General features: G+C 59.1%; 51 protein-coding genes, 2 tRNA genes and 1 other RNA gene (1 of these 54 running past the window's edge). 21 read left to right on the top strand and 33 right to left on the bottom strand.

Going from position 1 to position 57,671, the window contains the following annotated elements:
* From pcnB to MHM85_RS16755, 6 genes are all read left to right on the top strand, one after another.
* Positions 1-890: the 3' portion of a polynucleotide adenylyltransferase PcnB gene (pcnB, locus tag MHM85_RS16780; RefSeq protein ID WP_239286466.1), read on the top strand. Its footprint begins 499 nt before the window's first position; the window shows 890 of its 1,389 coding nt (coding positions 500-1,389); its start codon lies off the left edge, out of view; it ends in the stop codon at positions 888-890.
* Positions 883-1,410 (top strand): 2-amino-4-hydroxy-6-hydroxymethyldihydropteridine diphosphokinase, encoded by a 528-nt coding sequence (folK, locus tag MHM85_RS16775; RefSeq protein WP_239286467.1) that lies wholly within the window; start codon positions 883-885, stop codon positions 1,408-1,410. The genes pcnB and folK overlap by 8 nt, the downstream gene beginning before the upstream one ends.
* Positions 1,411-1,566: 156 nt before the next feature.
* Complete coding sequence (panB, locus tag MHM85_RS16770; RefSeq protein WP_139527981.1) at positions 1,567-2,358, top strand: 3-methyl-2-oxobutanoate hydroxymethyltransferase; 792 nt, start codon at positions 1,567-1,569, stop codon at positions 2,356-2,358.
* A gap of 35 nt (positions 2,359-2,393) precedes the next feature.
* Positions 2,394-3,254 carry a pantoate--beta-alanine ligase gene (gene panC, locus MHM85_RS16765; protein WP_139527980.1) on the top strand — a complete coding sequence of 287 codons (861 nt, stop codon included), beginning with the start codon at positions 2,394-2,396 and terminating at the stop codon, positions 3,252-3,254.
* Positions 3,255-3,287: 33 nt separating this feature from the next.
* Complete coding sequence (gene panD / locus MHM85_RS16760; RefSeq protein ID WP_027337660.1) at positions 3,288-3,668, top strand: aspartate 1-decarboxylase; 381 nt, start codon at positions 3,288-3,290, stop codon at positions 3,666-3,668.
* A gap of 201 nt (positions 3,669-3,869) precedes the next feature.
* The gene (locus MHM85_RS16755) at positions 3,870-5,048 is read left to right on the top strand and encodes an acetyl-CoA C-acetyltransferase (protein WP_239286468.1); all 1,179 of its coding nucleotides are present in this window, start codon (positions 3,870-3,872) and stop codon (positions 5,046-5,048) included.
* 61 nt (positions 5,049-5,109) lie between these two features.
* Here MHM85_RS16755 and MHM85_RS16750 read toward each other — a convergent pair whose 3' ends face one another.
* The 16 genes from MHM85_RS16750 to rlmE form a co-directional block, all read right to left on the bottom strand.
* Entirely contained in the window at positions 5,110-6,279 is a 1,170-nt protein-coding gene (locus tag MHM85_RS16750; protein WP_139527978.1) for an MFS transporter, read from the bottom strand.
* An 89-nt stretch (positions 6,280-6,368) separates the two neighbouring features.
* Positions 6,369-8,534 carry a polyribonucleotide nucleotidyltransferase gene (pnp, locus tag MHM85_RS16745; RefSeq protein WP_139527977.1) on the bottom strand — a complete coding sequence of 722 codons (2,166 nt, stop codon included), beginning with the start codon at positions 8,532-8,534 and terminating at the stop codon, positions 6,369-6,371.
* Between the two features lie 137 nt (positions 8,535-8,671).
* Positions 8,672-8,941 carry a 30S ribosomal protein S15 gene (gene rpsO, locus MHM85_RS16740; RefSeq protein WP_009723734.1) on the bottom strand — a complete coding sequence of 90 codons (270 nt, stop codon included), beginning with the start codon at positions 8,939-8,941 and terminating at the stop codon, positions 8,672-8,674.
* A gap of 117 nt (positions 8,942-9,058) precedes the next feature.
* A complete protein-coding gene (gene truB, locus MHM85_RS16735; protein ID WP_239286469.1) occupies positions 9,059-9,979 on the bottom strand; it encodes a tRNA pseudouridine(55) synthase TruB in 921 nt (306 codons plus the stop codon).
* Entirely contained in the window at positions 9,979-10,386 is a 408-nt protein-coding gene (rbfA, locus tag MHM85_RS16730; protein ID WP_219862522.1) for a 30S ribosome-binding factor RbfA, read from the bottom strand. Before rbfA ends, truB begins: the two co-directional genes overlap by 1 nt.
* 19 nt (positions 10,387-10,405) lie before the next feature.
* A complete protein-coding gene (gene infB, locus MHM85_RS16725; protein ID WP_153843153.1) occupies positions 10,406-12,946 on the bottom strand; it encodes a translation initiation factor IF-2 in 2,541 nt (846 codons plus the stop codon).
* A 27-nt stretch (positions 12,947-12,973) separates the two neighbouring features.
* Complete coding sequence (gene nusA, locus MHM85_RS16720) at positions 12,974-14,488, bottom strand: transcription termination factor NusA (protein ID WP_153843154.1); 1,515 nt, start codon at positions 14,486-14,488, stop codon at positions 12,974-12,976.
* A 70-nt stretch (positions 14,489-14,558) separates the two neighbouring features.
* A complete protein-coding gene (gene rimP / locus MHM85_RS16715) occupies positions 14,559-15,020 on the bottom strand; it encodes a ribosome maturation factor RimP (protein WP_139527972.1) in 462 nt (153 codons plus the stop codon).
* A gap of 325 nt (positions 15,021-15,345) precedes the next feature.
* Positions 15,346-15,422 (bottom strand) — tRNA-Met (locus MHM85_RS16710).
* A gap of 134 nt (positions 15,423-15,556) precedes the next feature.
* Positions 15,557-15,643 (bottom strand) — tRNA-Leu (locus MHM85_RS16705).
* Between the two features lie 34 nt (positions 15,644-15,677).
* A complete protein-coding gene (gene secG / locus MHM85_RS16700) occupies positions 15,678-16,037 on the bottom strand; it encodes a preprotein translocase subunit SecG (RefSeq protein ID WP_153843155.1) in 360 nt (119 codons plus the stop codon).
* 4 nt (positions 16,038-16,041) lie between these two features.
* Positions 16,042-16,791, bottom strand: coding sequence for a triose-phosphate isomerase (gene tpiA / locus MHM85_RS16695; protein WP_153843156.1), 750 nt, complete (start codon positions 16,789-16,791; stop codon positions 16,042-16,044).
* Positions 16,792-16,919: 128 nt separating this feature from the next.
* On the bottom strand, positions 16,920-18,269 hold the full coding sequence (gene glmM, locus MHM85_RS16690; RefSeq protein ID WP_139527969.1) for a phosphoglucosamine mutase: 1,350 nt from the start codon (positions 18,267-18,269) through the stop codon (positions 16,920-16,922).
* A gap of 2 nt (positions 18,270-18,271) precedes the next feature.
* Complete coding sequence (gene folP, locus MHM85_RS16685) at positions 18,272-19,183, bottom strand: dihydropteroate synthase (protein WP_239286470.1); 912 nt, start codon at positions 19,181-19,183, stop codon at positions 18,272-18,274.
* 103 nt (positions 19,184-19,286) lie between these two features.
* The gene (ftsH, locus tag MHM85_RS16680; RefSeq protein ID WP_139527968.1) at positions 19,287-21,284 is read right to left on the bottom strand and encodes an ATP-dependent zinc metalloprotease FtsH; all 1,998 of its coding nucleotides are present in this window, start codon (positions 21,282-21,284) and stop codon (positions 19,287-19,289) included.
* 214 nt (positions 21,285-21,498) lie between these two features.
* Positions 21,499-22,146 (bottom strand): 23S rRNA (uridine(2552)-2'-O)-methyltransferase RlmE, encoded by a 648-nt coding sequence (gene rlmE / locus MHM85_RS16675; RefSeq protein WP_153843157.1) that lies wholly within the window; start codon positions 22,144-22,146, stop codon positions 21,499-21,501.
* Between the two features lie 114 nt (positions 22,147-22,260).
* Between rlmE and yhbY the strand changes: the two genes are divergently transcribed.
* Positions 22,261-22,587, top strand: a complete 327-nt coding sequence (yhbY, locus tag MHM85_RS16670; RefSeq protein ID WP_153843158.1) for a ribosome assembly RNA-binding protein YhbY — start codon at positions 22,261-22,263, stop codon at positions 22,585-22,587.
* Between the two features lie 99 nt (positions 22,588-22,686).
* Here the strand turns inward: yhbY and greA are convergent, their stop codons facing one another.
* From greA to MHM85_RS16645, 5 genes are all read right to left on the bottom strand, one after another.
* Positions 22,687-23,163, bottom strand: a complete 477-nt coding sequence (gene greA, locus MHM85_RS16665; RefSeq protein WP_139527965.1) for a transcription elongation factor GreA — start codon at positions 23,161-23,163, stop codon at positions 22,687-22,689.
* On the bottom strand, positions 23,160-26,390 hold the full coding sequence (carB, locus tag MHM85_RS16660) for a carbamoyl-phosphate synthase large subunit (protein WP_219862520.1): 3,231 nt from the start codon (positions 26,388-26,390) through the stop codon (positions 23,160-23,162). Before carB ends, greA begins: the two co-directional genes overlap by 4 nt.
* A 75-nt stretch (positions 26,391-26,465) precedes the next feature.
* Positions 26,466-27,611: a glutamine-hydrolyzing carbamoyl-phosphate synthase small subunit gene (carA, locus tag MHM85_RS16655; RefSeq protein ID WP_219863795.1), complete on the bottom strand. Its 1,146-nt coding sequence runs from the start codon at positions 27,609-27,611 to the stop codon at positions 26,466-26,468.
* A 409-nt stretch (positions 27,612-28,020) separates the two neighbouring features.
* The gene (gene dapB / locus MHM85_RS16650; protein ID WP_219862518.1) at positions 28,021-28,827 is read right to left on the bottom strand and encodes a 4-hydroxy-tetrahydrodipicolinate reductase; all 807 of its coding nucleotides are present in this window, start codon (positions 28,825-28,827) and stop codon (positions 28,021-28,023) included.
* 112 nt (positions 28,828-28,939) lie between these two features.
* Positions 28,940-29,221 (bottom strand): DUF2218 domain-containing protein, encoded by a 282-nt coding sequence (locus MHM85_RS16645; protein ID WP_219862516.1) that lies wholly within the window; start codon positions 29,219-29,221, stop codon positions 28,940-28,942.
* Between the two features lie 252 nt (positions 29,222-29,473).
* Between MHM85_RS16645 and MHM85_RS16640 the strand changes: the two genes are divergently transcribed.
* From MHM85_RS16640 to MHM85_RS16630, 3 genes are read left to right on the top strand one after another with little or no spacing between them, the layout of a single operon-like run.
* Positions 29,474-30,601: an ABC transporter substrate-binding protein gene (locus MHM85_RS16640; RefSeq protein WP_219862514.1), complete on the top strand. Its 1,128-nt coding sequence runs from the start codon at positions 29,474-29,476 to the stop codon at positions 30,599-30,601.
* Entirely contained in the window at positions 30,591-31,658 is a 1,068-nt protein-coding gene (locus MHM85_RS16635; protein ID WP_139527959.1) for an iron ABC transporter permease, read from the top strand. Before MHM85_RS16640 ends, MHM85_RS16635 begins: the two co-directional genes overlap by 11 nt.
* Entirely contained in the window at positions 31,652-32,401 is a 750-nt protein-coding gene (locus MHM85_RS16630; protein WP_219862512.1) for an ABC transporter ATP-binding protein, read from the top strand. Before MHM85_RS16635 ends, MHM85_RS16630 begins: the two co-directional genes overlap by 7 nt.
* Here the strand turns inward: MHM85_RS16630 and MHM85_RS16625 are convergent.
* The 4 genes from MHM85_RS16625 to grpE form a co-directional block, all read right to left on the bottom strand.
* Positions 32,379-33,281, bottom strand: a complete 903-nt coding sequence (locus MHM85_RS16625; protein ID WP_139527957.1) for a DMT family transporter — start codon at positions 33,279-33,281, stop codon at positions 32,379-32,381. The genes MHM85_RS16630 and MHM85_RS16625 overlap by 23 nt on opposite strands.
* A 217-nt stretch (positions 33,282-33,498) precedes the next feature.
* Positions 33,499-34,653, bottom strand: a complete 1,155-nt coding sequence (dnaJ, locus tag MHM85_RS16620) for a molecular chaperone DnaJ (protein WP_139527956.1) — start codon at positions 34,651-34,653, stop codon at positions 33,499-33,501.
* A gap of 109 nt (positions 34,654-34,762) precedes the next feature.
* On the bottom strand, positions 34,763-36,694 hold the full coding sequence (gene dnaK / locus MHM85_RS16615; RefSeq protein ID WP_239286471.1) for a molecular chaperone DnaK: 1,932 nt from the start codon (positions 36,692-36,694) through the stop codon (positions 34,763-34,765).
* 152 nt (positions 36,695-36,846) lie between these two features.
* Positions 36,847-37,476 carry a nucleotide exchange factor GrpE gene (gene grpE / locus MHM85_RS16610; protein ID WP_219862508.1) on the bottom strand — a complete coding sequence of 210 codons (630 nt, stop codon included), beginning with the start codon at positions 37,474-37,476 and terminating at the stop codon, positions 36,847-36,849.
* A 199-nt stretch (positions 37,477-37,675) separates the two neighbouring features.
* On the opposite strand from grpE, the gene recN reads away from it, so the two are divergent.
* Entirely contained in the window at positions 37,676-39,349 is a 1,674-nt protein-coding gene (gene recN, locus MHM85_RS16605; RefSeq protein ID WP_153843166.1) for a DNA repair protein RecN, read from the top strand.
* Between the two features lie 130 nt (positions 39,350-39,479).
* Here recN and fur read toward each other — a convergent pair whose 3' ends face one another.
* Positions 39,480-39,932 carry a ferric iron uptake transcriptional regulator gene (gene fur / locus MHM85_RS16600; protein WP_016915905.1) on the bottom strand — a complete coding sequence of 151 codons (453 nt, stop codon included), beginning with the start codon at positions 39,930-39,932 and terminating at the stop codon, positions 39,480-39,482.
* A gap of 72 nt (positions 39,933-40,004) precedes the next feature.
* On the opposite strand from fur, the gene bamE reads away from it, so the two are divergent.
* Positions 40,005-40,469 (top strand): outer membrane protein assembly factor BamE, encoded by a 465-nt coding sequence (gene bamE, locus MHM85_RS16595; protein ID WP_219862506.1) that lies wholly within the window; start codon positions 40,005-40,007, stop codon positions 40,467-40,469.
* A 7-nt stretch (positions 40,470-40,476) separates the two neighbouring features.
* Here bamE and MHM85_RS16590 read toward each other — a convergent pair whose 3' ends face one another.
* Both MHM85_RS16590 and MHM85_RS16585 read right to left on the bottom strand, forming a co-directional pair.
* Positions 40,477-40,788, bottom strand: a complete 312-nt coding sequence (locus MHM85_RS16590; protein WP_139527951.1) for an RnfH family protein — start codon at positions 40,786-40,788, stop codon at positions 40,477-40,479.
* Positions 40,778-41,212 (bottom strand): type II toxin-antitoxin system RatA family toxin, encoded by a 435-nt coding sequence (locus MHM85_RS16585; RefSeq protein ID WP_139527950.1) that lies wholly within the window; start codon positions 41,210-41,212, stop codon positions 40,778-40,780. The genes MHM85_RS16590 and MHM85_RS16585 overlap by 11 nt, the downstream gene beginning before the upstream one ends.
* A gap of 125 nt (positions 41,213-41,337) precedes the next feature.
* Here MHM85_RS16585 and smpB point away from each other — a divergent pair, with 125 nt between their 5' ends.
* Both smpB and ssrA read left to right on the top strand, forming a co-directional pair.
* The gene (gene smpB / locus MHM85_RS16580; protein WP_062360527.1) at positions 41,338-41,829 is read left to right on the top strand and encodes an SsrA-binding protein SmpB; all 492 of its coding nucleotides are present in this window, start codon (positions 41,338-41,340) and stop codon (positions 41,827-41,829) included.
* 44 nt (positions 41,830-41,873) lie between these two features.
* Positions 41,874-42,253, top strand: a transfer-messenger RNA (tmRNA) gene (gene ssrA, locus MHM85_RS16575).
* Positions 42,254-42,335: 82 nt separating this feature from the next.
* Here the strand turns inward: ssrA and MHM85_RS16570 are convergent.
* Positions 42,336-43,277 (bottom strand): sodium-dependent bicarbonate transport family permease, encoded by a 942-nt coding sequence (locus MHM85_RS16570; protein ID WP_153843168.1) that lies wholly within the window; start codon positions 43,275-43,277, stop codon positions 42,336-42,338.
* A gap of 316 nt (positions 43,278-43,593) precedes the next feature.
* Between MHM85_RS16570 and MHM85_RS16565 the strand changes: the two genes are divergently transcribed.
* A complete protein-coding gene (locus tag MHM85_RS16565; RefSeq protein WP_219862504.1) occupies positions 43,594-44,550 on the top strand; it encodes a calcium/sodium antiporter in 957 nt (318 codons plus the stop codon).
* Here the strand turns inward: MHM85_RS16565 and MHM85_RS16560 are convergent.
* A complete protein-coding gene (locus MHM85_RS16560; RefSeq protein WP_219862501.1) occupies positions 44,547-45,524 on the bottom strand; it encodes a TAXI family TRAP transporter solute-binding subunit in 978 nt (325 codons plus the stop codon). The genes MHM85_RS16565 and MHM85_RS16560 overlap by 4 nt on opposite strands.
* A 500-nt stretch (positions 45,525-46,024) precedes the next feature.
* On the opposite strand from MHM85_RS16560, the gene MHM85_RS16555 reads away from it, so the two are divergent.
* From MHM85_RS16555 to nhaD, 6 genes are all read left to right on the top strand, one after another.
* Positions 46,025-46,612, top strand: a complete 588-nt coding sequence (locus tag MHM85_RS16555) for an HAD-IA family hydrolase (RefSeq protein ID WP_239286472.1) — start codon at positions 46,025-46,027, stop codon at positions 46,610-46,612.
* Between the two features lie 21 nt (positions 46,613-46,633).
* Positions 46,634-48,262 carry an ABC transporter substrate-binding protein gene (locus tag MHM85_RS16550; RefSeq protein ID WP_231125598.1) on the top strand — a complete coding sequence of 543 codons (1,629 nt, stop codon included), beginning with the start codon at positions 46,634-46,636 and terminating at the stop codon, positions 48,260-48,262.
* A 13-nt stretch (positions 48,263-48,275) separates the two neighbouring features.
* Positions 48,276-49,235, top strand: coding sequence for an ABC transporter permease (locus tag MHM85_RS16545; RefSeq protein WP_139527944.1), 960 nt, complete (start codon positions 48,276-48,278; stop codon positions 49,233-49,235).
* A 37-nt stretch (positions 49,236-49,272) separates the two neighbouring features.
* Positions 49,273-50,112, top strand: coding sequence for an ABC transporter permease (locus tag MHM85_RS16540; protein WP_153843172.1), 840 nt, complete (start codon positions 49,273-49,275; stop codon positions 50,110-50,112).
* Complete coding sequence (locus tag MHM85_RS16535; RefSeq protein ID WP_239286473.1) at positions 50,105-51,724, top strand: ABC transporter ATP-binding protein; 1,620 nt, start codon at positions 50,105-50,107, stop codon at positions 51,722-51,724. Before MHM85_RS16540 ends, MHM85_RS16535 begins: the two co-directional genes overlap by 8 nt.
* Positions 51,725-52,008: 284 nt before the next feature.
* Positions 52,009-53,487, top strand: a complete 1,479-nt coding sequence (nhaD, locus tag MHM85_RS16530) for a sodium:proton antiporter NhaD (RefSeq protein ID WP_139527941.1) — start codon at positions 52,009-52,011, stop codon at positions 53,485-53,487.
* Between the two features lie 90 nt (positions 53,488-53,577).
* Here nhaD and MHM85_RS16525 read toward each other — a convergent pair whose 3' ends face one another.
* The 3 genes from MHM85_RS16525 to MHM85_RS16515 all read right to left on the bottom strand — a co-directional run bounded on the left by MHM85_RS16525 (position 53,578) and on the right by MHM85_RS16515 (position 57,575).
* Complete coding sequence (locus MHM85_RS16525; protein WP_239286476.1) at positions 53,578-56,097, bottom strand: EAL domain-containing protein; 2,520 nt, start codon at positions 56,095-56,097, stop codon at positions 53,578-53,580.
* A gap of 92 nt (positions 56,098-56,189) precedes the next feature.
* Positions 56,190-56,861, bottom strand: coding sequence for a glutathione S-transferase (locus MHM85_RS16520; protein WP_239286474.1), 672 nt, complete (start codon positions 56,859-56,861; stop codon positions 56,190-56,192).
* A gap of 240 nt (positions 56,862-57,101) precedes the next feature.
* Positions 57,102-57,575 (bottom strand): antibiotic biosynthesis monooxygenase, encoded by a 474-nt coding sequence (locus MHM85_RS16515; RefSeq protein ID WP_239286475.1) that lies wholly within the window; start codon positions 57,573-57,575, stop codon positions 57,102-57,104.
* Positions 57,576-57,671: the final 96 nt, after the last annotated feature.

The following is a 57,671-nucleotide window of genomic DNA, read 5'->3' as shown; positions in this document are numbered from 1 at the left end:
TCAATGCGCTCTACTACAATATTGCCGACTTCACGATCCACGACTTTGCCAACGGAGCGCGAGATATCGAATCGCGCACGCTGCGCCTGATCGGCGACCCCGCCACCCGCTACCGTGAAGATCCGGTACGGATGCTGCGCGCGGTGCGCTTTGCGGCCAAGCTCGACTTCACTATCGAGCCCGCCACCGAAGCGCCCATGTACGATCTTGCGCCTCTGCTGCTGCAAATTCCGCCGGCTCGCCTGTTCGATGAGGTGCTCAAACTCTTCATGTCGGGCCACGGGCTGATCACTTTCCGCCTGTTGAGCCACTACAACCTGTTTGGCATGCTCTTCCCGGAAGCCGAAGAGGCCATGGCCGACGCCGCTTGGGCAGAGGAGCTCATTGAGCAGGCACTCGCCAATACCGACAAGCGTATCGCCGAAGACCGCCCCGTCACGCCCGCGTTTTTGCTGGCAGCGTTTCTATGGGCGCCGGTCGTTCACCGCCAGGCCGAGCTCGAGCGTGAGGGCATGCCTGCCGTGCCCGCCCTGCAAACCGCGGCTCAGCAGGTCGTATCGCGCCAGCTCCAGCACACCTCCATTCCCAAGCGTTTTGGGATTCCCATGCGCGAAATTTGGGAGCTTCAGGCACGGCTGCCAATGCGACGGGGCAAGCGCGCGTTCCAAACCCGAGAGCATCCGCGCTTTCGCGCTGCCTTCGATCTACTGATGCTACGCGAGCAGGCGGGCGAAATTCCCCGCGGCTTGGGTGACTGGTGGGAGTCGTTCCAGAAAGGCGACGATCACGAGCAGCGCCGACTCCTGCAGAAGGTCGGCAGCGATCCGGCCAGCCAAGGCGACCGCCGTCGTAAAAAACGCCGCAAATCGCGGAGGGCCAACAGTGAATAGCGCCGTGCGTTGCTATATCGGCCTCGGCAGCAATTTAGAGACCCCCATCGAGCAGGTGGAGCGGGCGCTCCAGGAATTGGACACCTTGCCACTATCGCGACGAGTGGCCAAGTCATCGCTCTACGCCACGGCGCCCATCGGCCCACAAGATCAGCCGGACTTCATCAATGCCGTCGCCTGCCTAGAGACCCACCTGTCGCCGCTGGCGCTCCTCGACCAGCTACAGGCGCTGGAGCAGCGCCATCGGCGTCGGCGGCTACGCCACTGGGGGCCACGCACGCTAGACCTAGATGTGCTGCTTTACGGAAAACATACCCTGCAGCACCCCCGCTTGACCGTACCTCATGAGCAGATGCACGCCCGCGCTTTCGTACTCGTACCGCTGGCAGAGGTCTCCACGGCGCTTCAGCAGCCCATCACGCTGCACCAGCAACCGCTCGAAACGTGGCTATCGCGCCTCAATACGAGCGATATTCGGCACTTAAGTGCTACCGATGTCACCGCCACTGCTACCATCTGACACAAATCTCGACACCACGCCCCCAATCAGGTAACAATTGCCGGTTACGCCACATCGCGCAGGCAGGGACGCTGCGATAATAATGGCCGAGCAGAGCGCAGGCGCCTCGAGCGCACTCGCCGCATCGGCCCCATCACGTTTGAATGAGAGCACGCCATGAAAACCGTCACCCTGAGCACCCTGCAGGCGTATAAACGCGCCGGTGAAACGTTCAGCTGCCTGACTGCTTACGATGCCTCCTTTGCCCATGCTGCTAGCGCGGCGGGTATCGATGTCCTGCTGGTAGGCGACTCCCTTGGGATGGTGTTACAGGGGCACAGCAGCACCTTGCCCGTGACCATCGATGACATTTGTTACCACACCCGCTGTGCTGCACGCGGCAAAGGCCACAGCCTGCTGATGGTCGACCTACCGTTCATGAGCAATGCCACCACGGAGCGCCTCTTGGAAGATGGCGCAGCGCTGATGCGAGCAGGTGCGGAATTGGTCAAGGTAGAGGGCGAAGCATGGATGGCCGATGGCATTCGCGAACTGACTCGCCGCGGCGTGCCGGTGTGTGCCCACCTGGGTCTGACGCCGCAAACCGTCTATCAACTGGGCGGCTATAAGGTACAAGGCCGCGAAGCGGCGCAAGCCGAGCAAATCATTCACGATGCCAAAGTGCTAGTGGACGCCGGCGCCTCGGTGATTTTGCTGGAGTGCGTGCCCGCTAGTTTGGGCAAAGCGGTGACCGAAGCGCTAGACGTACCGGTCATTGGGATCGGCGCAGGCCCAGACACCGACGGACAGATTCTCGTCATGCACGACGTGCTGGGGGTCACGCACGGCCGTACGCCGCGCTTCGTGAAAAACTTCATGGCGGAGGCCAGCTCCATCCAGGGCGCCTTCGAGCAGTACCATGACGCCGTCAAGCGCCGCGCCTTCCCCGCCCCAGAGCACTGTTTTTAAGTAACCGTTTTTCAGTGAGCGACAGCGACTTCTCTATGCGCACTTTGCGAGATATATCCGAGCTTCGCGCCACGCTGCGTGACGCTCGCCAAAAGGGCCAGCGTATTGCGCTGGTGCCGACCATGGGCAATCTTCACGCGGGCCATCTAGCGCTGGTCGCCACCGCCCGCCAGCACGCCGACGTGGTCGTCGCTAGCCTGTTCGTCAACCCGATGCAGTTCGGCCCCGGCGAAGATCTGGACGCTTATCCACGGACGTTCGACGCCGACCAGCACCACCTCACCGAAGCAGGGTGTGACCTGCTGTTTGCGCCTACGGTGAGCGCCCTTTATCCCAACGGCTTGGAGGCCCAGACCCGCGTTCACGTGCCCGTGGTCGGCGAAGGGCTCTGCGGCGGCTCACGCCCCGGCCACTTTGACGGCGTCTCCACCGTGGTCAGCATGTTGTTCAACCTAGTGCAGCCGGACATTGCCTGCTTTGGTGAAAAGGATTATCAGCAGCTTGCGGTAATTCGTAAGCTGGTGGCTGATCTGCACATGCCCATCGAGATCATCGGCGTGCCGATCGTACGCGCCGATGATGGATTGGCGCTCTCGTCGCGCAACGGCTATCTCAGCGCCCAGGAGCGCGCCACGGCGCCAACGCTCTACAAAACGCTGTGCGAACTGCGCAACGCACTGGCGCAAGGTGAATCCATCGAAAAGGTACTACAACGGGGCAAAGCGGCGCTGTATGATGCCGGCTTTACGCCAGATTACCTCGAACTACGGGATGCCGCCCTCGGCCCTGTCACCGATACCACGCGCCACGCCGTGCTACTGGCCGCTGCCAAGCTTGGCCCTGCGCGTCTCATCGACAATCTCAGCGTGCAGCTACCCAGCGCTGCTCGTCGCTAGCCTGCAAGGCTTGCTCGTTACTCAGGAGTTCCCATGCACACCATCATGCTCAAAGCCAAGCTGCACATGGCCCGCGTTACCCACGCCGTTCTCAATTACGAAGGCTCGTGCGCCATCGACGGCGACCTGCTGGACATGGCCGGTATCCGCGAAAACGAACAGATCCAGATTTACAATGTCGAGAACGGCGAGCGCTTCACTACCTACGCCATTCGTGGCGAAGAGGGCTCGCGCTTGATTTCGATCAACGGCGCCGCGGCCCACCTGGCCGCGCCGGGACATCGCATCATCATCTGCAGCTACGCCCATTACTCAGAGGCCGAGCTCGACAACCACCAGCCCGCGCTGGTGTATCTACAGGAAGGTAACCACGTCAGCCATACCAGTAACGCCATTCCGGTACAGCTGGCGTAAGCCAACTGACGCGCTAAGAACGGGCCGTTGATCGGCCCGTTTTTTTATTGGCGCTAAAAGCGTATTGCCGCAATGCACAACCTTCCCCTATGCTGATAGCCAAGCCTGACACGACACAAAGTCACACCACTAACAACTATGGATAGGCGGCACGCCTATCTGCCATAGGCACAATGCGACACTCACTCAAGGAGTCATTGTATGCAAGACGTGGTCATTGTGGCGGCTCGCCGCACCGCTGTAGGTAGTTTCGGGGGATCACTCGCAGGGATTCCCGCCAGCGATTTGGGTGCGCTGGTCATCAAAGACATTATCGCTTCCACCGGCGTCGCGCCCGAGCAGATCGACGAAGTGCTGCTGGGTCAGGTGCTGACCGCAGGCGTTGGCCAAAACCCGGCGCGCCAAGCAGCCATCAAGGCAGGCCTGCCAGACACCGTACCGGCCATGACGATCAACAAAGTATGTGGCTCTGGCCTCAAAGCGCTGCACTTGGCGACTCAAGCCATCCGCTGCGGCGATGCCGAGATCGTGCTGGCCGGTGGTCAGGAGAACATGTCCACCTCTCCCCATATTCTGCCGAACTCGCGCAACGGCCAGCGCATGGGCGACTGGAAGGCTATCGACTCCATGGTGCATGATGGCTTGTGGGATGCGTTCAATAACTACCACATGGGCATTACGGCCGAGAACCTGGCAGAGAAATATGGCATCACGCGAGAAGCCATGGACGAATTTGCCGCCGCTTCCCAGCAAAAAGCTGCCGCCGCCATCAAAGAGGGCAAATTCAAAAGCCAGATTGTCCCGGTCGAGGTGCCGCAGCGTAAAGGCGACCCGGTGGTCTTCGATACCGACGAAAACCCTCGTGAAGTCACGGCAGACAAGCTGGCCGGGATGCGTCCTGCCTTCAAGAAAGAGGGCACCGTGACGGCGGGTAACGCCTCGTCGCTGAACGACGGCGCGGCCGTGGTTATGCTCTGCTCGGCGGAAAAAGCCAAAGAGCTTGGCCTGGAGCCCCTAGCCCGCATTGCCGCCTACTCCAACGCAGGCGTCGACCCGGCCATCATGGGGATCGGACCGGCCCCCGCCACCCGTCGCTGCCTGGAAAAAGCGGGCTGGAGCCTGGATGACCTGGACCTCGTCGAAGCCAACGAAGCCTTCGCTGCTCAAGCGCTGTCGGTCAATAAAGAGCTGGGCTGGGACACGTCGAAGGTGAACGTCAACGGCGGCGCCATCGCGCTAGGTCACCCCATTGGTGCGTCGGGCTGCCGCGTGCTGGTGACACTGCTCCACGAAATGATCGCCCGCGATGCCAAAAAAGGCTTGGCGACGCTATGTATTGGCGGTGGCCAAGGGGTTGCACTGGCCATCGAGCGTCCATAACGCCCGCTGTGCCCCGCTAAAGCGTGCCCCCGCCGTGGCGGGGGCTTTTACCCATCGTGTATTAGCGGCGCTTTTCACCAACGATGCGCGACGGCGTGCGCCATACCAACAGTACGCCCATGAGGAACAGCCCCGAGGCGACCCACATCGCCACCGGCAGGCTGGTGCCATCGACCACTTGCCCCCCGACCATGGCCCCCAGGCCAATCGACATGTTGAAGACGAACGCCATTAACGCCGTGGCGGCTTCCGTATTGGGCGCCGTGCGTAGAATCCATGTCTGAATACTCACTGATACGCTGCCAAATACAGCACCCCACAGCATTAACAGCAGCACGCCACTGGTCGGCTCTACGCCTACCACCGGGAAGATCGCCACGACCACCAGCAGTACGCTAGGAATCGCGAGCACCGCACGGTACGGGTGACGGCCAGCAAACATCCCTGCAACGATATTGCCCAAAATCCCCGACGCACCGTACAGCAGCAGCAGGCTTCCGACATGGCGCTGCGCGACCCCGCTGATCTCTTGCAAAATGGGACTAATGAAGGTGTAGGCCGCAAAGTGACCCACCACAACAAACCCCGTGGTCAACACGGCTACCCGCACGCCACGGTTCTTTAGCTGTTGCGCCAGCACCCGAAGCCGCACCGGCTCTCGGGGCGGCAGTGGCGGTAGCCAGCGCCAAAGCGCCAACGCCGTGAGCAAACTCAAGCCCCCCAAGGCACCAAAGGCCACGCGCCAGTTACTGATATCACCCAGCAGCGTGCCCAACGGTACGCCAAGCACCGAGGCCGCCGCCACGCCGCCAAAAATGATGGTCATGGCCCGCGATACCTGATCGCTAGGCACCAGACGTGGCGCAATACTGCCCGCAATGGCCCAAAAACCGCCGATACTGATACCCACCAACACTCGCGCCGCCAACAGTAGGGCAAAGTTGCTGGCCATGGCGGAGAGCACGCTGCCCAGCACCATCACTGCCATCATCAGCGTCAGCATGATACGGCGATCGAGACGCCCTACCGCCACCGGCAGCAGCGGCGCTGAAAACGCCGCCACGACGCCGGGCACCGTCACCATCAACCCTGCCATACCTGGGGTCACGCCCATCGATTCTGCCACCTGAGAGAGCAAACCGATAGGTAGTTGCTCTGCGGTCACCAACAAAAAAATGCCGATCATCACGGCCACCACCGCCCACCAACGCGGCGATTCCTGCTGCTCCATGATATGTCCTCACATTCCTGACCTATCAAAACGACACCGCCCCCACAGCCAAGGGCTGCGGGGGCGGTAAATCCTACGCTGAGCGCTCGTTAGCTAGCGACGTCCGCCTCGGCAGCTTCAAACGCTGCTTTCTCTTCTTCGGTGATCTCTTTGATCGAGAGCTTCACGCGGTTGCGGTTGTCGATATCCAACACCTTCACGATGACATCGTCGCCTTCGTTCAGGAAGTCGCGCACGTTATTGACGCGCTCCTGGACGATTTGCGAGATGTGCACCAGGCCATCGGTTCCCGGCATGATGTTCACGAACGCACCAAAGTCGGCGATACGTACGACCTTGCCTTTGTACAGCTTGCCGATTTCCGCTTCGGCGGTGATCGCCAGTACGGTATCGATCGCTTTCTTGGCAGCGGCTTTGTCTTCGGCGTAGATGCGAACGGTGCCATCGTCATCAAGATCGATCGATGCACCGGTGTCTTCGCAAATCTTGCGAATGGTGGCGCCGCCCTTGCCGATGACGTCGCGAATCTTGTCCGGATCGATTTTGATCGTCGCCATGGAGGGGGCGTTTTCCGACACCTCGTTACGGCTTTGGCTGATCACGGCGTTCATCTGCGCCAGGATACCGATGCGCGCATCGTGGGCCTGTTGCAGCGCAGTCTCCATGATCTCTTCGTTGATGCCCTCGATCTTGATGTCCATCTGCAGGGCAGTGACGCCCTCTTCAGAACCGGCCACTTTGAAGTCCATGTCACCCAGGTGGTCTTCGTCACCCAGGATATCGGTCAGCACCGCGTAGCCGTCTTCGTCTTTGACGAGGCCCATGGCAATACCCGCCACCGGGGCTTTCAGCGGAACGCCCGCATCCATCAACGCCAGCGAGGAGCCGCACACGGACGCCATGGAGCTAGAGCCATTGGATTCGGTGATTTCCGACACCACACGGATGGTGTAGGGGAACTCTTCTTCAGACGGCAGCATCGCTTGGACACCGCGACGCGCCAAACGGCCGTGGCCGATTTCACGGCGCTTTGGGCCACCCATGAAGCCAGCTTCACCCACCGAGTAGGGAGGGAAGTTGTAGTGCAGCATGAAGCGGTCTTTACGCTCGCCTTCCAGCGACTCGATGAGCTGCGAATCACGCAGCGTGCCGAGTGTTGCGACCGCAATGGCCTGGGTCTCACCACGGGTGAAGATGGCCGAGCCGTGAGTTTTCGGCAGCACGCCGACGTCGATGTTCAGCGGACGCACGGTAACGTTGTCGCGGCCATCGATGCGCGGCTCGCCCTTGACCACGCGGGAGCGCACCACACGCTTCTCAAGCGCTGCGAACGCGCCTTTCACGTCATCCTTGCTGAACTTGCCTTCCGCTTCCTCTTCGCCTTCCGCGGCCGCTAACTGTTCGACGGCCGCGTCTTTCAGCGCTGCGAGTGCATCTTGGCGCTGCATTTTATCGGTGATGCGGTACGCCTCACCCACTTTGGCTTCAAAGGCGTCGGCCATGGCCGTTTTCAAGGCAACGTTTTCTGCCGGCGCCTGCCACTCCCAGCGCGGCTTACCGGCTTCAGCGGTCAGCTCTTTGATGGCGTCGATCGCGACCTGCATCTCCTGGTGGCCAAACAGTACGGCACCCAGCATTTCGTCTTCGAGCAGTTCTTGCGCTTCGGACTCCACCATCAGCACGGCGTTTTCGGTACCGGCCACCACCATGTCCAGCTCGGAGGTGGTCAGCTCTTCGACGGTGGGATTCAGGAAGTAGCCTTGCTCTTCGTTGAAGCCAACACGGGCGGCACCAATCGGGCCATTGAACGGAACGCCTGAGATGCTCAGCGCCGCCGAGGTGCCGAGCATGGCCGCGATGTCCGGATCGTGATTACGGTCGGTGGATAGAACGGTACAGATCACCTGCACTTCGTTCATGAAGCCTTTCGGAAACAGCGGGCGAATCGGGCGGTCGATCAAACGCGACGTGAGGGTCTCTTTCTCCGTCGGGCGGCCTTCACGCTTGAAGAAGCCACCGGGGATTTTACCCACGGCGTAGGTTTTCTCTTGGTAGTGTACCGAGAGCGGAAAGAAGGGCTGGCCTGGGTTGACGTCTTTCTTCGCCACCACCGTACATAGGACGACGGTGTCGTCCATGGTGACCATCACGGCACCAGTGGCTTGGCGAGCGATACGCCCAGTTTCGAGGGTGACGGTGCTGCGACCGTATTGGAACGTTTTTTTGACCGGATTCACGGCTACTTCCTTTAACATTAATAGCTACTTGTCTTTTCGCTTGGGTCGTTTGACTCGCCACCATTCTAGGCGTTGAGGCGCCGTACGGCTACCAGAAACAAAAAAACGGGCAGCTCACAAGGAGCTGCCCGTTTCGAATCATGGCCGTTAAAAACTTAGCGGCGCAGACCCAGACGCTGAATCAGAGACTGATAGCGTTCGAAATCTTTACGCTTCAGGTAGTCCAGCAGCTTACGACGCTGGTTTACCATGCGGATCAGACCACGACGAGAGTGGTGATCCTGCTTGTTGGTCTTGAAGTGATCCTGCAGGCCGTTGATGTTGGCGCTCAGCAGTGCAACCTGAACTTCAGGGGAACCGGTATCGTTATCGCCGCGGCCGTATTCGTTGACGATCTCGGCCTTTTTCTCAGCGGTTAATGCCATCTGTCTCTCCAGTAAGCAATATGCCTAAAAATGAATGGGTGAGACCACGCATATTTGCAGTCTCAGGCGACCATTTTCGCGCAAATCGCCACATCCTTGCAACGTTTTACCGCGATATTACGAACGAGCGACCGTGCTTAACAGCCGCCTGGGGGCCACTTCCTGCGGCCCTTTTACAACGCCAAGGCCGATAAACGTCTCGGCGTGATAAAGTCGTGCCAACGCATCGGGTGCCAATTCATCGACGGTGAGCTCGGCTGACTGTCCGTGGGCCAGTCGGCCAAACGAGGTGTCATCGACGTTCAGCGATGGCAGATGATCGACCAGCACATCCACGGGCATGAGTTCGGCTTCGCGGTCGGCTTGGCTAGCCAGTGCTTCCAACGCCTCGAGTGTCCACATCGCGTCGCCATCGAACGGTCCGGTTTTGAGCCGCCGTAGCTGACTGATGTGGGCACCACAGCCCAGGGCGTGACCGATGTCTTCGGCCAAGGTACGGATATACGTGCCTTTGCTACAGCTGACTTCCAGCTCGAACGCCGTGCCCTCGAACGCCAGCAGGCGCGCATCATACACGCTAACCCGCCGCGCTGCACGTTCAACCTGCTTGCCCTCACGCGCCAGCTCGTAGAGCTTTTTGCCCTGGTGCTTCAACGCCGAATACATGGGCGGTACCTGTTCGATCTCGCCACGAAAGCGGACCAGCACGGCCTCCACCTCCTCGCCGGTGAGGCTTGGCACCTCACGCCGCTCGATGACGTTACCCTCGGCATCGCCGGTGTCGGTGATCACCCCCAACTCTACCCGGGTGCGATACATCTTGTCGGCTTCCAGTAGGTGCGCGGAAAACTTGGTGGCCTCCCCCAGGCAGATAGGCAGAAGCCCTGTTGCCATGGGGTCCAGCGTGCCGGTATGTCCGGCTTTTTGCGCCTCGAACAGACGACGCACGCGCTGCAACGCGTGGTTGCTGGAGAGGCCTTTCGGCTTATCCAGCAGCACCACGCCATTGACCGGTAATCCGCGACGGCGACGGGCCATTAGCGCGTCTCCTCGCCCGCATCCGGAGTGTCGTCATCGGCTTGACGTGCGCGGTCAGAAGAGACCGCTTCGTCGATTAGCGACGAGAGGTGCTGGCCGCGCACCACGCTTTCATCGAAGTGAAAACGCAGCTCCGGCACGTGCCGGAGTTGAATACGCTTGGCGATTTGGCTTCTCAGAAACCCCGAGGCGCGCTTGAGCACCTGCAGGTTCTCCTTGATACGCTCGGGATCTTGCTCCCCCAGCAGCGTCACGTAGATATCGGCGTAGCCAAGGTCACGACTAACGGTGGCCCCGCTCACCGTGACCATGCCCAAGCGCGGATCTTTCACTTCGCGTTGGATCAGTACCGCCAGCTCCTTTTGGAGCTGGTCGGCTACTCGGTCGGTACGCTTGAATTCGCGCATGATTGCTCCTCGCGCGGCCTTACAGGCTGCGCTCGACCTTCACTTGGTCAAAGACTTCGATCTTGTCGCCGACCTGGACATCGTTGTAGTTCTTCACGCCGATGCCACACTCCATGCCGTTACGCACTTCTTGCACGTCGTCTTTGAAGCGGCGCAGCGATTCGAGCTCGCCTTCGTAGATGACCACGTTGTCACGCAGAACGCGGATGCGCTTGCTGCGCGAAACGGTGCCTTCGACGACCATACAGCCAGCCACCGCACCGATCTTCGGCGCGCGGAACACGTCGCGTACTTCGGCCACACCCACGATTTCTTCTTTCCACTCGGGGGCAAGCATACCGCTCATGGCCTGTTTGACTTCGTCGATCAGGTGGTAGATGACGCTGTAGTAGCGCAGATCCAAACCTTCACGCTCGATGATCTCACGGGCTGCGGCATCAGCACGGACGTTGAAGCCGACCACGATGGCTTCCGAGGCCAGCGCCAAGTTGGCGTCGGTACCGGTGATACCACCCACACCGGAGGAGACCACGGCCACCTGTACTTCTTCGGTGGAGAGCTCTTCCAAGGCGCCTTTGATCGCTTCCAGCGAGCCCTGTACGTCGGCTTTGAGGACGATGTTGACCTTGGCCACTTCGTCTTGGCCCATCTGGCTGAACATGTTCTCCAGCTTGGCCTTCTGCTGACGCGCCAGGCGTACTTCGCGGTATTTACCCTGACGGAAGTTGGCCACTTCGCGGGCTTTCTTCTCGTCGGCCACGACCATGAAGTCGTCACCAGCATCTGGTGTGCCGTCGAGACCTTGGATCTCTACCGGCATGGCGGGGCCAGCGGTATCGACCTGCTTGCCTAGCTCGTTGGTCAGCGCGCGAACGCGACCGTAGTGCAGGCCCGCCAGGACGATGTCGCCCTTCTTGAGCGTACCGTTTTGTACCAGCACGGTCGCCACGGGACCGCGGCCTTTGTCCAAGCGTGACTCGACGACGACCCCTTTACCTGGCGCAGACGGTACGGCTTTGAGTTCGAGAACCTCGGACACGAGCTGAATCGCTTCCAGCAGGTCTTCGATGCCTTCACCACTTTTCGCCGAGACGTGAACGAACTGCGTATCGCCCCCCCACTCTTCCGAGATCACGCCGTGCTGAGAAAGCTCGTTCTTGACACGATCAGGATCGGCCTGGGGCTTATCGATCTTGTTCACGGCTACGACCATCGGTACGCCAGCGGCTTTCGAGTGCTCGACGGCCTCGATGGTTTGCGGCATGACGCCATCGTCGGCCGCCACCACCAGGATGACCACGTCGGTGGCTTTCGCACCGCGAGCACGCATGGCGGTAAACGCCGCGTGACCGGGGGTATCCAGGAAGGTCACGCCGCCGTGGTCATCTTCCACATGGTAGGCACCGATGTGCTGGGTAATACCGCCAGCTTCGCCAGTGGCGACTTTCGCACGACGGATGTAGTCCAGCAGTGAGGTCTTACCGTGGTCGACGTGACCCATGACGGTGACGACCGGTGAGCGGGTGATCTCTTCACCTTCGTAAGAGATGCCTTCCAGCATTTCCGTTTCCAGTGCGTCATCCTTCACCAGTTTGACCTTGTGGCCCATCTCTTCCACCACGATCGCCGCCGTATCTTGATCGATGGTCTGGTTGATGGTCACAGCTGCGCCCATGGTGAACATGGCCTTGATCACTTCGTTGGCCTTGATCGACATCTTGTCGGCCAGCTCAGCAACGCTGATCGACTCAGGGATCGAGACTTCACGGACGATCGGCTGCGTCGGCTTCTGGAAGCCGTGCTTGCCGTTGCCATTTTGGCTCGCCCCACCGCGACGTCCGCCACGGCGCTCGGCACGCTTCACTTTTTTGCCGCCGCCACGCTTGCGCTCTTCGCGATCACCGCGATCATCGTCGTCGTCACGACCTTTCTTCTTCGCTGCAGCCTTTTTCGGCGGTGCAGTACGACGGTCGGTACGACCCTCCTTAGGCGGCGCAGGCGGTAGATCGTCACCTGTCGACGTGTCTTCGATGTCTAGCTCAGGCACCTCGATGTCCGGCACATCAGTGGCTTTGGCCTTGGCTTGCTCTTCCGCCTCTTTACGAGCGGCATCTTCGGCTGCCTGGGCTTTCGCCGCAGCGGCTTTCTCTTCTGCAGCGCGAGCATCACGCGCTTTGCGCTCGGCTTCCGCTTCGGCCATGTCACCGACTAACTGACGCGGCCCCGAGTGCTTGGGTTCGGGCGCCTTCGGCTTCTCTTCTTCCTCACGCTTGACGTACGTTTTCTTCTTACGCACCTGCACTTCGATCGTTTTACCACGCTCGCCGGTCTTGATACGGCTACGGGTTTTACGGGTCAGCGTGATGCGATTCTTGCTCGGCTCGCTGTCACCACCGCCGTGGCTTTTCTTCAAAAAGCTCAGCAGCGTCTGTTTGTCGTCTTCAGAGACGGCGTCACTTTCCGAGCGGTGTTTCAAACCGGCTTCTTTCATCTGTTCCAAGAGGCGGGGCACATCGCGGCCCACCTTTACTGCAAAATCTTTAACTGTCATATCTGACATAGTGACCCTCCTCAGCCCGTGACCTGTTTACTGTGTGTTTGAGTCCGATGCGTCATCGACTTCAAACCAGGGCGCACGGGCAGTCATGATCAGTGCCGCTGCGCGCGCTTCGTCCAACTCCTCGATATCGACCAGATCGTCGACAGACTGCTCGGCGAGATCTTCCATTGTGACAATGCCGCGACTGGCCAGAATGAAGGCCAAATGACGCTCCATGCCGTCCATTTCCAGCAGATCGTCCGCTGGTTGAGCACCGTCTAGCGCTTCTTCCGAGGCAATGGCCATCGTCAGCAGCTCGTCTTTCGCACGTGCCCGCAGCTCTTCGACCAACTCTTCGTCGAATTCTTCGATGTCGAGCATCTCTTCGAGCGGCACGTAGGCGACTTCTTCCAGGGTGGTGAACCCTTCCTCCACCAGCAGGCGAGCGACCTCATCATCGACCCCCAGATGATGAACGAAGGAATCCACCAGGCTGTCGATCTCCTGCTCGCGCTTCGACTCGGCTTCGTCTTCGGTCATGACGTTGATCCGCCAGCCGGTCAATTCAGACGCCAAACGCACGTTCTGGCCGCTACGGCCAATGGCCTGTGCCAGGTTGTCCTGGGCCACGGCGACGTCCATAGCGTGCGCATCCTCGTCCACCAAGATCGAGGCCACGTCGGCCGGCGCCATGGCGTTGATCACCAGTTGAGCCGGGTTGTCGTCCCACAGAACGATATCCACACGCTCGTTTTGCAGCTCAGACGACACCGCCTGAACGCGGGAACCGCGCATACCCACACACGCACCCACCGGATCGATGCGGCGATCGTTGGTTTTGACGGCAATCTTGGCCCGCGAGCCGGGGTCGCGAGCGGCCCCCTTGATCTCGATCAGCTGCTCGGCGATTTCCGGCACCTCGATCTTGAACAGCTCGATGATGAACTCAGGACAGGTGCGCGAAAGCTGCAGTTGCGCGCCGCGAGCCTCCGGGTCGACCTTGACCAGCAGCGCACGTACGCGCTCGTTCATCCGGTAGCGCTCGCCCTGGATCATCTCGTTGCGCGGCAAAAACGCTTCGGCGTTCTCACCCAGATCGATGATCAGACCATCACGGGTAGTCTTCTTAACGATACCCGCGACGAGTTCGCCTTCACGGTCAGCGTACTGACGCACGACTTCGGCACGCTCGGCTTCGCGCACTTTCTGCACGATGACCTGCTTGGCAGTTTGCGCGGCGATACGCCCGAACACGGCGTTTTCGATCTTTTGCTCGACCACATCGCCCAGTTTCAGCGGCGGGTCGCGCTGCTCGGCAATGCTCTCTTTGATTTCATAGTCTGGCGTTTCGAATTCGTCGTCTTCGACCACGGTCCAGTAGCGGAACGTATCGTAGTCGCCCGTGCGGCGATCGATATGCACGCGCACGTTCGCTTCTTCATGCTCGAAACGCTTACGAGACGCGCTTGCCAGTGCGGCTTCGACCGCCTCGAAGATAACATCGCGGGGGACGCCTTTTTCATTGGAGATCGCGTCCACGACCATTAAGATTTCTTTACTCATGCGTTTGCCTCGCCAGAAAACCTGTCCTTTTGTGCATCATCCCGGCGCCTGCCGGAAGCCGCGACCCGTATTATTCGTCGAACTGCGGGACAACGTGCGCAGAATCGATGCTTTCGATAGGAAAGCAGTACTCTTCGCCTTCCAGTTGCAGTAGCACTTCATCGCCCTCGACACCTGCGAGGAGCCCTTGGTATTTGCGCCGCCCATCGAACGCGACGCGTAGCTTCAGAGCGACATGGTGGCCCTGATAGCGGATAAAGTGATCCAGGGAGTAAAGAGGACGTGCCATGCCGGGCGACGAGACTTCCAAGCGGTATTCGCCGGGAATTGGGTCTTCCACATCCATCACGGCACTGACTTGGCGGCTAATATCAGCGCAGTCTTCCACGCTGACACCGCTCTCGCGCTCGATGTAAATCACCAGCCGCGAATGCTTGCCCTGGGAAATATGGTCGATACCCCATAGCTCGAAGCCCATGGCGGCAACGACAGGTTCGATCAGCGCGTGAAGCGCAGCGTGTTTTGTGGCCACAGACAAAGCTCCTATAGCCGTTGCATCAGGCACCTGGCCAGGAGTCGTAAGAAAAGCTAGGTGGCTGATTGGCATTACCTGGGAATGTGTCTCTGGCTACTCGAACAGCATCCGCTCTTGAGACACGCTTGGCTCGCAAAAAGCTCTTCATAAAAGCTGTTTACAAAAAACCAGTTACAAAAAGCTACTAACAAAAAGCCCCTTCACAGGAAGGGGCTTTTCAAAAGAAACCTGTAGTACCATTTTAGCAACATGTCGCGAATTTTTCGCAGATCAAAAGCACCTTAATACATGCTATTGAGCCTAAACCATGCTACTAAATAAATGGTAGCGGGGACCGGATTTGAACCGATGACCTTCGGGTTATGAGCCCGACGAGCTACCAGACTGCTCCACCCCGCATCAATCTAGGTCGACGATAATAGACACTTGAAGGACTTACGTCAAGAACTCATTCAATAGTTCGCTTCACGTGCATCTTACGTCTCAGGTGCCAATCCTGATAGTCTGGGAAGCTGAATAATCAGCGAATCAGATGGTGCCGAAGGCGGGACTTGAACCCGCACGACCGTAAGGTCACTACCCCCTCAAGATAGCGTGTCTACCAATTCCACCACTTCGGCATCAGGGGAGGCTAAAGAAAGCGACATCAAGAAGTTACTCGCTGCTTTCCTCTAGCACTGGCGCGGTATTATCCATACTTGCAGGGGAGTCGTCAAGCGTTGGAATGTTTTGCTGCTGTTCGATCATCCGCGCATCAGGAATACCGGCTTCCGGCGCTTGGCCTGCCTGAGTGGCAAAGTATGCTAGAGCCATCGAGGTCACAAAAAAGCCAGCGGCTAAAACACCGGTGGTACGCGACAGGAAGTTACCGCTGCCCCGCGAGCCGAAAACCGTTTGCGACGCACCGCCACCAAAGGCTGCGCCTGCTTCGGCACCTTTTCCCTGCTGGAGCAGGATGAGTACAACCAAGGCGACCGCAATCACCACGTGAACCATAAGAATTGCAACTTGCATGGCGTTATCCTGCTGACTGACAAATGGCGTAGAAATCGTCGGTTTTGAGTGAAGCACCCCCCACCAAACCGCCGTCGATGTCCGGCTGAGCCAGTAGCTCAGCCGCGTTACTTGCGTTCATGCTACCGCCGTAAAGCAGTTTCAACTGCTCGGCAAGCGACGCATCAAACCCTGCCTGATAGGCGCGAATGCCTGCCATGACCTCTTGGGCCTGCTCTGGCGTGGCCGTCCGGCCCGTACCGATCGCCCAAACGGGTTCATAAGCAATGACAACCTGTGAGCGCTGCTCGGGGGCTAAGCGGGCCATGATATAGCCAACTTGGCGCAGAACGACGTCCATCGTGCGTCCCCCATCACGCTCTTCCAGCGTTTCCCCCACACATAGAATCGGCGTTAGCCCTGCATCCACCGCTGCCAACAACCGATCGAACACCTGCTCGTCGCTCTCGCGGTAGAGCTGGCGACGCTCAGAGTGCCCCACTAACACGTAGGTCACGCCCAACTCTTTGAGCATGCTACCGCTCACTTCTCCAGTATGCGCCCCGGAGTGATGAGGATTGAGCGTTTGAGCACCCAACTGCAGCGGCGTATCGTTGAACGCTTGGCGTGCAGCGTCTAGGTAGGGAAACGGCGGAATCACGACCACGTCAATGGACGTGGGCAGCGAAGCTGACGCGAAAGCTTGGCCGAACGCGTCGATCAACGCCTTGGAACCGTTCATTTTCCAGTTGCCGGCAATCAATGGCGTACGCATGAAGAATCCTCACTCAAGGTGGAGCGAAATGGTATAGGAGCCGCCTTGTCAAGACAACCGCTGTTGCACGGGCAATCGCAGGCACGGCGCGCTTTTCGGGTAAAAGCGACTCTCACTTTTAGAAGCCACTAACCGAGCAGCGCCTCGACTTGGGTTGCCAGCTTATTGGCCAAACGGTCGACATCCAAATGGGCACGCCCTTCGACCATGACACGAATCAATGGCTCGGTACCCGACGGCCGCAACAGCACTCGGCCCTGATCACCCAGCTCTGTTTCCAGGGCAGCCACGGCGTCCATAAGGGGCTGGGCTGCCATCACTTCTTTGGCATTCGTCCCGGCGGGCAAGCGCACGTTGACCAGCGACTGCGGCACTTTTTCGAGCCCTTTCAGCAGTGCGGGCAAGGGTTTCTGCTCTCGCACCATCAGCGCCAGCACCTGCAACGCCGATACGACGCCGTCTCCCGTGCTCTGTACGTGCCCGCAAACGATGTGTCCGGACGCCTCACCTCCCAACTCCCAACCGTTGGCCGCCATCATCTCCATGACGAAGCGATCACCAACCTTAGCGCGTTGAAAAGGAATGCCGAGCCGGTCCAGCGCCATGGCAAGCCCGAAATTACTCATCAGCGTGCCCACCACGCCACCTTCCAACAAACCACGCTCGTGACGGTCGCGGGCTATTAGATAGAGAATATCGTCGCCATCGACTTCTCGACCATCGGCATCGACAAGCAGCACGCGATCACCATCACCATCGAAGGCCACTCCAAGGTCGGCCCCTTGCTGAATGACCGCTGCGCGCAGCGCGGCCGGGTGTGTCGAGCCAACCTGATGGTTGATATTCAAGCCATCCGGTGCGGCACCGATCACGCTTACGTCCGCGCCCAGCTCACGGAACACGCTGGGGGCGATATGGTAAGTGGCTCCATGGGCGCAATCCAATACCACTTTCAGGCCGTGCAAGCTCAGCCGGTCGGGCAATGTCGATTTGCAGAATTCGATATAGCGGCCCGCCGCGTCATCGATGCGCGTCGCCTTGCCCAACTGCGCCGCATCGACGGTGGTCAACGGCGCCTCCAGCATCGCTTCGATACGGTCTTCCACCGCGTCGGGTAACTTCTTACCTTCAGCAGAGAAGAACTTGATGCCGTTATCGTCGAACGGATTATGAGACGCCGAGATCACGATCCCGGCGTCGGCGCGGAAGGTTCGCGTGAGATAGGCGATTCCCGGCGTCGGCATCGGCCCAAGCAGCGACACGTCGACCCCTGCGGCCGATAGACCGGCCTCCAACGCCGACTCGAACATATAGCCCGAGATTCGTGTATCTTTTCCGATCAATACTCGAGTGCGCCCTTTTTCACGGCGTAATACCTGCCCGGCGGCCCAGCCCAGCTTGAGCATGAAGTCGGCCGTGATAGGCGCTTGCCCCACGGTACCGCGAATGCCGTCGGTACCAAAATAGCGTCTTGTCATACTCAAAGCTCCTTATCCACGGGTGGCTCACACCCCTCCTGCAACACCACCCACGCCATGTTAACGGCATCCACCGTGGGCCCGACATCATGCACCCTCAGGATGCTCGCGCCTCGCTCCACCGCCATGGCCGACAGCGCCAGTCCACCGGCTAACCGCTCTTCCACAGGACGTCCCAGCACTTTCCCGATCATACTTTTCCGCGACATACCCACTAGCATAGGCAGCTCCAGCGAATGTAGCGTGTCCATGTACTTCAATAGCCGCAGGTTATGCTCGACGGTTTTGCCAAAGCCAAACCCAGGGTCGATGAGCAAGCGCTGACGGCGCAACCCAACTGCTTCACAAGCGGCGATGCGCTCGGCGAGATAGGTAGCCACTTCTTGCTCGATGGGATCTCGATAGCTAGGCGCGTGCTGCATGCTCTGCGGCTCACCTTGGCGGTGCATCAAACAGACAGGCAAGCCGCTGCTGGCGGCGGCGGCCAAAGCGCCCTCACGCTCGAGCGCCCGCACATCGTTGATCATGCCTGCGCCCAAGGCGCTCGCTTCACGAATGACCATGGCGCTACTGGTATCCACCGAGACCAGCGCATCGAGCTCGCGCACCAAGGCTTCGACCACGGGTGCGACACGATCCAACTCCTGCTGTTCCGAGACCGGCGTGGCCCCGGGACGCGTGGACTCCCCCCCCACGTCGATCATCGCGGCGCCTTCCGCCAGCATACGTTCGGCGTGGCGAAGTGCATCGTCTAGGGCAACATGCTGACCGCCATCGGAGAACGAATCTGGCGTGACGTTCAAAATCCCCATGACGCGCGGGAACGAAAGATCGAGCGTATGGCGCCCGCAGCGCAGCTGCAAAGCACTCTTTGTCGAGCGCAAAGGCGATGAAGGGTCAACGTTGGAAGTCATGCTGCCGCCTAAATCAAAAGAAACATAAATACGATTGCCCAACAGCATAACAAAAAAGGCGCCCCCATAGGGGACGCCTCTGCGACTCATGGCTTTGGCTGGCTCAAGGGCCTGCAGGGCCGCCCAGCGGGTCGGAGGGACGGCGGCGCGGCTCGTCGTCGTCCTCTTCGCCATCGTCGCTCGATGCGTTCGACGCTTGATCCTCTGACTTGGTGTCAGGCTTGTCATCGTTCACGCGCATACCACCACCCGATGAGTCACCGTCGCTCCAGCCCTCCGGTGGACGCGGGTCACGGCCTTCCATGATGTCTTTGAGCTGGTTGGCGTCAATGGTTTCGAACTTCATCAGCGCTTCTGCCATGGCATCCAGCTTATCGCGGTTGTCATGCAGGATTTGGCGCGCCTGCTCGTAGCACTCGTCGATGATCTTGCGCACTTCTTTATCGAGTCGCGTGGTGGTTTCGCCCGACTTCAACTTGCCACCACCTTGTCCCGGGCCGCCGAGAAACTGGTGAGACTCGTCCTCGTCGTACATGATCGGGCCCATCTCATCCGAGAGCCCCCACTTGGCGACCATGTTATGGGCCAATTCCGTCGCCCGCTTGATATCGTTGGAGGCACCGGTCGTGACACCGTTGACACCCAATGTCATCTCTTCAGCGATGCGACCACCAAACAACGAGCAGATCTGACTAATGATTTGCTGACGTGACAGGCTGTAGCGATCCTCCTCGGGTAGGAACATCGTCACACCGAGCGCGCGGCCACGCGGGATGATGGTCACCTTGTAGACCGGGTCGTGTTCGGGCATGACCAAACCGATAATTGCGTGGCCCGCTTCGTGGTAGGCCGTATTGAGCTTCTCTTTGTCGGTCATGACCATGGATTTGCGCTCTGCGCCCATCATGATCTTGTCTTTGGCAAGCTCAAGCTCGTCCATCCCCACCAAGCGCTTGTTACGACGTGCGGCAAACAGGGCGGCTTCGTTCACTAGGTTTGCGAGGTCGGCACCCGAGAAGCCCGGTGTACCGCGCGCGATGAGCTGCGGTTTGACGTCGTCCGCTAGCGGAACCTTACGCAGGTGAACGCCCAGAATGTGCTCACGGCCTCGAATGTCTGGCAAGCCAACGGTGACCTGGCGATCGAAACGGCCGGGGCGCAGCAGCGCGGGGTCAAGTACGTCAGGGCGGTTAGTCGCGGCGATGACGATGATGCCTTCGTTCGCCTCAAAACCGTCCATTTCTACCAGTAGCTGGTTCAGCGTTTGCTCACGCTCGTCGTTACCACCACCCATCCCCGTGCCGCGAGAGCGGCCTACGGCATCGATCTCATCGATGAAGATGATGCAGGGCGCCTGCTTCTTGGCCTGCTCGAACATATCGCGAACGCGCGAAGCACCCACCCCCACGAACATCTCGACGAAGTCGGAACCCGAGATGGAGAAGAACGGCACCTTGGCTTCGCCGGCGATGGACTTGGCCAGTAGCGTCTTACCGGTACCGGGCGGGCCCACCATCAGCACGCCGCGGGGAATGGTGCCGCCCAGGCGCTGAAACTTGGTCGGGTCGCGCAGGAAGTCGACCAGCTCTTCGACCTCTTCCTTCGCTTCGTCACAGCCTGCCACGTCGGCAAAGGTGGTTTTGATCTGGTCCTGAGAGAGCAGCTTCGCTTTGGACTTGCCAAAACTCATTGGGCCGCCTTTACCGCCCCCAGCGCCGCCCTGCATTTGGCGCATGAAGAACATGAAGATAGCCAGAATCAGCAGGATCGGAAAGCTGGCGATCAGTAGACGCGTCCAGATGCTCTGCTGCTCTGGCTCCTTACCGACCACGGTGACGTTATTGCTGAGCAGATCGTCCATCAGCTTGGGATCTTCCGCTGCTGGACGAATGGTCTGGAACTGCGAACCATCCGTGCGCTCACCGGTGATGGTGTAGCCATCGATGGTGACGCTACGTACCTGTTGATTTTGCACCTGCTGCACGAACTGAGAGTAGTTCGTGGTCTGAGGTGCGCTTTCCGTACTGAAATTATTGAACACTGTCAGTAGAACGGCCGCGATGACCAACCACAGAATCAGGTTCTTCGCCATATCGTTCAAGGGGCTACCCTCATTACAAGAATCCGTCAGTTAACCGCTAATACTCTGACCTTACACCAGAGCTTAACGTTCAACCATTGCCAAAGCCCGTTGGGCGTTGGGCCATCTGTGTCACGCTCGTCCAGTGTGCATAATGTGACACATCTTGCGCCTGCCTGTCTGGCAATCGCGATGATAAATCTTGGCTATTGCGCCAGCGGCATGTCCGCGCCGGTCACCCGCGAAAGCCCTCCGCTAAAAAGTAGACTTCCCGCGAGCGCGCTCGTGAGGCGTCCGGTTTGCGGGTCACCACTCGGTCAAAACTGCCGCGCAGTTCTTTAAGGTACGCATCAAAACCCTCTCCTTGAAAGACTTTCACCAAAAAGCGGCCTTTTGGAGAGAGCGTTTCTCGAGCCAGCTCCAACGCCAGCTCGGCTAAATACATGGCCTGCGGCTGATCGATGGCCGCCATACCACTCATATTGGGGGCCATGTCGGACATAACAAGGTCTACCGGGCGATTTCCCAACCGGTCGAGAATCGCATCGAGCACGCTCTCCTCGGTAAAGTCACCCTGAATGAAATCGACACCTGCCAGCGCATCCATCTCCAGGATATCGGAAGCGATGACCACCCCTTCCGGCCCGACTTTTTCGGCGGCGATCTGGCTCCACCCGCCAGGGGCAGCCCCCAGGTCGATGACCGTCATGCCATTGCGAAACAGCTTATCCTTCTCGTCCAGCTCTAGCAGCTTGTAACTCGCCCGTGAGCGATAGCCATCCTGCCAGCTCTGCTTCACATACTGGTCGTCGAAGTGCTCTTTCTTCCAGTTGTTGCTGGTTTTGCTCACTGAATGTTTTCGGCTTGGAGGCTTTTGCTGCATGTGGGAATCTGACGCTTGGATAAGGGATGGGCGCGTTCACGCGATTGCTTTCACTCAGCGGCATTTCACCGTAAGATGGAACGTTAAGCGCTAACCGGGATACCGCAAGATACCATGAGCTTGTCACAGGCACAAAAGAAAGCATTTCGCAGCATTGGCCACCATTTGAACCCGGTGGTCACCGTTTCTGAGAACGGCGTCTCCGACAATTTGCTCGCAGAACTCAACCGCGCGCTCAACGATCACGAGCTGATCAAAGTCAAGCTCGCCCTGCCAGAGCGGGACGACCGTGCCGCGATGATCAACGAGCTGCTGGCTGACAGCAACGCCGAGCTGGTGCAAACCATCGGCAAGATGGCACTGCTGTATCGCCGCAATCCAAAGGCGAATCCCAAGCTGTCGAACGTCACTCGCTTCGAGAATCACCACGGTCGACACTAACGCGTACAGGGCGTTCAGGCTCGATGTCACGCACCTGACCACCAAAAGGCCCGATGCAGTCTCCTGCACCGGGCCTTTTTTTGCGCTAGCGGTACGTGGTTAGAGGTGCTCGACGCTCTCGATCTCGTACTCCACGTCGCCGCCTGGGGTTTTCACCACCACGACATCGCCCTCTTCCTTACCGATCAGCGCACGCGCAATGGGTGAAGTGACCGAGATTCTGCCCGCTTTGATGTCGGCTTCGTCTTCGCCCACGATGCGATAGGTCACGCTGGCATCGCTATCCAGGTTCAGCAGCGATACGGTTACCCCGAAAATCACCTTACCGGTCTTCGGCAGCTTGGTGACATCGATCACCTGCGCACCAGAAAGCTTGCTTTCGATTTCCTGGATACGGCCTTCGATGAATCCCTGCTGCTCGCGCGCCGCGTGATACTCGGCGTTCTCCTTGAGGTCGCCATGTTCACGCGCTTCGGCGATGGCGGCAATCACCCGAGGGCGCTCTTCGCCCTTCAAGTGATTGAGCTCCTCGCGAAGGCTTTTTTCTCCCGCTACCGTCATCGGGACCTTGTTCATTGACTTGCTCCTGCATGCAGATCCTGAAGGCGCCGCACCGTAATCTCCCTACCGTACTCTAGCGCCATGCAAACGGCATTAGCGCCCGCCAAGGTGGTCGCATAGGGCACCTTGCGCGCGAGAGCAGTACGGCGAATGATCGAAGAGTCGTTGATTGCCTGACGACCTTCGGTAGTGTTCACGATGTAGGCGATTTCGTCGTTCTTCAGCAGATCGACGATATGGGGACGGCCTTCGTAGACTTTATTGACGTGCTCCACGGGCAAACCGGCGGCTTCGATAGCCACTGCCGTACCACGCGTTGCACAAAGCGTGAAGCCTAATGTTAGCAGAGAACGAGCCACTTCGATAATCCCCTGCTTGTCGGGTTCACGTACCGACAGGAAGGCTTTACGATCGCCCTCCAGCGCCGGAATTGCTTCTCCCGCGCCCAGTTGCGCCTTGAAGAACGCTTCTGCGAAGGTATCGCCCGAGCCCATGACTTCGCCGGTGGACTTCATTTCCGGCGAGAGAATCGGGTCGACGCCCTGGAACTTGTTGAACGGGAAGACCGCTTCTTTGACGCTGTAGAAGTGCGGCACGATCTCACGCTCGAAGCCCTGTTCGGCCAGAGGCTTACCGGCCATGCAGCGGGCCGCCACCTGCGCCAGCGAGGTACCGATGCACTTGGACACGAACGGCACGGTACGCGAGGCGCGTGGGTTGACCTCGATGACATAGATCTCGCCATCCTGCCACGCCAGCTGCACGTTCATCAGGCCTTTGACGCCCAGCTCGACGGCCATTTTCTTGACCTGATCGCGCATCTCGTCCTGCACGTCGGCCGGCAGCGAGTAGGGCGGCAGCGCACAGGCGGAGTCGCCGGAGTGAACGCCCGCTTGCTCGACGTGCTGCATGATACCGCCAATCACGACCTGCTGACCGTCGGAGACCGCATCGATGTCGACTTCCACCGCGGCACTCAGGAAATGATCCAGCAGTACCGGCGAGTCGTTGGAGACTTTCACTGCGTTGGTCATGTAGTTTTCAAGCTCGGAGGCGTCGTAGACGATCTCCATCGCCCGGCCGCCCAGGACGTAGCTGGGGCGCACGACCAAGGGATAGCCAATTTTTTCGGCTTTGGCGAAGGCATCTTCGAAGCTGCGGGCCGTGGCGTTGGGCGGCTGTTTCAGACCGAGCTTGTCGATCATCACCTGGAAGCGCTCGCGGTCTTCCGCGCGGTCGATGGCGTCCGGCGTGGTGCCAATGATCGGCACGCCAGCGGCTTCTAGTTCTCGGGCAAGCTTCAGCGGCGTTTGTCCACCGAACTGGACGATGACGCCCACCGGCTTCTCTTTATCGGCAATTTCCAGCACGTCTTCCAGCGTGACCGGCTCGAAGTAGAGACGATCCGAGGTGTCGTAGTCGGTGGAGACGGTTTCCGGGTTGCAGTTGACCATGATGGTTTCGTAGCCGTCGTCGCGCATGGCGAAGGCGGCATGAACGCAGCAGTAGTCGAACTCGATACCCTGGCCGATACGGTTCGGGCCACCGCCCAGCACCATGATTTTCTGGCGATCCGAGACGTCTGCTTCGCACTCCTCCTCGTAGGTGGAGTACATGTAGGCCGTGTCCGAGGCAAATTCGGCCGCGCAGGTATCCACGCGCTTGTAGACCGGGCGGATGTTGGCGGCTTGACGCGTCTTGCGGAACTCTTTTTCGGACACGCCCAACAGCTTCGCTAAACGAGCATCCGAGAAGCCCTTGCGCTTGAGCTGGAACAACTCGCGGGCGGAGAGGTCCGCCAGCGCACGCTTGGAAACCGCCGCTTCGGTCAGAATCAGGTCTTCGAGCTGGACCAGGAACCAACGGTCGATGTTGGTCAGCGCGAACACGTCGTCCACGCTCATGCCCGCGCGCATGGCGTCGGCGACGAAGAAGATGCGCTCGGCACCCGCTGCCTGTAGCTCGCCCTTGATTTGGGCCATCGCGTCATCGGTAAACTCGGTAATGATCGGGTCGAGGCCGTCGTTACCGGTTTCCATGCCGCGCAGCGCTTTTTGCAGCGACTCTTGGAACGTACGGCCAATCGCCATCACCTCGCCCACCGACTTCATCTGGGTGGTCAGGCGGTCGTTCGCCTGGGGGAACTTCTCGAAGGTGAAGCGCGGGATTTTGGTCACGACATAGTCGATGGACGGCTCGAAGGACGCCGGAGTTTGGCCGCCGGTAATGTCGTTTTGCAGCTCGTCCAGGGTGTAACCCACCGCCAGCTTCGCGGCGATCTTGGCAATCGGGAAACCAGTGGCTTTGGAGGCCAGCGCCGACGAGCGAGAGACACGGGGATTCATCTCGATCACCACCATGCGGCCGGTCTTCGGGTCCATACCGAACTGCACGTTCGAGCCGCCGGTTTCTACGCCAATCTCGCGCAGCACCGCGAGGCTGGCGTCGCGCATGATCTGGTACTCTTTATCGGTCAGCGTCTGGGCCGGGGCTACGGTGATGGAGTCGCCGGTGTGCACGCCCATGGGGTCGAAGTTTTCGATCGCGCAGACGATGATGCAGTTATCGTTCTTATCGCGCACCACCTCCATTTCGTACTCTTTCCAACCCAGCAGCGACTCGTCGATGAGCAGCTCGTGGTTGTTGGACAGCTCGAAACCGCGGGTACAGATCTCTTCGAACTCTTCCTTGTTGTACGCCACGCCGCCGCCGGAGCCGCCCATGGTGTAAGAAGGACGAATGATCGTCGGAAAGCCCAGCTCCGCCTGAATCTCCCACGCCTCGTCCATGGTGTGAGCCACTTTGGCCTTGGGGCACTCCAGGCCGATGTTCTTCATCGCCTTGTCGAACAGATCGCGGTCTTCGGCCTTGTTGATGGCATCGGCATTGGCACCGATCATCTCGACACCGTATTTGGCCAGCACGCCGTGCTTGTCCAGGTCCAGCGCGCAGTTCAGCGCCGTCTGACCGCCCATGGTGGGCAGAATCACATCCGGGCGCTCGGCTTCGATGATTTTCTCGACGGCTTGCCAAGTGATCGGCTCGATGTAGGTGGCATCGGCCATGGCGGGATCGGTCATGATGGTGGCCGGGTTGGAGTTGACCAGAATGACCCGGTAGCCCTCCTCGCGCAGCGCTTTACAGGCCTGGGCGCCGGAGTAGTCGAATTCGCAGGCCTGACCGATGACGATCGGACCAGCGCCAATGATGAGAATGCTATTGATATCGGTACGCTTAGGCATAACGGTTCCCGCAAAAAGTGGTGACGATGAGCATCAAAACGGCGTAACTAGGCACTGAGAGGCAGCGCGGCGAACCTAGCGGCGCGCCTGCATCATGGCGATGAAACGATCGAACAGCGGCGCTACGTCGCGCGGACCTGGGCTCGCTTCCGGGTGGCCCTGGAAGCTAAACGCCGGACGATCGGTACGCTCGATGCCCTGCAGAGTGCCGTCGAACAGCGAGCGGTGCGTGGCGCGTACGTTGCTGGGTAGCGTTGCTTCATCGGCCGCGAAGCCGTGGTTCTGACTGGTGATCATCACCGTGCCGGTATCCAGGTCTTGTACCGGATGGTTGGCCCCGTGGTGACCGTGACCCATCTTGACGGTTTTGGCACCGGAGGCCAGCGCCAGCAGCTGGTGGCCCAAGCAAATGCCGAACACCGGCGTGTCGGTTTCCAGCACTTCCTGGATCGCTTTGATGGCGTAATCACAGGGCTCGGGGTCGCCGGGGCCGTTGGCCAGGAACACGCCGTCCGGGTTCATCGCCAGCACCTCTGCCGCCGGCGTTTGCGCCGGCACCACGGTCAAGCGGCAGCCCCGCGCCGCCAGCATGCGCAGGATGTTGAACTTCACGCCGTAATCGAACGCCACCACGTGGTAGGGGCGCTCGCCCTGACTCGCATCCGCGTAGCCTTCGCCCAAGGCCCACTCGCCTTCCGACCACTCGTAAGCCTCTTTGCAGGAGACTTCCTTGGCCAAATCCATGCCCTTCAAGCCCGGAAATGCCTTCGCCGCGGCCAGCGCCCGCTCGACGGCATCGTCACCCTCTGCCTCGGCACCTGCCAGAATCGCGCCGTTTTGAGCCCCTTTGTCACGCAAAATACGCGTCAGGCGGCGGGTGTCGATATCGGCAATGCCCAGTACGTTTTGGCTTTTCAGATAATCAGAGAGGGTTTGTTCGGAACGAAAGCTGCTGGCCAACAGGGGAAGATCGCGAATCACCAGGCCTGCTGCCGCAATGGAAGCGGATTCCACATCTTCGCTGTTGATGCCGGTATTGCCGATGTGGGGATAGGTCAGGGTAACGATTTGGCGGGTATAAGAGGGGTCGGTGAGGATTTCCTGGTAGCCGGTCATGGCTGTATTGAACACCACCTCACCGCTTGTGATTCCCTCCGCGCCAATGGCCGTGCCATGAAACACACTGCCATCTTCCAGGGCCAATATCGCGGGTTTGCTCAATGCGGGGTTATTCAAAACACGTTCTCCCATGCTGGTGGGAGCCTGTGGGCGCAGGCTCGGCGATCCGGTTGTCGGCGTTTGCGTGCAAACGTCGGGTCGTAAAAAAGCGGGACGAAGCCGACAATAAAAACATCGGTTTCATCCCGCTTGTTGTTCTCATCCATGCCACCGTAACGGTCGTGCCATGGCGCAGCAGTTCGCTGACTTTTTTCTCACACCTAACGGCCAGTGCAACAAGCGTGGTGCACTTTCCACTGACATTCTTTCCACTAACTGCCACAGGCATTCGCTGCAGGCGTTTTTTCAGCGCCTCGACAGCCACTCGGCCAAAATTTTTGGAATGTTACAGGATTTACCGACCGCAGGCTAGCCCTTTATTTTCAGCGTGGCGTTACGTTCGTTTTGCCGATCAGTGAAGCGCCAAGACATCCTGCATGTCGTAGCGGCCGTGAGGCTGGCTGGCGACCCAGCGTGCGGCGCGCACGGCGCCTTTGGCAAAGGTCATCCGGCTTGAGGCCTTGTGGGTGATTTCGATCCGCTCGCCTTCGGTGGCGAACATCACGGTATGCTCTCCGACGATATCGCCTGCACGCACGGTCGCAAAGCCGATCTCTTTATCGGTACGCGGGCCGCACTGCCCTACCCGCTCGAACACGCCGTGCTCTTTTAAGGTGCGGCCGAGACTGTCGGCAACCACTTCCCCCATTTTGATGGCCGTTCCGGACGGCGCATCGACCTTGTGGCGGTGGTGAGACTCGATCACTTCGATATCGTACCCTTCATCGCCCAGGGCTTTCGCCGCCGTTTCCAGCAACTTTAGCGTCAAGTTCACGCCCACGCTCATATTGGGGGCGAACACCATGGCGACTTTATCGCGGTAGCTATCCAGCTCGGCCAGTTCGTCGTCGTTCATGCCGGTGGTGCCGATCACGATGCGCTTACCGTGCTTGGCGCAGAACGCCAGATTCGCCAACGTCACTTTCGGTGCGGTGAAGTCGATCAGCACGTCGAAGTCATCGACGATGGCGCTGAGCGAATCGACCGCCACCACGCCCCGCTTGCCTACGCCCGCCAGCTCGCCGATATCGGCACCGGCCAGGGAGCTGCCCGGCTCCACGATACCGCCCGCCAGGGAGGCATCGGCTTCTTGCTCGACGGCGTTGACTAACGTGCGGCCCATGCGGCCAGCGACGCCTACAATGGCAATTCGGGTCATGGAAACTCCTACGGATACGCTGTTGCAGCGGACTAGAAACGAAAAAGGTAGCCGCGATTATAGCAGACCACCCCGGCCGATGCGGCGCTAACGCCGACACCCAGCGATCACTTCAATTTTCCCAGACGATCTCTAGCGGTTCGTCTTTCGCCATTCGTACCAAATGGCTTTCGACCACGCCTTCGAGCTGGTCTAAGTGCTCCTCTTCGAGGGTTTCGATAGAGACCAGTAGTCGCTCTGGCTCCGCGTGCATCAGACAGGTACCGCTGGCGAACACGATTTTGGCGTCCTGCTCGGTATGCTCGACCTCCAACTTATGCGCCCAGTGTTTGCATAAGCGGTTGATCAAGCGCGCACCAGAGGGGGTGGCAATCTCAGCTCGGGATAACGGCATGGGTTCACTCCATCTTCATAGTAGTAAGTACCCACTAGCGTAATCCTCGCTGTGAAAAGAACCAAGCAACGAATGAGAATTCCTTGCAACGGCCTGTTGCCATCATGCTAATGCTTGGCACTTACCTCGACACCTTTTCTGCTTTAAGGGATAATGCCGGATATGAGAATAGCAATTAACATCAACATCTATGTTTGATTAAACACTCATCGTTAGCGTAGACGCTAAAGAACTCAGGTACTCAATACCACTATGCTGTTACGCCTATCTCTTCCTTTTGTAGGTGCGCTGACGTCTTTCGTTTGCGCGTCGGCCATCGCGGCCCCCATTACGGTTACCGATATTGCTGGCCGACAGATCACTCTAGACGCCCCTGCCGAACGCGTCATCCTAGGTGAAGGCAGACAAATCTACCTGCTCGGCATGCTCGAACCCGATGCACCACTGGCCCACGTGGTGGGCTGGCGAGAAGACTTTTCACAAGCAGACCCTGACAACTACCAACGCTACTTAGAGCGCTTCCCCGAAATGGCGTCGATTCCCACCTTTGGGGGCTTCAAAGATGGTACCTTCGATGTCGAACAAGCAGCATCACTGAATCCCGACCTGATCCTGATGAACATCGAGGCAAAAGCAGCCACCGAGGATGCCGCCTACGATGACAAGCTCGCGGAACTGGATATTCCCATCGTGTACGTGGACTTCCGCGAAGACCCCATCGAGAACACCATTCCATCGATGCGCCTGATCGGCCAGCTGATGAACGACGAGGCCGCTGCCGAGGAGTTCATCACCTTTGCTGAAGCGCAGCTCGCCCGGGTAACGGATGTCATCGAGCAAGCCGACCCCGAACGGCCACGCGTCTTCGTCGACCGTGCAGGCGGCTATTCGGATGAGTGCTGCATGAGCTTCGGCCCTGCCAACTTTGGCGAATACGTGACGTTGGCAGGCGGCATCAATATTGCCGATGGCATCATCCCCGCCAGCTTTGGCAACCTCAACCCCGAGCAAATCATCGCCGCCAACCCGCAGCACGTGGTGGTCACGGGCGGCAGTTGGGATGCCTACGTGCCTGGCGGAGACTGGGTCGGTGTCGGTCCCGGAGCCGACCAGGCGCAGGCCCGGGAAAAACTGCAAGCGCTAACGACCCGCACCGCCATGACCGGCATCGAGGCCGTCGAGACGGGGAATGTGCACGCGATTTGGCACCAGTTCTATAACAGCCCCTACTACTTCGTTGCCGTACAGCAGCTGGCCAAGTGGTTCCATCCCGAGCTGTTTGAAGATTTAGACCCCGAAGCTACCTTGGAAGAGCTTCACGACCGGTTTCTGCCGATCGACTATCAGCCCGGCTACTGGATAACGCTTCATGATGAGTAATGCCAACGTCGCCCACCCAACCGCCGGACGCACGTTCTATCGCGCACAAGTGTGGCGTCGGCAGCTAATTCTGGTGGGCCTGACCCTCGCGCTACTGCTCAGTCTCTGCGTGGATTTAGCGCTCGGCCCCGCCCGCTTCAGCTTGGCAGAGGTGGTGGCTGCGCTGGTGACACCGGATGTCGTCAGCCAGCAAGCGCGGGTCATTTTGTGGGATATTCGTATGCCGGTCGCGCTCATGGCCATCGTCGTGGGGGCTAGCCTCTCGGTGGCGGGCGCGCAGATGCAGACCATCCTCAGCAACCCGCTCGCCAGCCCGTTCACGCTGGGGATATCCGCGGGCGCCAGCTTCGGTGCTGCCCTTGGCTTGGCCTTTGGTGTGGCCATCATCCCCACCGCCATCGAATATGTAGTGCCCATCAACGCGTTTCTGATGGCCATGTTCACCGCGTTTTTGATTCACGCGCTGAGCCTCAAGCGCGGCGTCACCGTGGAAACCATCGTGCTACTCGGCATCGCGATGGTGTTCATCTTCAACTCGCTGATGGCGCTGATTCAGTTCTTTGCCAGCCAAGAGGCCGTGGCGGCCGTCGTGTTCTGGACGATGGGCAGCCTTACCAAAGCCACTTGGCCAAAGTTTTGGATCGCACTCGGCGTGCTCGCCCTGGTAATGCCGCTTTTGGCACGCCACGGTTGGGCGCTCACCGCCATGCGCCTGGGGGATGCCAAAGCGGAGAGCATGGGCGTCAACCCTCGCGCGCTGCGCCTAGAGGTATTGGTGCTCGTGTCGCTGCTGGCCGCCATCGCCGTTGCCTTCGTCGGTACGATTGGCTTCATTGGCCTGGTGGGTCCGCACATTGCTCGTATGCTGCTAGGCGAAGATCAGCGCTTCTTCCTGCCCGGCTCGGCGCTGTGCGGTGCACTGATTCTCTCGGTGGGGTCGGTGCTGTCCAAGATCATCATTCCCGGCACCATCATTCCCATCGGCATCATCACGTCGCTCGTGGGCATTCCCTTCTTCCTTTTCCTCGTGCTCAATCACAAGAAGGCCGCATGGTAACGCTACAGCTCAAGAACGTGTGCGCCCGCTATGGGCGCAAAACCATCGTTCACGACATCACCACGCCCTGCTTTCAAGGCGGGCAAGTCGTGGCGCTGCTTGGCCCCAACGCGGCAGGCAAATCGACGCTGTTCCGTCGTATTCTGGGATTGCTGAAAGGCGGGGGCGACGTGCTCATTTCGAATACCACCGCCGAGCGTCCCGTGGCCTACATGCCCCAGGACACCGGTGCCAGAGCCGTCTTATCGGTGTATGAGTCCGTGCTGCTGGCCCGCATGCAAGGGCGCAGCCTGACGGTACAAGCCGACGACCTTGCCCAAGTGGACAAAGCGCTTGCCGAGCTGAACATTAGCGCGCTGGCCGAGCGTGACATCGGCGATTTGAGCGGCGGCCAGCGCCAGCTAGTGAGCGCTGCCCAGGCGCTGGTGCAGGAGCCTGACATCCTCATGCTGGACGAGCCCACGTCCGCGCTCGATCTCAACCGACAAATTAGCCTGTTGAGCGTACTGAGACGCCTAGCCGACGAGCGGCAAATGCTGATTCTGGTCGCTCTACACGACATTGGCCACGCCCTGCGCTTTACCGATCACGCCATGGTGCTGGAACAGGGTCGACTGATCGCCTGCGGCGCCACGGAGGACGTCATCACCCCGGAGCTACTGCGCGGCGTTTACCGCGTGAACGCTCGCATCGAGGCCTGCTCGAAGGGGCGGCCTCAGCTTATCGTCGAAGAGGCCATTTAAGGCGCTTACCCTCCAGCGCCGCCAATACGACACCGGCCAGCATCAAAGGCAGCGCCAAGAAGAAGTGGTACGAGGCCGGAATATCGAATAACCACCAATCTGCCAACACCGGCCAGAGCAAGGCGAGGTATTCGAACGGCGCTAACCGCGACGCCTCGGCATAGCGAAATGCCAGCGTCATCGCGATATGCGCCGCCCCGCCCAACAGCCCCGCCAGCACGAGCAGGCTCAACACCTCTGGGCGTAACGCTGACCAGCCTAGCGGCAGCGTCGCCAGCCCCGCCAGGGCCGACACCAAAATGAAGTAAAATGCGATAGCGCCCGGCGTTTCCGTTCGCGAAATGCGCCGCACGGTCAGTAACGCGCCCGCCGTCAACACCGCGCTCAGCACCGCCAATAGATAGCCCACCAGCTGGCCCGACTGAGAAGCACCGCCCACGTTCGGCAACACCAGCACGGCCATTCCCCCCATCGCCAGCCCCATCGCGAGCGCACGCACCCACGTAAAGCGCTCGCCCAACAGCAGGACACCGCCTAGTGCCATAAAAATAGGCGTCAACTGCGCCAGCAGCGTGGTCTCTGCTACCGGCAACACCGCCACAGCGGCAAACGAGGCAAACATCGCCGCCGCGCCCAATCCTGAACGCAAGGCATGCCCCAACGGTCGCCGGGTCGCCAACCCCTGAGGAAACTCCCGGCGTAGGGCCAGAAACACCACGATCGGCAGCAGCGCAAACAGCGAACGGAAAAACACCGACTGCCCCACCGGCACCTCATCGCTCACGGCTTTGATACACACCAGCATGCCCGTAAACAGCACCCCCGACAGCACACGCAGCCAAATCCCCAAATAAGGGCGGTCAACAGCATCCAAAGGCATTAGGTGGTTTCCTTCATTCGTCAGCGTCCATCGGTTGATAAGCGGATGCTGTTATTGTGACGTAAGTCGCCTTGGCTTGTCTCACTCAAGCCCCGCGTAGCATCGTCTGCCAGACCCACAGGCCTTGGCGCGGCGGATGGGTCTTCAATGGCATATACATATAAAAAAGCCCCAGCACCGGGGTGCTGGGGCTGTTACTTCAGAGCGCTCTGGGCTCTTACGGCTTCATCTCTTCAAAGAACTTCTTCACGCTGTCGAAGAAACCGGTCTTCTTCGGTGAGTGGCTGTGGCTGTTGCTGCCATCGAAGCTCTCTTGCAGCTGGCGAAGCAGGTCTTTCTGCTCGTCGTTGAGGTTGACGGGCGTTTCCAGCACCACTTTGCACAGCAGGTCGCCGGGGGCGCCGCCGCGAACGGGCTTCACGCCTTTACCACGTAGGCGGAAGAGTTTGCCGGTTTGGGTTTCCGGCGGAATCTTCAGCTTCACGCGACCATCTAGCGTGGGCACTTCCAACTCGCCACCGAGGGCTGCATCGACGAAATTGATCGGCACGTCGCACTGCAGGTGCTTACCGTCACGCTTGAAGATGTGGTGCGGCTTGATGGAAACCTGAACGTACAGATCGCCCGCCGGGCCACCGTTCACGCCGCTCTCGCCTTCGCCGTTGAGACGAATACGGTCGCCGGTATCCACACCCGGCGGAATCTTCACCGAGAGGGTGCGGGTTTCGCGCACGCGGCCTTCGCCGTTACATTTGTGGCACGGCACTTTGATGTGCTGGCCACTGCCGTGACAAGTCGGGCAGGTTTGCTGAACCGCAAAGAAGCCCTGCTGCATGCGTACTTGGCCGTGACCATGGCAGGTCGGGCAGGTCTCTTTGGTGGAGCCCGGCTCGGCGCCGCCACCGTCGCAGCGGTCACACTCGATATGACGCGGGACGCGAATATCCACCGTGGTGCCCGCCACTGCGCTCTCTAGATCCAGCTCTAGGTTGTAGCGCAGGTCGGAACCCCGTGCAGGTGCGTTGGGCCCACGACGACGACCACCGCCGCCACCGAAGATATCGCCAAACACATCGCCGAAGATATCGCTGAAATCGCCAGCGCCGCCGCCACCGAAGCCACCGCCGCCAAAGCCGCCGCCCTGGCCATCCACACCGGCATGGCCGAACTGGTCGTAGGCCGCGCGCTTCTCGCCATCGCTCAGAACTTCGTAAGCTTCCGACACTTCGCGGAATTTTTCCGCTGCGGAGGTATCGTCCGGGTTTCGATCAGGGTGGAATTTTTGCGCCAGACGGCGATAGGCCTTTTTGATCTCTTTCTGATCGGCCCCTTTTTCGACACCCAGGACTTCGTAATAATCGCGTTTGGACATGGGTCCTACGCCTCCTGGTTAGCTACGCACTATAGGCGTCTCGGCCGCGGAAACAGCAACGCGGGAGTTGCCTCCCGCGTCACCGCTTTCCTTGGCAGAAAGAGGTGGGTTACTGCTTCTTCTTGTCGTCGTTGACTTCTTCGTATTCGGCGTCAACCACGTCATCGTCCTGCTTGGTGCTGGCTTCTTCAGCACCTTCACCACCCGCCTGGGCCGCTTCTGCCTGTTCGGCGTACATCTTTTGCGCCAGCTGGCCGGAGACTTCGGTCAGCGCATCCAGTTTCTTCTGGATGTCGTCCTGGTCATCGGTTTTCACCGCTTCTTCCAGTTCGGCGATGGCGTTTTCGATGGCCTGTTTCTCGTCATCGGTGGCCTTATCGCCCGCTTCTTGAACGGTCTTACGGGTGGCGTGAATCATGCCGTCCGCTTGGTTACGCAGCTGTACCAGCGCTTCGAACTTCTTGTCTTCGTCCGCGTGAGCTTCAGCGTCGCGTACCATTTGCTCGATCTCATCATCGGAGAGGCCGCTAGACGCCTTGATGACGATGGACTGCTCTTTGCCGGTCGCCTTGTCTTTGGCAGACACGTTCAGAATACCGTTGGCATCGAGGTCGAACGCCACTTCGATCTGCGGCACACCGCGCGGTGCCGGCGGAATGTCGGCGAGGTCGAAGCGACCCAGCGACTTGTTCTGCGACACTTGCTTACGCTCACCCTGAACGACGTGAATGGTCACGGCGGTCTGGTTGTCATCCGCGGTCGAGAAGGTTTGCGTCTTCTTGGTCGGGATGGTGGTGTTATTGTCGATCAGCGGCGTCATCACGCCACCCAGGGTTTCGATACCCAGGGTCAGCGGGGTCACGTCGAGCAGCAGTACGTCTTTAACGTCGCCACCCAGAACACCGCCCTGAATCGCAGCACCCACGGCCACTGCTTCGTCCGGGTTCACGTCTTTACGGGCTTCTTTACCGAAGAAGTCTGCCGCTTTCTTCTGAACCATCGGCATACGGGTTTGGCCGCCGACCAGGATCACTTCGTCGATTTCAGACGCGGACAAGCCTGCATCTTTCAGCGCCATCTTGCACGGCTCGAGCGAACGCTGTACCAAGTCTTCGACCAGCGACTCCAGCTTGGCACGGGTCACCTTCACGTTGAGGTGTTTCGGGCCAGTGTTGTCGGCGGTGATGTACGGCAGGTTCACGTCGGTCTGCTGCGCGCTGGAAAGCTCGATCTTGGCTTTCTCGGCGGCTTCTTTCAGACGCTGCATGGCCAGATTGTCACCAGACAAATCGATACCGCTGTCCGACTTGAACTGATCGACCAGATAGTTGATCAGCGCGAGGTCGAAATCCTCACCACCCAGGAAGGTGTCACCGTTGGTTGCCAATACTTCGAACTGCGTTTCGCCATCCACGTCGGCGACTTCGATGATGGAAATATCGAAGGTACCACCACCCAGGTCGTAGACTGCGATGGTTTTGTCGCCACGGGCTTTGTCCATGCCGTAGGCCAGAGCAGCAGCGGTCGGCTCGTTGATGATACGCTTGACGTCTAGACCGGCAATGCGGCCTGCATCTTTAGTAGCCTGACGCTGGCTGTCGTTGAAGTAGGCCGGTACGGTGATGACCGCTTCGGTGACCGCTTCGCCGAGATAGTCTTCGGCGGTTTTCTTCATCTTCTTCAGCACTTCCGCGCTCACCTGCGGCGGTGCCATTTTTTTGCCTTTTACTTCTACCCACGCGTCACCGTTGTCGGCTTCGGCGATTTTGTAGGGCACCATCTTGATGTCTTTTTGAACGACATCGTCTTTGAAGCGACGGCCGATCAGACGCTTGATGGCGTAAAGGGTGTTTTCCGGGTTGGTCACTGCCTGGCGCTTGGCGGCCTGGCCTACCAGGGTTTCGCCGTCGTCGGTGTAAGCAATGATGGAAGGCGTGGTACGACCGCCTTCGGCGTTTTCAATGACTTTAGCGCTGTCACCATCGAGCACGGCCACACAAGAGTTAGTGGTGCCCAGGTCGATACCAATAATGCGTCCCATAGCAAAAACCTCGAATTCGGTTGAAACAAAACTGATGTTTTACGCCGCTGTTACTTACTTGGCGTCTGCGGGTTTTCCCGCGGGTTGCCCTTTATTTGGGGGCCGCTTGCCGCATTTCAAGGGCTTTTTTTGCGGCAATGCGTCAACGCGGCTTAATTCGCTTTTTGGCTGACCACGACCATGGCAGGACGCACGAGGCGGCCGTTCAACAGATAGCCTTTCTGCATCACATCCATCACGGTGTTGGGGTCGAGCTCTGGGTTCGGCACCATCGCCATGGCTTCATGCACCTGTGGATCGAAGGGCTCGCCCTGAGGCTCGATGCTTTCGACGCCAAACTTGTTCAGCACGTCGAGCTGCATCTTGAGGGTCATGGAGACACCTTCGCGATGCGCCTCGGACGCATCGTCCTGCATGCTTTCCAGCGCTTTTTCCAAGCTATCCACCACGGGCAGCAGCTCTTTGACGAACTTCTCCAGGGCAAACTTGCGCGCCTTTTCGGCTTCTTGCTCCGCCCGGCGGCGAACGTTCTGAGCTTCGGCAGCAGCCCGCAGCGCTTGGTCTTTGGCTTCCGCCAGGCTCTGCTCGAGCTCTTCTACCTGAGCGGCCAGCACGTCGGCTTCGGGGCTGCCAGCGCTATCTTCCAGCGGTGCATCGTCATCGATCAGCCCTTCCAGTTCGCCTTCCACCAACCGCTCTTCGGCAGATTGGTCGGTGACCTCTGCTTCCTGCTCTTGGCGTGCCAGCTCATCTTCCAACGGGGTTTGCGGTTCTTTTGCCATGCCTTGCTCCTGAAATAAGTAACGGTGCCGGTGGCGGCCACCTGAGGTAAGTAGCGGGTGTTAACCACGTATGCAGCCTATATGGGGGCCATCAAAGCCATCTCAAGAGGGGCATTGAAGTGAGTTATCGACTACTGTATAAAACAACAATTATTGGATAAGTATCCAGCTTCTGTGCCGCACCGCCTCAGGAGGCCTTATGCTTACGCAGCTAGCGATCCAAGACTATGCGATCGTTGATCGTCTCGAACTCGACCTCACCCGTGGCATGACCGCTATTACGGGGGAAACCGGGGCGGGTAAATCCATTCTGCTGGGTGCCCTGGGGCTCTGCCTGGGCGAGCGCGCCGATGCGGGTAGCGTGCGCCACGGCTGCGAGCGAACCGACCTCTCCGCCCGTTTCGATATCCAGCACCTGCCCGCAGCAGCCGAGTGGCTCGACGCCCGCGAGCTGCCTGCCGATGAGTGTCTCTTGCGTCGCGTGGTTACTGCCAACGGCCGCTCCAAGGCGTGGATCAATGGCCACCCAGCGACCATTGCCGATTTGAAATCCCTCGGTGAACAGCTAATTCAGATTCATGGCCAGCATGCCCACCAAGCCTTGATGCGGGAAGAGACGCACTTGGCGCTACTGGATGACTACGCCGGGCTTCGCGAAGGCAGCCAGCAGCTCACCGAGACGTTCCGCGAGTGGCGCAGTGCCCGCCGTCGGCTGAAAAAACTCAGTGAAGAGGGCAGCGAAGTCGAGGCCAAACGCCAACTGCTGCGCTATCAAGTCGAGGAGCTGGACCAGTTGGGCCTTGCCGAAGGCGAGCTGCAAACCTTGGAAGAGGAGCAGCACACCCTGGCCCACGCCGAAGAGACCCTGCGTGAAACCCAGTTTGCCGCCGACTGCTGCGAAAGCGATGAAGGAGGCGCGCTGTCGCTTCTCAACCAAGCCTACGCCCACCTGAGCGCGCTGCCCGGCAGCGACAAAGGCACGCTGGCCAATACGCTCACCATGTTGAGCGATGCCCGAATTCAAGTCGAAGAGGCCGCTAGCGAGCTGCACCGATTGGCCAGCACCACCGAACTGGACCCAGAGCGACTGGCGTGGGTCGAGGAGCGCATGGGCGACGTACACCGCATTGCCCGTAAGCACCACGTCGCTCCCGAAGAGATTTGCGCGCTGCATGCCCAACTCAAACAAGAGGTGGCGCAGCTCGAAGCCAGCGATGACGATCTAGAAGCCCTCAGCAGTCAAGTGGCCGAGTACCGCGAGCGTTACCGCAGCGAGGCCAAGCAGCTCACCGAAGCACGTCAGAAGGCCGCCGTGCGTCTGGGCAAAGAGGTGCAGCAGCAGTTGGCCTTCTTGGCCATGGGCAAAGCACGTTTCGACGTGGACGTCACCCCGCGCGAAACGCCTTCCCCCGAGGGCTTGGACCATGTGCAATTCCTGATCAGCGCCAACCCGGGCCAACCCGCCCGGCCGCTCACCAAAGTCGCTTCCGGCGGCGAGCTGTCGCGCATCAGCCTGGCCATTCAGGTGGTGGCGGCGTCGCATTCGACGATTCCGAGCTTGGTCTTCGATGAAGTGGACGTGGGTATTTCTGGGGCAACGGCGGAAATCGTCGGCCAACTGCTACGTAAACTAGGCGAAAACGGCCAGGTGATGACCGTGACCCACCTGCCTCAAGTGGCCGCCCAGGCGCACCAGCACCTGCACATCGAAAAGCGCGCCAAGCGAGACACCACACTCACCCACATGGCGCTGCTGGACGAACGCGGCCGGATCAGCGAGCTGGCGCGTATGCTGGGCGGCGTGACGCTGTCCGACCAAACCCTGGCCCATGCGCGGGAAATGCTCCACGCCAGCCAGCGCCCGCCGCACTGAACCTGACGGTTTTCTCTTCAACGACTCACCGAATACAAAACGCCCCCAGAGCACCGGTGAAACATCACGTGCACTCTGGGGGCATTTATTTCACGGCGCGAGACTTAGCAAACCCGCGCTTGATGAGCCACTATTTGCGATTCGTTGGGCCGCTATCCTGGCGTGTTACGTCAGACCCACGAGGGCGAACGTACAGCACCAACGCATGGTCCACGAGTTCGTAGCCGTGCTCTTCGGCGATCTCTTGCTGGCGACGCTCGATGATGTCATCGACGAATTCGATGATCTCACCGCTTTCCAGACACACCATATGGTCATGGTGGTCCTCTTGGGTCATCTCGAAAACCGCGTGACCACCGTCGAAATTGTGACGAATCACAAGGCCCGCCGACTCGAATTGAGTCAATACGCGGTAGACGGTCGCCAAGCCAACATCCTCGCCCGCATCGATCAGTGTTTTATACACTTCTTCTGCGCTAAGGTGGTGTTGGCCCGAAGCATTTTCGAGAATCTGCAGGATCTTGACGCGCGGCAGGGTCACTTTTAGCCCGGCTTTGCGTAGTTCATGGTTCTGATCGGCCATGGTTGCTCTTCGCAGTAACAGGTTAGGTCGGGTATCATCGACCGAAACCACGATAGTGAAGAACAGGCTCAAATGCAAAAATTGACTCGTATCATTACCCTTTCCGTTGCCCTGACCGTCGTTAGTGGCTGCAGCTACGTTGGCGTTTACAAGCGCGACATTCCTCAGGGCAACCTGGTTACTCAAGAGATGGTCAGCCAGCTTCAACCAGGCATGACCCAAGAGCAGGTGACCTATGTCATGGGACGTCCGCTGCTGGAAGCGCCCTTCAATTCTCGCGAGTGGGACTACGTGTATCGCATCGATAAAGCGTACGAAGGCGTGGAACAGCGCCGCGTGACGCTGACGTTCGATAATGCAGGCCGCTTGATGAACATCGAACGAGACGGTGATTTTTCGCGCGACCTGCCGATCAGCACCGACCGGGGTATGGGCCCCGCCGTTGAAGGCGCTGACCCGTTGGATGCGCTGCCCATCCAACGCACGCCCACACCGGAGACGCCCCCCGAACCGCAGCCAATCATTACCGACGAGTGAGGCAGGACTACTGTCCTTTGGCCTGACGTTTGGCCCGCTCTAATCGGGCCGCTTTTGGATCGATCTGCAGTGGGCGGTAGACCTCGACACGATCGCCCTCGCGTAACGCCTCTTTCTCTGGGTGGCGAATCGCCTTACCAAAAATACCCAGCGGCGCCTGTGTAAAGGTATCGCTGGGCACTTCTTGGAACAGGCTAGGCAAATCGGCCAATGACACTGCTTGCCGTGCGGTGGTCCCTTCCGGCACCGTCAGCGCGACGATACGCTGCTTGTGCGGCAACGCGAAGGCAACTTCAACGTTTAGCTGTTTAACGGCCATACATCTCGTCAGCACGCTTGGTGAACGCGTCGACCAACTGCCCGGCAATTTGTTGGAATAGCTTGCCAAACGCCATACTGAGTAGCTTGTTGGCAAATACGAACTCCATCTCCAGACTCACCTTGCAGGCGTCCGCACCCATGGGCGTGAATAACCAGCGCCCTTTTAGCTGCTTGAACGGCCCTTTCACCAGCGACAGCTCGATCCGCTCGGGCGCATACAAGTCATTACGCGTGGTAATGGTTTGTTCCACGCCTGCGCGTCCTAGCGTCATTTCGCCAATCAGGTGATCGGCGTCGTGCTCGAGCAAACGCGCTCGACGGCACCCCGGCAGGAACTCGGGGTAGCGTTCGAAGTCATTGACCAAATCGAACATTTGCTGGGGGGTGTGCCGCACCAAGGCGGTACGATTGACGGTTGGCATTGACCTCTCCGCTGACTTCACAGTGCCCAGAGCGTATCATGGGAAACATTTTTTCAGACCTTGAATGGTATCACGCCTCCCCACATAACGAAGGGGTGCTACTGACAGATCAACGATGAGGTTCCATGGCCACGAAAAAAGGTAACAGCAAGGGCCCCGGCAGCAGTGTCATCGCCCAGAACAAGAAGGCACGGTTTGAGTACCATATCGACGAAACCTTCGAAGCGGGCTTGGCGCTGGCAGGCTGGGAAGTCAAAAGCCTGCGCGCGGGTAAAGCGCAGCTCACCGACACCTACATTTTGATTCGCAACGGCGAAGCCTTCCTGCTGGGAAGTCATATCATGCCGCTGAACACGGCCAGCACTCATGAAATCGCCGACCCCACTCGCACGCGCAAACTGCTGCTGCACCGTAAAGAGATTGCCAAGATTTTCTCGGTCACACAGGACAAAGGCCACACCTGCGTGCCGCTCAAGCTCTACTGGAAGCGTAACAAGGTGAAGTGCGAGCTAGCGCTGGTGACCGGTAAGAAAATCCACGACAAGCGAGCTACCGAGAAAGACCGCGACTGGAACCGCCAAAAAGGTCGGATTATGCGGGAACATAACAAGGCATAACTGGTCAATTCGTTGTGAGCACGTTAGACTACGGCTCTGACTTAGGGGGCGACATGGTTTCGACGCCGGTGACAAACCCTGCGGTGCATGCCGAGAGCGTGATGTATCTCGTAAATACCACATCACGAAAAATAGTCGCAAACGACGAAAACTACGCTCAAGGCGCGCTGGCAGCTTAAACCCTGCTAGCTTCTTGTCTGGCCCCAAGGTGATGTGCCTATTCATCACTGCGGGGATATGAGCTAAAGCTGATAGGACCGCGGTTGGCGGTGTCTTCTCGTCAACCGTTAAACTTTAGAAGGCTCGCGTGGCTGAATCCTGACCGTCGGAGTCAGTCGCGCTAAAGCAAATGACGGAATCTAAGCATGTAGAGCCAATGGGCGCGTGCTGGCGGACGCGGGTTCAATTCCCGCCGCCTCCACCAGACACCCCACAAAAAAAGCACCTTCGGGTGCTTTTTTTGTGGCTCATCGTCAAGTGACGACGAACACTTAGCATGCGCTGGCTTACACCAGCAGCCAGTCGATCAGCTGGTGGTACAGTGGGATGCCGATCATGACGTTCAGCGGGAACGTCACCCCCAGGGATGCCAGCATCGCTAGGCCGATGTTGGCTTCCGGTATGGCCGCGCGCATGGCCGCAGGCGCGGCAATGTAGGAGGCACTGGCCGCGAGCGCTGCGAGAATCACCACCGAGCCCAGGGGCAGGCCCACCAGCGCGCCGACCAGTATCCCCAGCAGCGATAGGCAAAGCGGTGTCACGAGAGCGAAGGTGACGAGCCGCCAATGATGCCAAGGCATGGGGCGCAGCGTTTGCGCGGCGGTCAACCCCATTTCTAGTAGGAAGAGCGCCAGCACGCCTTTGAACGCCCCGGTAAAGAGCGCGGTGACTTCCGCCCCTTGAACCGGCCCGTACAGCGCGCCAATGGCCACGCCACCGGCGAGGAGAATCACCCCCCGGTTGGTCAGCGTTTCATGCCACAGCTTGCTCGTGCTCTCTTTGACCGCCGCGCCCTGATGACGCCGAAACAGCGCGATGGCGATCATGATGGCCGGTAGCTCCATCGCCACCAAGTAGAGCGTGACTTCACTGCCCACCGCTAGCTGGCGCGCTTCGACGTAGGCAAGCGCCACGGCAAAGGTCCCCGCACTGACCGAGCCGTAGTGAGCGGCGATACTGGCACTATCGGCGGCGGAGAGGCGCACGAAACGGCGCAACAGAGGCATCAGCATCAAAGGAATCAGCGCAGAGAGCAGCGCGACGCCCAGCAGCTCGGGCACTAGCCCCCAGTGCAAATTGCCGTAGAGCGCCATCCCGCCTTTCAAGCCAATCGTCAGCATCAACAACAGGCTTAGCGTATCGTAAGTGGCCTTGGGCACTTGCAGGTCCGATTTCACCGCCCCCGCCAGCAGTCCCAGTAAGAAAAACATCACCACGATATCTGGCATTTTTCATGCTCCGTCATAGGTAAAAGAGTCAGCTCACTGAGCTTCGGGCGAGGCGCGCTCTGGCGACTGTACCGCGCGCATCATACGCTGCTCACGCATAATTCCCACCCTCGCATGGTTTGCTCGGCGCTCACTGCGGTGTCACTCCCCGTCACGCACTATGCTATCGAGTTGATTGGCAACCGCCTACCGTGCCTGCTGCGTTTAATTCTTTTATGATGCGTTGCCCACGGGGGCTTGCAGGCCTAACGAACTGAGCTAATGTCATAAGCCTAAGCTTGGCAAACGACCAAGCGTATCAAAAGGAAGATGACACATGCTGTATGGGTTGAGCTTACTGGCCGGTATCGTGCTGCTGTTCGGTGGAGGGGAAGCATTGATACGCGGCGCCGTCGCCGGTGCCAAGCGTATGGTGGTATCGCCGTTGCTGACGGGGCTGGTGGTCGTGGGGTTCGGTACTTCGGCCCCGGAACTGGTGGTCTCGATCGATGCCGCGATACGCGAGCAGCCCGATATCGCCGTGGGCAATATCGTCGGCAGCAATATCGGCAATATTTTACTGATTTTAGGGCTATGTGCCGCCATTTGCCCCATGACGGTTCAACCTCTGGCGCTAAGGCGAGATGGCGTCGTGGTCGTCGGCGCCAGCGTGCTATTCATCGTACTTGCCTGGAGCGGTGAACTGGCCCGCTGGGAGGCTGCACTGCTGCTGCTGGCCCTCGCCGCCTATTTGGTATGGGCTTACCGCACCGAGCGACAACAGCCGCTGCCCGAAGGCGAGATGCACGCCGCCGAAGCGGAGGAAGTCACGGCCATTCCTACGTCGACCGTCATGATCAGCGTCGCGCTGGTCGTGGGCCTTGGCATGTTGATTGGCGGTTCGCAGCTACTGCTCTATGGTGCGATTGGTCTCGCCCAGGCCATGGGCATTTCCGAGGCGGTCATCGGCTTGACCATCGTTGCGGTCGGCACGTCGCTGCCGGAGATGGCCGTCTCGGTGATTGCGGCCCTCCGCCGTCATGCCGATGTCGCCGTCGGGAATATCCTGGGCAGCAATATCTTCAACGTCCTGGGGATATTGGGGATCTCTGCCTGTTTGCAGCCACTGCCCATTGCCGAGCGAGTCAGCCAGTTCGATCAATGGGTCATGCTCGGCTCGGCCGCTCTTCTCCTGCTGTTTCTTTATACCGGCATGCGCCTGTCACGCTGGGAAGGCGCAGCGCTGCTGGGCGGCTATGCAGCCTATATTGCGCTGAGCTTTACGATTTTTTAACGCACATGGGCAGGCAGCTCCATACCCGCTTCTTCGTAGTAGCGTCGCGCGCCTGGGTGAAGCGGGGTCGTCAGGTGGGTGAGCAGATCCGGTGTGACGCTTCCCCACCAAGCGGACTGCTCTGCAAGCCAAGGCTGCTGCTCCCAGAAGAGCTTCGTGAGGCGGTAGGCCGTCTCTACATCCATCTGCTCGGTGGTGTAGGCAACTACCGGCATCGACGTCGTGTGCGTGGGCTGAGCGATGCCGGGGTAGGTGCCGCCGGGAATCACCTGAGGCACGGCGCCCGTCTGAGCGATTTGTTCAGCGGTAAAGCTCACCAGGGTAATGGGCACGAGCGAGGCCGTTTCGATGACATTCGGCGTGGGGTAGGAGCTGGCCGTGACGAACGCATCGATTCGGCCTTCCCGAAGCGCTTCAGGGCCATTGGTGATCGACGCATCCGCTAGGCGCACGCTGTCTTCCAAACCGAACAACCGGAAGTAGCGTGCGGCTTCACCTGCGCTGAAGGTGCCCCGCCCGATCAGCACGTGTTTGCCGCTCAGCGCATCGATCGAGGTCGTACCGTCATCGCCTGCCATCACGAAATGCATGGTCAACGATGGCACGGGAAACAGTCCGCGAATGGCACCGAACCGTTCGCTATCATGACTGGCAAAGACACCTTCGCCCGCCTGTGCTTGAGCGACGAGCGCAGGGGGCGCGGTAAACACATAGCGCTCCTGCCGATTCATCACTTCTTGAATGTTTTGTACCGAGCCCTGGCTCTCTTCATTGGTCAGCAAGAGCGTCTCGTTGCTTCCCTGTCGAATGGCCTGGGCAAGCTCGCTCCCCATTTGATGGTAGGCCGTCCCTGCGAGCGCCGACTTGTAAGTCATCCGTGTTTGCGCCTGGGCCACGGGCCCCAGGCTCGCCATCGTCAGCGCGAGCGCCAGTACACTACCAAGGCGAAAAAAAGAGCATATACGGGCACGCATTCAACGTCCTTTGCAATCATGGCCTTCTCGGCCTGATGGATCGACTCGTCACCCTTCGCGTGACACACAACACCGTTAGCATAGCGGCATATTCTCCCTTGCGTTAGTCGCCCTTAGCGCTAGATGGCGCTCGCCCAAATGGGCGTCTTTTGTGCGCTGTGCATCGGCTGTCATCAACTTGACATCAACGGTGGGATTACCCAGGCTAAATCACTTTTTCGATTGAACGTTCAAAAAAAATCTTGGCGATGGCTCAGTGCGCCCGCCACTAAAAGAGAAGGCGTTTCAACGTCATCAAACCACATGCCCCAACTCAACGTACAAGGTGTTACCTACCCCATCGATGCCATTTTATTCGATAAGGATGGCACGCTACTCAATTTTGGTGACCTCTGGATTGGCTGGTTCGATCAGCTCATCACCACGGTCAACCGCCGCCTCGCCACGTTTTCGTCACCGCCCCGCCCCCGCCCCTCGCTTTTGCCGAGCTTTATCGTCGCGTGGGGATCTACCCCGACTCCCGGTTGTGGGATCCGACCGGGCCGCTCACCATTGGCTCGCTGGACGACATTGTCACCATCGTGGCGCTCAGCCTGTTCGAGGGCGGCTTGGCGTGGAACGACGCAACGGAAATCACTCACGACGCGCTCCAGTCGCTCGATGCATCGCTCGATTGGTCGCGCTGCGTCACCCCCGTGGCGGGACTTCTCGGCTTCGTCGCTCGCGCTCGCCATGCAGGCGTTCAATTGGCGGTGGTGACATCAGATGATCATCGCAACGCCCTGCGTCATCTCTCCCTTCTTTCGCTTGCGGACCACTTTTCCGTGGTGCTGGGGCACGACCAAGTGCCACGTGGCAAGCCCTTCCCCGACATGGCGCTCGCTGCCTGTCAGCAGCTTGGCGTCACACCCGAGCGTACGCTCATCATTGGCGACTCCAATGGCGATATGGCGATGGGAAAAGCCGCAGGCCTTCGGGCCGGTATCGGCATCTGTGCGGCGCCCCATTTGAGCGGCGAGCACCTGACACTCGCCGCTCACGTGATTCGCGATTACGACACACTGGCCTTTGGCACCTCGCCTCGTTAAACCAACCTAGGGAATCAACGCATGAAAAAAGAACACAACGCACCCACCCACATGCACCCATCGATGGCCGCTTTAGCTCGACAGGCCACCCAAGGCCAGCTGTCGCGACGTGACTTCATGCGCCGCGCCATGGCCCTTGGCATGGCCGCCCCCTTTGCCGCCTCGCTGCTGTCAGGCCAGGCGTTTGCCAACACCGGTACGCCTCAGCGCGGCGGCATTTTGAAGGCCGGTATGCAGGGCGGCGAATCGACCGATAGCCTCGACCCGGCGAGCTGGACCAGCCAAGTGCAGCACTCGTTTGGCCAATCGTGGGGCGAGGCCCTGACCAACGTTTCACCAGAGGGCGAGCTAACGCCCCGCCTTGCGGAAAGCGTCGAGTCCTCGCCGGATGCGCGTACCTGGGTCTTCAAACTGCGTCGCGGCGTGCAGTTCCACAACGGCCAGGAGATGACCTCTGCAGACGTCGTCGCCACGCTGCAGCGCCACTCGAACGAGGACTCGCAATCGGGTGCGCTCGGCATCATGCGGGGCATCGAATCGATCCAGGCCACCGACACCTATGAAGTCACGATCGTGACGCTCGAACCCAACGCCGACCTGCCGTTTCTGCTGTCTGACTACCACCTGATGATCCAGCCCGGTGGCGGCATCGACGACCCGGCAGCGGGTATCGGCACCGGCCCTTACAAGGTCGTGGAGTTCCAACCCGGCGTGCGCCAGATCGCCGAGCGCTTCGAGGGCTACTGGAACCCCGACGAGTACGGCTTTGCCGATCAGATCGAGATCACCGTCATCAACGACCCCACCGCGCGCATTTCTGCCCTGCAGAGTGGCCAGGTTCACATGATCAACCGCGTCGAGCCCCGCGTCGTGGAGATGGTGCAGCGCCTGCCCAACATCGTCATCAACAATACGTCGGGACGCGCGCAGTACGTGTTTCCGATGCACTGCGATACGGCACCGTTCGATAACAACGATCTCCGCCTGGCACTCAAGTATGCGATCAACCGTGACGACATGGTCGAGCGCATTCTGCGCGGCTATGGCAGCGTGGGGAACGACTTTCCGATCAATGCCGCCTACCCGCTCTTCCCCGATAGCATTCCTCAGCGCGAATTCGACCCCGAACGCGCCAACTATCACTACAAAAAATCGGGCCACAGTAGCCCCATCGTCCTGCGCACCTCGGACGTTGCCTTCCCTGGCGCCGTCGATGCGGCACAGCTGTTCCAGCAAAGCTGCGCCCAGGCAGGCATCAATATGGAGATTCGCCGCGAGCCCGGCGACGGTTACTGGTCAGAGGTGTGGAATAAACAGCCTTTCTGCGCCTCTTACTGGAGCGGCCGCCCCACCCAAGACCAGATGTACTCGACGGCGTATATCTCCAGCGCCGACTGGAACGATACGCGCTTCTTCCGCGATGACTTCGATGCCCTGGCGCGTGAAGCCCGCGGCGAGCTGGACACCACCCGCCGTGCCGAGCTTTACCACGACATGGCGATGATGGTGCGCGATGAAGGTGGCTTGATATTGCCGATGTTCAACGACTACATCGAAGCGACATTAAATAGCGTCGGGGGCTGGTCAGCGCACCCCATGGGCGAGATGATGGCGGGCTTTGCACTCTCGAAGTGCTGGTTGGCTTCCTAAACCGGACCTTGCTATGAACACCTTTGTCATCAAACTGATTGCCCAGCGCTTGGCGCTGGGCCTGTTACTGCTGCTGGCCGTATCGGTGCTAATCTTCGTCGGCACGCAGCTGCTGCCAGGCGACGTGGCACAGTCCATTCTCGGCCAGAGCGCCACACCCGAAGCCGTGGACAACCTGCGCCGCGAGCTGGGTCTCGACCAGCCCGCTTGGCTACGTTACCTCGACTGGCTCGGCGGCATACTGCAAGGCGACTTGGGCACGGCGCTCTCCAATCGTCAGGATATTGGCGAGTCGCTTTGGGGCCGTGCGGGCAATACGCTATTTCTGGCCTTTTGGACGGCGGTGGTCGCCGTGCCGCTGGCGATTTTGTTAGGGCTCGTGGCGGTGCGCTACCAAAACCGCTGGCCAGATCGGGTGATTTCAGGCACCACGCTGACGGCCATTTCGCTGCCGGAGTTTTTCATCGGTTACCTGCTGATCTACCTATTTGCCGTGAAGTTCAACTGGTTCCCCAGCGTCTCCACCGTATATAGCGGCATGAGCCTGGGCGAGCGCCTACATGCCATCGCCCTACCTGCTGCGACGTTAACGCTGGTGATTCTCGCCCATATGATGCGGATGACGCGGGCGGCCATTTTAAGCGTGATGCAGTCACCTTACATCGAAACGGCGGAGCTCAAAGGCCTGGGGCTGTTTCGCATCATCGCGCGACACGCTTTTCCCAACGCCATTGCCCCGGTGGTCAACGTGGTCATGCTGAACCTCGCCTTCTTGATCGTGGGCGTCGTCGTGGTCGAGGTCATCTTCGTTTACCCGGGCATGGGGCAGTATTTGATCGACCATGTGTCCAAACGCGATGTGCCGGTGGTGCAGGCGGTCGGGCTCCTCTTCGCGGCGGTTTACATCGGGCTCAACATGCTGGCGGACATCATTGCCATCGTCACCAACCCGCGACTGCGCCACCCCAAATAAACCGCTGAACACCGTCACCAGACAGGAACGCAACACCATGTCGATATGTTTAACGCTGCTGAAACGGATGCCAGTGACCGCGCTGATCGGCCTGCTGCTCACGTTCGGCTTTTTAGTGATGGCGCTTTTTGCCCCTTGGCTCGCGCCTTACCCCATGTCCGAAAGCGTGGGCGATATGTGGATGGGGCCATCGGCCGAGTTCTGGCTAGGCACCGATAATCTGGGCCGCGACCTGCTCTCACGCCTCATACATGGCGCGCGCACCACCATGACCATTGCGGCCCTCGCCACGGCACTGGCGTTCTCCATTGGCTCGGTGCTGGGCATCCTGGCGGCGGTCTACGGGGGCTGGGTGGACCAGCTCATTTCGCGCGGCGTCGATATCGTCATGTCGATACCGACGCTCATTTTTGCCCTGGTCATTTTGTCGGTGATGCCTAGCACCGTGCTCATGCTGATCGTGATCATGGGCGTGCTGGATTCGACCCGCGTGTTCCGTATTTCCCGGGCGGTGGCCGTGAACATCAACGTGATGGACTTCGTAGAAGCCGCGCGCCTGCGCGGTGAGGGTAAAGGCTGGATCATCTTCCGCGAAATACTGCCCAACGCCCTCACACCGCTGGTGGCCGAGCTGGGACTGCGGTTCATTTTTGCGGTGCTGTTCCTCTCCTCGCTATCGTTTCTGGGTCTGGGCGTTCAGCCACCGGAAGCCGATTGGGGCAGTATGGTGCGCGAAAACCGCCAGGGCATCGTGTTCGGCGTACCCGCCGCGCTGATTCCTGCGGCGGCCATCGCGCTGCTGGCCATCTCCGTGAATTTGGTCGCGGACTGGGTGCTACGCCACACCACCGATCTAAAAGGAGGCCGCCGTGGCTGATACGCTGTTAGACATTCGCCATTTGACCATCGACGCCACGGCCTACCCACCCGGTGAGGCGCCGCAGGAGATCACCATCGTCGACGACGTCAGTTTCACCCTGGAGCGCGGCAAGGTGCTGGGCCTGATCGGCGAGTCGGGTGCGGGTAAATCGACCATTGGCCTGTCACCCGCGGGCTACGGGCGTGGCGGCATTCGCTTGAGCGGCGAAGTGTGGGTCAACGGCCGGGATATTCTGCAAGACACCCCCAAAGCGCTGCGCAAGCTGCGCGGCAAAACGGTGTGCTATGTGGCGCAGTCAGCGGCGGCGGCGTTCAACCCCGCCCAAACGCTGATGGAGCAGGTCATCGAAACCACGCTGCTGCATGGCCTGGCGACACGCCAAGAGGCCGAAGCGCGCGCCGTAGAGCTGTTCGGCCAACTCGGCTTACCCGACCCGGAACACTTTGGCAGCCGCTACCCCCACCAGGTATCGGGCGGGCAGCTACAGCGCGCCATGACCGCCATGGCGCTCTGCCCAAAACCCGACCTGATCATTTTTGACGAACCCACGACGGCACTCGACGTCACCACGCAAATCGACGTGCTGGCGGCCATCAAGCGGGCCATCCACACCACGGGGGTTGGCGCGCTCTACATTACTCACGATCTCGCCGTGGTCGCACAAGTCGCGGACGACATTCTCGTGCTGCGCCGGGGCGAGAAAGTCGAAATGGGCAGCACGGCACAGATCATCGAGTCGCCCCAGGAAGCCTATACACAAGCGCTGGTCGCGGTACGTTCCATCGCGCATACACCAAAACCGCCTTCACCTACGCCGCTGCTAGCGGTCGAGGATGTCAGCGCGGCCTATCATCAGAGCGGCCTCAATGTGTTGGAGACGATCTCTCTGTCGGTGAGCGCCGGCCAGACGCTGGCCATCGTGGGCGAGTCCGGGTCGGGTAAATCGACCTTGGCGCGGGTCATCACCGGGCTGCTGCCCCCCAATCGGGGCCAGCTGCACTTTGCAGAGACGCCGCTGCCCCACACCCTCGCCGAGCGCAGCAAAGAGACACTGCGCGAGCTGCAGATGATCTACCAAATGGCGGACGTAGCCATGAACCCGCGCCACACGGTGGAAACCATCATTGGCCGCCCGCTCACGTTCTATTTTGGATTGAAAGGCAAAGCACGCCGTGAACGCGTCATCGAGTTGCTCGACGCCATCGAGTTAGGAGAAGCGTTCATCGACCGCTATCCGGCCGAGCTCTCGGGCGGGCAGAAGCAGCGTGTGTGCATTGCCCGTGCGCTGGCCGCCAAACCCAAGCTGATCATTTGCGATGAGGTCACCAGCGCGCTCGACCCGCTGGTGGCCGATGGCATTCTCAAGCTGCTGCTACGGCTGCAGGCTCAGGAGAACGTGGCCTATCTGTTCATCACTCACGACCTAGCGACCGTCAAGGCGATTGCCGATAGCATTGCAGTCATGCATCAAGGCCAGGTGGTGCGTTACGGCAAGCGTGACACCGTGTTGAGCTCACCGTTCGATGCGTACACGCAAAAGCTGTTGGCGTCGGTGCCCCAAATGAAGCAAGGGTGGCTTGAAGAGGCACTCACGACCCACCACGATTAACCAATCATCGAACCACTCATTGAACCACGCATCGACCCAGGCAGCGCGCTTTCGTCTACTCGGTCGATGCACTATCTTCGTCTTTGGTTTAATCCGCTAAATTTCTTACACTACTGAGCATAATTTACTATTAGCAGAACGGTTAATTTCCTAAAAAAAGACGTCATTACTAAGCGATACGCCGTATTCATTCGGTTTAATTCCGTATTGCGGCGCAATATAGCTTGTTAAACTGGCGGCGCTTATTCCCCCTTCTTTTAACCCATTATAAGGATAAACACGCCATGTTGACGCTACATCATGACCCAGGCCAGCCTCGATACTCTCGTTGCTGGCCTTTTTTGTTAGCGACCTTACTATTACTGTTCACTCCAGCGGCCTTTGCGGTCACCGGTGATGTGGATTTGACCACATCAGCCGTCGGCTATATTGCCGTGGTGGTCTTCGTACTGGCCTATGCGCTCGTGATGGCCGAAGAGAAGATTCACATGCGCAAATCCAAGCCGGTGTTGGTGGCCGCGGGCATCATCTGGGGACTCATTGGCTGGGTATACGTTCAGAACGGGATGTCGGAGACGTCCGAGTACGCGTTTCGCGTGACGCTTCTGGAGTTTACCGAGCTAATGCTGTTCCTGTTGGTGGCGATGACCTATATCAACGCCATGGAAGAGCGACGTGTCTTCGATGCGTTGCGCTCTTGGATGCTACGCAAAGGGTTCAACTACCGTACGCTGTTTTGGCTGACCGGGGGATTGGCGTTCATTCTTTCGCCCATCGCCGATAACTTGACCACGGCTCTTTTGATGTGCGCGGTCATTACCAAAGTGGCCGAAGGCGATAAACGCTTTATCAACTTGGCGTGCATTAACATCGTCGTCGCGGCGAATGCGGGTGGCGCCTTTAGTCCCTTTGGCGATATCACCACACTGATGGTCTGGCAGGCCGGTATCATCCAGTTCCAGGAGTTCTTTATACTGTTCATCCCCTCGCTAGTGAACTTCCTGATTCCTGCGGCGGTAATGAGTCTGTTCATCAAGGATCAAAAGCCCAGCAGCGTGTATGAGGACGTTCAACTGAAGCGCGGCGCGCGGCGTATCATCGCGCTCTTTTTGCTCACCATCGTCACGGCCGTTCTCTGCCATACGCTGCTCCACCTGCCGCCGGTTTTGGGCATGATGACAGGGCTGGGCTATTTGCAGTTCTTTGGCTACTACCTGCGCCAAAGTCTGCCCCGCTCGTTGGAACGCAAACGTGAACGCTACAGCCGCCTGGGCGACAACAAGAAGTTGGAGCAGCTTGGCGGCGTAGTGCCCTTCGATGTATTCAGCCGTGTGGCACGTGCCGAGTGGGACACGCTGCTGTTCTTCTACGGAGTGGTGATGTGCGTCGGTGGCCTGGGGTTCATGGGCTACCTGGGTCTGCTCTCGGAAGCACTCTATACCGGCTGGAACGCTACTTGGGCCAACATTGCCCTAGGGGTGGTCTCGGCCGTGGTCGATAACATCCCAGTGATGTTTGCGGTGCTCACCATGGAGCCGGACATGTCCCACGGTCACTGGCTATTGATCACCCTTACGGCAGGGGTCGGCGGTAGCCTGCTGTCGATTGGTTCCGCCGCCGGGGTGGCGGTCATGGGGCAAGCGCGCGGCTCCTATACCTTTTTGGGCCACCTGCGCTGGTCGCCGGTGATCTTGCTTGGCTACATCGCCAGTATCGCGGTACACATGTGGCTCAACGCGGGAAGCTTCGGCGTTTTTGGCTAGCGTCCTTCTGAGTGTTCGCGTAGTGCCCACCCAGGTCACCTGGGTGGGCATTTTGTTATAGGGGCATCATGATTCGACAAGCGGTGTGTCTCAATAGCTCTCGAACAGGTACTCGATGGGCGTAGGGCGACCAAACAGGTAGCCCTGATAGCGATAGCAGCCGTGGCCTTTTAGCCAGTCTAACTGCTCTTTTTTCTCGACGCCTTCTGCGACCACCGTCAGTCCAAGGCTGACCGCCAATAGGATGGTAGTGTCCACGATGGCGGCATCGGTCTTGTCGGTGAGTAGTTCGCGAATGAAGGATTGGTCGATCTTCAGCTCGTCCAAGGGCAGGCGCTTTAGATAACTCAACGAAGAATAGCCAGTGCCAAAATCGTCCAATGCAAAACGAATGCCCTGCGCGCGCAGTTTGAGCATGGTATTGCGCACGCGCGTGGGCTCCCGCATCAATAGGCTTTCGGTCACTTCTAATACCAGCCGACCCGGCGGTGCTTGGGTTTGTGCCAGCAACCCTTCGAGGTTACGCACGAATTCAGGTTGCTGGAACTGTACCGAGCTGACGTTCACCGAAATGGTCAATCCTGCATAGGCAGGCTGATGCGACCACTTGGCCAGTTGCTCGCAGGCGCACTGCAGCACCCAATAGCCGATGGGCACGATCAAACCGTTCTCTTCCGCCAACGGAATAAACGTGCCTGGCGATACCCAACCGCGCTGCGGATGGTACCAGCGCAATAGCGCCTCTACACCGATAGTGGCGCCTTGATGGTCGACCTGCACTTGATAATGCAGCGCCAGCTCGTTACGCGACAGGGCTTGGTGCAAATCACCTTCGAGACTTGCCCGCTCCAGCACGCTGGTCTGCATGTCGACATTGAAGAAGCGTAGCGTATTCCCCCCTGCGGCCTTGGCCTGCTGCAGTGCCATGTCGGCCTGCTGCAACACGCTATTGACGCCCTGTCCTGCGCCGTCGAAAAGCGTAATACCAATACTGGCGCTAATCGGCAGGGCACGGTCGTTGCGCAACTGCGACACCGTTTCCAGCAGCTGGCGGGCCAGTCGCTCGGCGTGGGCAGCGGCCTCACTTTGCCGCTCCCCCAGCCCGTTGACCTGCACGACGAACTCATCGCTACTAAAACGTGCCAGCGTCGCATCGTCACTCAAGCGCTGTTTGAGATGCTGCGCCACATTGACCAGCAGCTGATCGCCACTTTCGTGGCCTTGGATGTCATTGACCAGACGGAAGTTATCCAGGTCTACGATCAGCACGGCGCTGTAACCGCCACCCTCCTCTTCCGGGTCGGTGGCCTTTGCCAGCGACTCGATCAACAAACGCCGATTGGGTAGTCCCGTCAGCGCATCGTAAAACGCTAGGTGATGGGTGCGCGACTGCATCTCCAAGTACTCGGTCAGCTCGGTGGAGATCCCGCACAGGCACGGCGCTTCGCCGGGAGACATCTCCAAAGGCATCTTGATCGATAAGAAGGTGCGCACCCGCTCTTCACCTTGCAGGACGTTATGCTCTTCGACCGTTATTTTTTTGCCCGACGACAGCACTTGTCGATCGTTTTCGGCCATTTCGGCCGCGCTGCCAGAATCGAAAAAAGCATCATCACGCTTACCGAGTATCTCTTGGGGAGAACGTTGGAACAGCTCACTGATTTGCCGGTTGACGTAACGATATTCGAGCGACGGCGTTTTGATATAGATGTAGGCATCGACGCTGTCGAGTATCGTCGCCAATAGGTGTTCGTTGGTGGAAAGCTTGGCGCGATTGATCGTCACACGTCGTTTGAGCGTTAACGTCGCCACCACCGCGGCCACTAGTACGATGAGTAACCCACCCAAGACCCACCAAAGCCACGTTGGGACCAGCGTATCGACTCGACTGCCCGAGCGCCAAGCACTCAGGATGTCGTAATACACCGAGTTCATATCGTCTTTCCAGGCGAGCAACGTGGCATCGATGCGCTCTAACCTATCAACGGCAAAGGAGGGCGAGGCGGCATAAAATAGCCGAGAAGGCTGGAAAATGATCGGCGTTTCGCGCAGACCATAATCTCTCGCCCGCCAGTCGCCAAAAAGGTGGTTGGAAGCCACCAAGTCCGCCTCGCCGTTGGCCACGGCTTGAAATCCCGCAGCGAAGCTATCCACCGGCATCCAGATGACGTTAATACCGAAGCGCTCGGTCACAGCAGCCAGGTAGCTCTGCTGGATCGATCCATCCACCACGGCGACGCGCTGCTGCTCTAAATCGAGGATGGCTTCCACACGAGGATTATTGGCTTGATAGAGCTGGGACCAACTATGCATGACGGGCTCATGGTGAAACGCAAAACGCCCTGCTCGCTCTTCGCTCCAGGCCACGTCGGGCAATAGATCGATCTCGCCCTGCTCCAGCAGCGTCAAACATTGCTGAAAATCACACAGGTGGCTCTCGAGCTGCCACTGCTCCTGCTGGGCCATAGCGTCCAACAGCTCACCCAACACGCCACGCAGTTGGCCCTGCTCACCCACAAACAGTTTAGGCGGATTATGGTAAACCCCGACTCGCAACGGAATATCTGCCTGCGCCGCAACGCTCCACCCTAGACACACAAGCAGTGCCATAGACCCGAAGGTAGCGCCCATCAAGCGCTTGGCAGAACGGTTGCTTGGCATCCGGTTCACCGCGAACACTCCCTTGTGCCGCATAGTAGGCGTTACTCACCCGGCATGGTTAACGGTCCCGCACGCTCCACCACGCGCTTCCATGCAGGATCGCTCTCTACTCGATCCACGAACGCCGCGATAGAGGGATAAGCGGACAGCGACTGCGTCGCTTTTAACGCCTGCAGCGGAAAACTCATTTGAATATCGGCCCCACTGGGCCACTCGCCTGCAAAATGGCCTCGGGTTGTAAGATGCTGCTCGATCATGTCCATATGCTGCGTTAGCTGAGGCTGAATGAAACGCTTACGCACCGTATCGCTAATACCTTTGGCCAGTGGCTTGACGAACCAAGGCGACTGTTTGGGCACTTGACTGAACACCAGCCCCATGACCAATAACGGCATTAACGAGCCTTCCGCGTAGTGTAGCCAATAACGATAGTTGACCCACTCCTCGCCCGCATTGGCGGTCGGCTGACGCTGGCCATCATCGTAACGGTTCACCACGTAATCGATGATGGCTCCCGACTCCGCAATCGTTAACTCGCCATCGGTAAGGACCGGCGACTTTCCCAACGGATGCACTTTTTTTAACGCCTCCGGCGCCTGCTGCGTCTTACTATCCCGTTGATACACTTCTAACTCATAATCGAGATTTAATGACTCCAAAAGCCATAAAATTCGATGCGAGCGAGACTTTTCAAGATGGTGAACGCGGATCATAACGGCTCCATAAGGCGACTTGATTCACTCACTATAAGTGAATGTCAGTTATCCATTGACTGCAAGCCATCTCAGCTTAGCACTATTACGGCGTTGAACCTCATGGAGAAAGCGGAAGCCACTGTGCAAATGCAACAAGAGGCGAAAATCTCTTTTCGCCTCTTGTAGGCATAACGTGATAAGCCCTTGTTTTATTGATATTTTAATATTAAAAGAGCGTCTCAGTGCGATGATCACGCCCTATGCCCTATATTGCTGTTTCAAACGGGCCAAAAGATCCAGTGGTGACCATTTACCCTGTAACCAAGGGGCCAATAAACGCGTCGAGAGTGGAATGAATACGAACACCATGACTGGCGTTAGCATTAAGGTGCTGACGAGAACGCGGGGCACTAACGCCCAATCGGCGAGTACGCCGCCGAAGAGCCACTGAAACAGCAGTGAAATCGGGAAAAAAGCCAGCCATACGGCCACGGCTTGCTTCCAGCGGGGCGGTGTAACACCCGGCCCTACGTTGAACCACGTGTCCAGTCCCGTCGCGCGGTGCTCGTGGGGTGCATCGTATAGCCCTTTGCCACGCACCAGCCACGCATGACGCGATGCCGAGTGCTCCCAAGCGGCCAGCGAGGCTTGGTTTTCGAAACGAAAGATAATCTGAAACTCATCGTCTTCTTGAGGAGGGGCTAGCCCGGATTTCTCATAGCACCTCAGCAAGTATCTTACCCAAGACGTAATGCTACTAAAAACCTATTGGCACGGTTTAAACTGCCTACTTTTTAACCACTTCCCGTCGTTCAGACACACTTCCCC

The sequence above is a fragment of the Halomonas sp. McD50-4 genome, from assembly GCF_022348135.1.
GTDB classification, from domain to species: domain Bacteria; phylum Pseudomonadota; class Gammaproteobacteria; order Pseudomonadales; family Halomonadaceae; genus Vreelandella; species Vreelandella piezotolerans.
Note: the sequence above shows the minus strand (reverse complement) of the source record. Positions and strands in the feature narration are given on the sequence as shown.

Excerpts from the sequence above, each read along its gene's own strand:
- panB (WP_139527981.1), top strand. The coding sequence starts at position 1,567 with ATGAAAACCGTCACCCTGAGCACCCTGCAGGCGTATAAACGCGCCGGT.
- panC (WP_139527980.1), top strand. The coding sequence starts at position 2,394 with ATGCGCACTTTGCGAGATATATCCGAGCTTCGCGCCACGCTGCGTGAC.
- panD (WP_027337660.1), top strand. The coding sequence starts at position 3,288 with ATGCACACCATCATGCTCAAAGCCAAGCTGCACATGGCCCGCGTTACC.
- MHM85_RS16755 (WP_239286468.1), top strand. The coding sequence starts at position 3,870 with ATGCAAGACGTGGTCATTGTGGCGGCTCGCCGCACCGCTGTAGGTAGT.
- MHM85_RS16750 (WP_139527978.1), bottom strand. The coding sequence starts at position 6,279 with ATGGAGCAGCAGGAATCGCCGCGTTGGTGGGCGGTGGTGGCCGTGATG.
- pnp (WP_139527977.1), bottom strand. The coding sequence starts at position 8,534 with ATGTTAAAGGAAGTAGCCGTGAATCCGGTCAAAAAAACGTTCCAATAC.
- rpsO (WP_009723734.1), bottom strand. The coding sequence starts at position 8,941 with ATGGCATTAACCGCTGAGAAAAAGGCCGAGATCGTCAACGAATACGGC.
- truB (WP_239286469.1), bottom strand. The coding sequence starts at position 9,979 with ATGGCCCGTCGCCGTCGCGGATTACCGGTCAATGGCGTGGTGCTGCTG.
- rbfA (WP_219862522.1), bottom strand. The coding sequence starts at position 10,386 with ATGCGCGAATTCAAGCGTACCGACCGAGTAGCCGACCAGCTCCAAAAG.
- infB (WP_153843153.1), bottom strand. The coding sequence starts at position 12,946 with ATGTCAGATATGACAGTTAAAGATTTTGCAGTAAAGGTGGGCCGCGAT.
- nusA (WP_153843154.1), bottom strand. The coding sequence starts at position 14,488 with ATGAGTAAAGAAATCTTAATGGTCGTGGACGCGATCTCCAATGAAAAA.
- secG (WP_153843155.1), bottom strand. The coding sequence starts at position 16,037 with ATGCAAGTTGCAATTCTTATGGTTCACGTGGTGATTGCGGTCGCCTTG.
- tpiA (WP_153843156.1), bottom strand. The coding sequence starts at position 16,791 with ATGCGTACGCCATTGATTGCCGGCAACTGGAAAATGAACGGTTCCAAG.
- glmM (WP_139527969.1), bottom strand. The coding sequence starts at position 18,269 with ATGACAAGACGCTATTTTGGTACCGACGGCATTCGCGGTACCGTGGGG.
- folP (WP_239286470.1), bottom strand. The coding sequence starts at position 19,183 with ATGACTTCCAACGTTGACCCTTCATCGCCTTTGCGCTCGACAAAGAGT.
- rlmE (WP_153843157.1), bottom strand. The coding sequence starts at position 22,146 with ATGCAGCAAAAGCCTCCAAGCCGAAAACATTCAGTGAGCAAAACCAGC.
- yhbY (WP_153843158.1), top strand. The coding sequence starts at position 22,261 with ATGAGCTTGTCACAGGCACAAAAGAAAGCATTTCGCAGCATTGGCCAC.
- greA (WP_139527965.1), bottom strand. The coding sequence starts at position 23,163 with ATGAACAAGGTCCCGATGACGGTAGCGGGAGAAAAAAGCCTTCGCGAG.
- carB (WP_219862520.1), bottom strand. The coding sequence starts at position 26,390 with ATGCCTAAGCGTACCGATATCAATAGCATTCTCATCATTGGCGCTGGT.
- dapB (WP_219862518.1), bottom strand. The coding sequence starts at position 28,827 with ATGACCCGAATTGCCATTGTAGGCGTCGCTGGCCGCATGGGCCGCACG.
- MHM85_RS16645 (WP_219862516.1), bottom strand. The coding sequence starts at position 29,221 with ATGCCGTTATCCCGAGCTGAGATTGCCACCCCCTCTGGTGCGCGCTTG.
- MHM85_RS16640 (WP_219862514.1), top strand. The coding sequence starts at position 29,474 with ATGCTGTTACGCCTATCTCTTCCTTTTGTAGGTGCGCTGACGTCTTTC.
- MHM85_RS16635 (WP_139527959.1), top strand. The coding sequence starts at position 30,591 with ATGATGAGTAATGCCAACGTCGCCCACCCAACCGCCGGACGCACGTTC.
- MHM85_RS16630 (WP_219862512.1), top strand. The coding sequence starts at position 31,652 with ATGGTAACGCTACAGCTCAAGAACGTGTGCGCCCGCTATGGGCGCAAA.
- MHM85_RS16625 (WP_139527957.1), bottom strand. The coding sequence starts at position 33,281 with ATGCCTTTGGATGCTGTTGACCGCCCTTATTTGGGGATTTGGCTGCGT.
- dnaJ (WP_139527956.1), bottom strand. The coding sequence starts at position 34,653 with ATGTCCAAACGCGATTATTACGAAGTCCTGGGTGTCGAAAAAGGGGCC.
- dnaK (WP_239286471.1), bottom strand. The coding sequence starts at position 36,694 with ATGGGACGCATTATTGGTATCGACCTGGGCACCACTAACTCTTGTGTG.
- grpE (WP_219862508.1), bottom strand. The coding sequence starts at position 37,476 with ATGGCAAAAGAACCGCAAACCCCGTTGGAAGATGAGCTGGCACGCCAA.
- recN (WP_153843166.1), top strand. The coding sequence starts at position 37,676 with ATGCTTACGCAGCTAGCGATCCAAGACTATGCGATCGTTGATCGTCTC.
- fur (WP_016915905.1), bottom strand. The coding sequence starts at position 39,932 with ATGGCCGATCAGAACCATGAACTACGCAAAGCCGGGCTAAAAGTGACC.
- bamE (WP_219862506.1), top strand. The coding sequence starts at position 40,005 with ATGCAAAAATTGACTCGTATCATTACCCTTTCCGTTGCCCTGACCGTC.
- MHM85_RS16590 (WP_139527951.1), bottom strand. The coding sequence starts at position 40,788 with ATGGCCGTTAAACAGCTAAACGTTGAAGTTGCCTTCGCGTTGCCGCAC.
- MHM85_RS16585 (WP_139527950.1), bottom strand. The coding sequence starts at position 41,212 with ATGCCAACCGTCAATCGTACCGCCTTGGTGCGGCACACCCCCCAGCAA.
- smpB (WP_062360527.1), top strand. The coding sequence starts at position 41,338 with ATGGCCACGAAAAAAGGTAACAGCAAGGGCCCCGGCAGCAGTGTCATC.
- MHM85_RS16570 (WP_153843168.1), bottom strand. The coding sequence starts at position 43,277 with ATGCCAGATATCGTGGTGATGTTTTTCTTACTGGGACTGCTGGCGGGG.
- MHM85_RS16565 (WP_219862504.1), top strand. The coding sequence starts at position 43,594 with ATGCTGTATGGGTTGAGCTTACTGGCCGGTATCGTGCTGCTGTTCGGT.
- MHM85_RS16560 (WP_219862501.1), bottom strand. The coding sequence starts at position 45,524 with ATGCGTGCCCGTATATGCTCTTTTTTTCGCCTTGGTAGTGTACTGGCG.
- MHM85_RS16550 (WP_231125598.1), top strand. The coding sequence starts at position 46,634 with ATGAAAAAAGAACACAACGCACCCACCCACATGCACCCATCGATGGCC.
- MHM85_RS16545 (WP_139527944.1), top strand. The coding sequence starts at position 48,276 with ATGAACACCTTTGTCATCAAACTGATTGCCCAGCGCTTGGCGCTGGGC.
- MHM85_RS16540 (WP_153843172.1), top strand. The coding sequence starts at position 49,273 with ATGTCGATATGTTTAACGCTGCTGAAACGGATGCCAGTGACCGCGCTG.
- nhaD (WP_139527941.1), top strand. The coding sequence starts at position 52,009 with ATGTTGACGCTACATCATGACCCAGGCCAGCCTCGATACTCTCGTTGC.
- MHM85_RS16525 (WP_239286476.1), bottom strand. The coding sequence starts at position 56,097 with ATGGCACTGCTTGTGTGTCTAGGGTGGAGCGTTGCGGCGCAGGCAGAT.
- MHM85_RS16520 (WP_239286474.1), bottom strand. The coding sequence starts at position 56,861 with ATGATCCGCGTTCACCATCTTGAAAAGTCTCGCTCGCATCGAATTTTA.